This is a genomic window from Gilvimarinus sp. 2_MG-2023, from assembly GCF_030547685.1.
In the GTDB taxonomy this organism is placed as follows: Bacteria; Pseudomonadota; Gammaproteobacteria; order Pseudomonadales; family Cellvibrionaceae; genus Gilvimarinus.
In genome coordinates this window covers 1-56,306 of the sequence record NZ_JAUOQM010000042.1, presented here as the reverse complement: position 1 = coordinate 56,306, position 56,306 = coordinate 1, and the positions used below count along the sequence as shown (strand labels likewise).

The following is a 56,306-nucleotide window of genomic DNA, read 5'->3' as shown; positions in this document are numbered from 1 at the left end:
GGGCCAAGGACAAGGTGAATTGCGAAGCAAGAGAATGTGCCCTGGGGTACGGCCTATCGATACGGCCCACTAAAATCAACCGGAGCGAGGGGTGAGGCCTAGCGTTTGCAAAGCACAGCTTTGCGCGTAGTCGAACGACAGTAAGCTGTGCTTGCTGGCCGGACGCTTAGCGACGCAGGGCCAGTTGCCGGGGGCGGCTTTTGGGTACTTTTTGCAGTAAAAAGTACCTCGCCTGCCGGGCGAAAACCGGCAAATGGTTAAAATACAGTCAGATGCCTGACGTTAGACGTAAAACCATGTATAGGCACAAGACTGGTGGAGCTGAACATCTGACAACTTAATCAGCAGTGGCGCTCTACTGGTGGAGCGGAGAGGGAGGGATGAGCCTAAGCGCAGTCCATGCGCTTTGCCCTGCGGGCTCCCTTCGGTCGGCTCAAAACGCTCCCGACGTTTTGTAACCAGGGAACGTCCTTGTGCCCCGCCCTTCGGGCTCGCTGGCACTCGGTTCAAAACGCTCCCGGCGTTTTGTCGAACCCGGCGAGGGTTCTCACCCTCCCACACCGCATATAAAAAAACCCAGCGCAAGGCTGGGTTTTTTTATATGGCGGAGAGGGAGGGATTCGAACCCTCGATACCGATCAAGGTATACTCCCTTAGCAGGGGAGCGCCTTCGGCCACTCGGCCACCTCTCCGTAGTTTCCGCTGAGCAAGTGCGTTAAAAGCATCTCGTCAACTGGGGCGGCATAATACCATATTTGACAGAAATTCAAAGGCTTGTGAGACTTTTCGGGAATTTTTTTTAAGCTGTGGTGGTTCGGCAATCAATGCGCATAAAAAAACGGCAACCTGCTGGCTGCCGTTTTTTAACAGTGCTCTGGTTAACCCAGATCCTGGTTTTCCTTTTCGCGTTGGATACGCTGGTAAATCTCTTCACGGTGTACGGCGATATCTTTGGGTGCGTTAACGCCAATACGAACCTGATTACCTTTTACACCGAGTACAGTAACGGTGACTTCATCACCAACCATCAAGGTTTCGCCAATGCGGCGGGTTAAAATCAACATAACAATCTCCTTAATTCCATCCTGTAGTCGCGACCGGACTCCTACTATCCCACGCCGCTCATATTAACCCCCTTTGCGGAACAACTGCCCTTATGTTGGGCATCCTTGTTTATAGTATTGTCCATAATCCGCAAAAAGGGGAGTTGCCCCCTAAAAAAAGATGGGTGTATTTCAACCCTAGACATCCCGTCTATACCTACTGTGCAAGTCAGTGCCTAATAAATAGACATTTAAGACGTCTTAAGCGGCAGGTTCGGCATCCAGGCCAAACGCGCTGTGCAAGGTGCGCACAGCCAGTTCTAAGTATTTTTCACTAATAATCACCGAGATTTTAATCTCTGAGGTGGTGATCATTTGTATATTGATGCCTTCAGCAGCCAGTGCGCTGAACATGGTTGAGGCCACACCGGCGTGCGAACGCATGCCCACACCCACGATAGACACCTTGGCGATGGCATCGTCACCAGTCACCTCGCGGGCGCCGATTTCTTTGGCGACAGCACTCAGCACATCCACTGTTTTGTTCATATCGCCGCGATTAACGGTGAAGGTCAGGTCAGTGGTGTTGTCGGCGCCAACGTTTTGCACGATAACGTCTACCTCAATGTTGGCTTCGCCCACCGGCGCCAAAATTTTAGAGGCAATGCCGGGCAGATCGGGAATACCGGCTAAGGTAATTTTGGCTTCGTCGCGGTTAAACGCGATCCCGGAAACAACGGGTTGTTCCATAGTGTTTTCTTCCTCATCGAGGGTAATCAAAGTGCCGGGGCCTTCTTTAAAACTGGATAAAACCCGCAGCGGTACATTGTATTTACCCGCAAATTCAACAGCGCGAATTTGCAGCACCTTGGAGCCCAAGCTGGCCATTTCCAGCATTTCTTCGAAGGTGATCTTCTCTAGCCGGCGCGCGCGATCCACAACCCGTGGGTCAGTGGTGTATACGCCGTCGACGTCCGTATAAATCTGGCATTCATCGGCTTTTAGTGCCGCTGCCAGTGCCACGCCGGTGGTATCTGAGCCGCCGCGGCCTAAGGTGGTGATGTTGCCTTGCGCATCCACCCCTTGGAAACCTGCAACCACCACCACTCTGCCGGCATCGAGATCGGCGCGCATATTGGCTTCATCGATCTCTTGAATACGGGCCTTGGTGTGCGAGTCGTCGGTTAGGATGCGAACTTGCCCACCCGTATATGAACGTGCGTCCCAGCCGCGCTTTTTCAAGGCCATGCACAATAATGCGATAGTGACTTGCTCGCCGGTCGATACCAGTACGTCCATTTCCCGTGGGTCGGGCGTTTCTTGAATATCTTTAGCCAGTGCAATTAAGCGGTTGGTTTCGCCACTCATGGCGGAAACCACTATCACCATATCGTGGCCCTGCTGGCGAAAGCCGGCGACTTTATCTGCCACCGCTTCGATGCGTTCTGTGGTACCGACCGAGGTACCACCATATTTCTGTACCAATAAGCTCATTCTTGGCCTATTCCTCACACATTCCGTTTGATTGGCGCATTAAAATGCATTTTGGTGCAAATGGGCAGCAATTAAACACCATACTTAGACAAAAGTTAATCGCTTTGTGCCCTACATATACAATTATTTACGTCCCGCGGTATTAATAAGATCACAACTTGGATAAGTCTGGAGATTTGGCCGCCATACCCCGTCTAATCAGCTCTAGGGCGAGAGTAGACAGGGTATATCGGTTCAATAAAGCACCTAGACGTGCAGCAAGAAACTAAGCGTTGAGCTTAGCTTCTATCCAGGGGACGACCGAAGCCAGCGCACCGTCGATGGCCGCAACATCGGTACCACCCCCCTGAGCCATATCGGGCCGGCCGCCGCCTTTACCGCCAACTTGCTCGGCCACCATGCGCATTAAGTCGCCGGCTTTCACCCGGTCGGTGACATCTTTGGTCACACCGGCCACCAGCGCTACTTTGCCGTCATCATCGGCGGCCAGCAGCACAACACCTGAACCCAACTTGTTTTTCAATTGGTCGGCACTGTCGCGCAGTGATTTACCATCGGCGCCTTCGAGCTTAACCGCCAGCACTTTAATACCGGCAATCTCAACCGCCTCGGCGGTTAAGTCTCGACTGCCAGCGGTGGCCAGTTTGGTTTTCAGCTGGTTGACATCTTTTTCCAATTTGCGATTGGCGGCGGTTAGCTGCTCTAATTTTTCCAGCAGATTATCGGGGGTGGCTTTAATTAAACCCGCGGCCTGCGCTAAGCGCTGTTGTGCGGCATCGAATGCTGCCAGCGCGTTTTTACCGGTGATGGCTTCTATACGGCGCACACCAGAAGCAATGCCCGACTCGCTGACAATACGTATCTGGCCGATGTCACCGGTGCGCGCCACATGGGTGCCGCCACACAGCTCTACCGAAAAGTTGTCTTGCCCCATGCTCAATACGCGCACTTGCTCGCCGTATTTTTCGCCAAACAGCGCCATAGCGCCTTTTTGCTGGGCCGCTTCCATATCACACAGCTCGGTGGTGACCGCGGTGTTGGCGAGAATTTGATTATTCACCAAGGTTTCAATGGCTTGCAGCTCTTCGGGCTTAACCGCCTCGAAGTGAGAGAAGTCAAAACGCAGGCGTTCAGAATCTACCAGCGACCCCTTCTGACTGACATGCTCGCCCAGTACTTGGCGCAGAGCGGCATGTAAAAGGTGAGTGGCCGAGTGGTTAAGTGCGGTGGCTTGACGAACTTGGTTGTCCACGGTGGCGCTAACGCTGATACCAGACTGAGCGCTGCCGCTTAGTACACGGCCCACATGCAAAAAGTGCTTGCCTTGTTTAACGCAGTCGTGCACTTCAAAGTGCAAACCCTCGGCATCGATATAACCATTGTCACCGGCCTGACCACCCGACTCGGCGTAAAAAGGAGTTTGATCTAACACCAGAGCAACCTCGTCGCCCTCGCCCGCCTGTTCAATAACCGCACCCTCGCGCACCACGGCCAACACTTGGCTTTTGCCCGCAAGCTCGGTGTAACCGGTAAATTCAGTAGCGGCCACATCCAGCGTGAGCTGGGTGTAATCCACCTTAAAGGCACCGGCGGCGCGGGCGCGATTGCGCTGCTCTTCCATGGACGTTTTATACCCGGCCTCATCTACCGTTAAGGAGCGCTCGCGGGCAATATCGGCGGTAAGATCTAACGGAAAACCGTATGTATCGTATAAGGTGAAAACAACATCGCCGGGAATTTCAGTGCCTTTTAAAGCGGCCAGCGCGTCTTCGAGTACCGACATGCCTTTGTCGAGGGTTTTGGCAAACTGTTCTTCTTCGGCCAACAGGACTTTGGCAATTTGTGCTTGGCGCTCGACTAACTCGGGATAGGCTTCGCCCATCACTTCGGCCAGTGCGCCAACTAAGGTGTGGAAGAAGTTACCGGATTGGCCTAATTTGTGGCCGTGGCGAATCGCCCGGCGAATAATACGACGCAGCACATAACCGCGCCCTTCGTTGGAAGGCAACACACCGTCACTGACCAAAAAGGCGCTGGAGCGAATGTGATCGGCGATTACACGCAGGGACTTATGTTCCAAATCACTGGAACCTGTAGCCTTAGCGGCGGCTTTTAGTAAGTGCTGGAACAGGTCGATATCGTAGTTGTTATGCACGCCCTGCATAACAGCGGCAATGCGCTCAAGGCCCATGCCGGTGTCGATGGAGGGATTGGGCAATGGCTTCAGTTCGCCGTCGCTTTGGCGTTCAAACTGCATAAACACCAAGTTCCAGATTTCGATATAGCGATCCAGGTCGTCGTTTTCACTGCCCGGTGGGCCTCCGGGAATATCGGCGCCGTGATCGTAGAAGATTTCTGAGCTGGGGCCGCAGGGGCCGGTATCGCCCATTTGCCAGAAGTTATCTTCATCCAGCCGTGAAAAACGCTCGGGACTCACGCCGACTTCTTTTTGCCAGATATCCGCCGCTTCGTCATCCGAGATATGCACGGTAATCCACAAACGCTCTTCGGGCAGGCCCAGCACACCGGTTAAGAACTCCCAGGCAAAGCGGATGGCGTCGCGCTTAAAGTAATCACCAAAGCTAAAGTTACCCAACATTTCAAAAAAAGTGTGATGGCGCGCGGTGTAGCCAACGTTTTCTAGGTCGTTGTGTTTGCCACCGGCGCGCACACAGCGCTGAGAACTGGTGGCACGACTGTAAGAGCGTTTGTCGCCCCCCAAAAAAACATCTTTGAACTGGTTCATACCAGCGTTGGTAAACAGCAGTGTGGGGTCGTTACCTGGCACCAGTGAGCTGGAGGGGACAATAGTGTGGCCCTTGGACTCGTAGAAGTGCAAAAAGGCGTCGCGGATTTCAGCGCTTTTCATAGTGTTTCCGTAGGTCTAATCAATCGGTATTAGCGGTGCTTATGGGCTTGTTTTTCTTCGTCGGTCACAGAGCGGGCTTCGGTCTCGAGCATCACCGGGATGCCGTCGCGCACGGGGTAAGCCAAGCCACTGTCCCAGCAAACAAGTTCGGATTGTTGCGGAAGGTATTCCAACTCTCCTTTGCTGACTGGGCAGACAAGAATACTGAGCAATTTTTTATCGATCATGCCGTGTCCTGGTGAATAACCTGATAAACGATCGGCCGAGTACGGCCCAAAGCCCGTTAGTTTACACCGCCAAGGCCTTTGTGTCTTGCGGGTTGGGGGTAAGTTGATACTAATTGGCCGATTGCCTGTCGCTATGAATACTGGGTCGGAAAAGTAGCCCTAGCAGCGGCTGATTATTCGGCCAATAAATAAGCGCTTGAGAGTTACTGTGCCTGCCAATCGGGCATTGGGCCAACCAGAGTCGTTGGGTCTACCCGGCGGTCGCGCCAGTTCATGCGCCAGTCCAAATGTGGGCCGGTGGCACGACCACTGGCGCCCACCTCGCCGAGCAAGGCGCCCTGCTCGACCTCTTGCCCCACCTCGACGTGCAGCTTGGACAAATGCAAAAAGGTAGAGGACAGGCGATGGCCGTGATCGATAATCAAAGTGCCGCCGGAGTAAAACAAATCGGGCTCGGCCAGGGTCACCAAGCCCGCAGCGGGCGCCACCACTTTAGTGCCCGTGGGCCGGGCTATATCCACCCCGTAGTGTGGGCGCCGGGGTTCGCCATTGTAAAACCGTTGTGAGCCGTAGACGCCACTGATCGGACCCAGCAGAGGCCACTGAAACGTCTGCATATAATCCAAACTGGAGCGCTGTGTTTGACGTGCCAGCCATACCTTTTCGGCCTCTTTTTGTGTGCGTTTGCGCTGCGCCTCAGAGGGGTTCACGGTTTGCTGAGGAACGCCCTCGACGCGCTGTATATTGTATGTTTTGCGCGCCACTTCATAGGTTTTATGCCAATCCAGGCTTTGCCCAATCACAGCCAGCGTGACTGTTTCGGGTTCATCCCGCCCCAGGCCGAATACAAACTCGCCATCTGGCCCTACATCGATCACCTCATCATTGACCCGCACCTCGTGACCGGGGGCCACCTGCCCGCGCAGAATACCGCCCTGAATCCACTCGCCTTTTATGGATAGCGGCGGAGCATCGGCGGCGGTGGTGCAACCGGCCCAGATTAACCCAAAGGCGGCCAGTATTATTCGCAGTGGATACATAGGTAGAGTCCTTAAACAGCGGAGTTTATTGTTCACCAGACAAAAAAAACGGCAGCCGAAGCTGCCGTTTTTTTTGCTGCAAAATCGAGCGGCTTTAGGCGATCTTATCACCCACACGCAAGACTTTCATGGTGTTCGTGCCACCAAGTTGCGCGCTGTCACCAGCGGTCAACATCACCAGGTCACCATCGACCAAAATACCGTCTTGTTTCAACACATCGATCGCGCGGTTGTAATCTTCTTTGCACGGGATGTCTTGAGTGTCGAACGGTATGGGCTGTACACCGCGATACAAAGCAACGCGACGCTGGGTATCGATATGACGCGAGAAAGCAAAAATCGGCAGCGCCGAACCCACGCGAGACATCAAGCGCGGTGTCGCGCCAGATTCGGTCAGGGCGATAATCGCTTTAACACCACCTAAGTGGTTGGCGGTATACACGGTTGCCAAAGCAATCGCCTGATCAACTGAACCGAAATCCTGATCTACCCGGTAGTTGTAATAGTTGGTTTGCGGGTGCTTTTCCGCACCGACAATAACGCGGGCCATAGCCTCTACCGTTTCAACCGGGAAATTACCGGCAGCGGTTTCAGCCGACAGCATAACCGCATCGGTACCATCCAGTACGGCGTTCGCAACGTCAAACACCTCGGCGCGAGTGGGCAGAGGCGAGTTGATCATCGACTCCATCATTTGCGTCGCAGTAATCACGGTGCGGTTTTGCGCGCGCGAGAAGTTGATAATGCGCTTTTGCACACCGATCAGCTCTTCGTCACCAATTTCCACACCCAAGTCGCCACGGGCAACCATTACCGCATCACTGGCTTCGATGATAGAGATCAGAGTCTCGTCATCAGCCACCGCTTCAGCGCGTTCGATTTTAGATACCAAACCTGCTTTACCACCGGCTTCAGTCAGCAGTTTGCGAGCTTGGTTCATATCATCGGCACTGCGTGGGAAAGAAACCGCCAGATAATCCACATCGATTTCAGCCGCGGTTTTGATATCAGCCAAATCTTTTTCGGTCAGGGCCGGAGCCGATAAACCACCGCCTTGACGGTTGATGCCTTTGTTGTTCGACAGAGGGCCGGCAACACTGGTGGTGCAGAATACTTCTTGACCTTCGATTTTATCGATGTCGAGCACAACGCGGCCATCATCCAGCAACAGTTTGTCGCCTGGCTGACAGTCACCGGGAAGCTCTTTGTAATCGATTCCCACGCGCTCTTGGTTACCCGCATCGCGCTCAAGTGAGGCGTCGAGGATAAATTTGTCACCAACGGCTAAGGTGATTGGGCCATCGGCGAAGCGGGAAATACGAATTTTGGGGCCCTGTAGATCACCCAACACAGCCACATAGCGGTTGTGTTTGGCGGCCAGACGACGAACCGCCTCGGCACGACCTTTGTGATCTTCTGGTGAACCGTGAGAAAAATTCAAGCGCACGACGTTAACGCCGGCAAGAATAAGCTTCTCTAGGACTTCTTCGGACTCAGAAGCCGGGCCAAGTGTGCTGACGATTTTGGTACGACGAAACATAGCTCTCTCTCTTTAATTACTTGGCGTTCATCAGCGCGATGGTGTTGTCCAGCATGCGATTGGAGAAGCCCCATTCGTTGTCATACCAAGACATAATTTTAACCCAGCGAGTGCCCATGACTTTGGTTTGCTTAGAGTCAAAGTTGGACGATCCTGGATGATGATTAAAGTCGATAGAAACCAGCGGCTCATCGTTGTAAATCAAAACGCCAGGCATTTCGTTGTCGGCCGCTTCTTTCATGGCAGCGTTAACTTGTTCGGCGGTAACGTCGGTTTTCACTTGTACATTCAAGTCAACCAAAGAGACGTTAATGGTCGGTACACGTACAGACATACCATCCAGCTTGCCTTGCAGCTCTGGCAACACCAAACCAACTGCGCGCGCGGCGCCGGTAGAGGTAGGAATCATTGACTGAGTGGCACTGCGGGCACGATAGATGTCTTTGTGGAACACATCGCTCAGGTTTTGATCGTTGGTGTAGGCGTGAATGGTGGTCATTGAGCCCTGTTCGATACCGAACTTATCGTTCAGCACTTTTGCAACAGGTGCCAAGCAGTTAGTGGTACAAGACGCGTTAGAAATAATTTCGTCAGTCGCTTTCAAGATGTTGTGGTTAACACCATAAACAACGGTGGCATCTACATCGGTACCAGGTGCCGAGATAATCACTTTTTTAGCGCCGGCATCTAAGTGCAGCTTAGCTTTTTCGCGACTGGTAAATATACCGGTACACTCGTACACAACATCTACATCTAACTTGCCCCAAGGCAGGTCAGCTGGATTGCGCTCGGCGGTGATTTGAATCTCATCGCCATTGACAATCATTTTATCGCCATTAACTGAAACTTCACCAGGGAAGCGGCCGTGTACAGAATCGTACTTGGTTAAATGTGCGTTCAGGTCAGTATCACCCAGATCGTTTACGGCAACCACCTGAATACGGTCGCGATAACCTGATTCGTACAGAGCACGCAAAACATTGCGCCCAATACGTCCGTAACCATTAATAGCTACTTTAATTGTCATTTCTCTCTCCTGTCTATGTCTCTGCCCCAGCGGGCAGGATAAAAGCTAATCTCTGTTCAATTAACGCTCTAGGCTAGCGGCCTCGCGAGCAAGTGCTTCAATATCGTCCCATTTCTTTTCGGTGATGAGATTCTTTGGTGTCGTCCAAGTACCGCCTACACAAGCTACGTTAGGCAGTGCTAGGTAAGTCGGCGCTTTTTCTAAATTAATGCCGCCTGTTGGGCAGAAAGTGATTTGCGGTAATGGCCCACCGATGGATTTCACCATAGGGACACCGCCGGCGGCTTCGGCCGGGAAGAATTTCAAGTGCTTAAAGCCCTGAGTGTAGAGATTCATCGCCTCTGACGGTGAGGCAATGCCTGGCAACAATGGAATCGGACTCTTTTTGGCCGCTTCAATCAAAGCAGGCGTGGTGCCTGGGCTTACCATAAATTTACAACCGGCATCGATAGAAGCCTGTAAATCTTCTGGTGTTACAACGGTGCCTGAGCCAATCACGGCGTCTTCTGGCAGCGCTTTTACCATTGCTTTAATAGCATCCAAAGCAACTGGAGTACGCAGCGTGATTTCCAACACTTTCAGACCGCCGTCATACAGCGCTTGTGCCAGGGGTACGGCATCTTCAAGGTCTTCAATCACAATTACCGGTACAACCGGCGCCAATTTCAAAATTTCATCAATGGTCAGGCTCACTTGTAGGTCCTCACAGTCTCGTTAAGTTGGCTCTTATGGAGCCCAGTAAACAGTTACAGGTATTTGGTCTTGTTGTAGTACAGCACGCACGGGCATTCCCGATATATTGTCACCGGCTAGAGCTTCGCGATAAGTGGCAAGCTTCTCTTCACCAGAAATCAACAATAGCAAATGACGCGAATTGACAATGCCATTTAATGACAATGTCATTCGCTCTGTGCAATCACCAGTCACTTCACTTTTAATCGCGGTGATAGCACTGCACAAATTTTTGGTTTCCAACGACTCAGCCAAACCTTTGGCATGTGGAAACAGCGATGCGGTATGACCATCGGGGCCCATCCCTAATATGGTCACATCAAACGGTGCAGCCAGCTTTTGATAAGCCGCCTCACATTTTGCCACGCCATCGGCCGCGCTCACGGCCGAGTTTTTCATACCTACCAGCTCTACTTCGCTGGCATTGTTTTGCAGCAGTGTTTGTTGAATAAACGCTGCATTGCTTTTCTCGTGGTCAATATCAACCCAGCGCTCATCGACCAGAGCAACTTGGATTTTCTGCCAAGCTAAGTCCGCCTCAGATAAGCGCTTATAGATAGGCGCCGGTGAACTGCCACCAGACACCAGGAAGCTCGCCGCATCGCGCTGCGATGTCGCCTCTCGCAATGCACTGATGGTGTGCTCAAACACCGCATCTACCATTTGCTCGCGAGAGTCAAAAAAACGTTCTTCTACTGCCATGGCTATTAATTCCCTCGAATATTCTCGCCGACGTTAAACCAGCCGCAACCACCCTCGCTGAGCAGGTCTTCCGAGGCCTGAGGGCCCCAGCTACCTGCTGGGTAGGGTTTGGGTTTGTTTTCTGGTCGCTGCCAAGCTTCAATGATTGGATCGATCCATTTCCAAGCCGCTTCCACCTCATTGCGGTGAATAAACAACGCTGGATTATTGGCCGCTGCATCGAGCATTAAACGCTTGTAAGCGTCGGAGTAAAATTTTTCGTAATGATCGGTTAAATTCAGATTCAAGACACTGGGTACTAAAGCAGACTCGTGCTTCTCCAGATTATTGGAGGTCACGATCATCTGAATACGCTCATCAGGTTGCAACTGTATGACAAGACGATTAGGTACCATATTGCCGGCCGATTCGGGGTAGATATGATGCGTCGGCGTCTTATATTGAATAATAATTTCCGCACAGCGCTGCTTTAAGCGCTTGCCGGTGCGCAAATAGAACGGCACGTTTGACCAACGCCAGTTATCGATATGGGCGCGAATGGCCACGAATGTTTCGGTATTACTGTCTTTACCTAGTTCATCCAAATATCCCGGCACCTCTTTACCACCAGACACGCCTGCCACATATTGGCCGCGCACGGTGTTAGTGGCCACATCATCACCGACTAATGGGCGCAGAGCATCCAATACTTTGAGCTTTTCGGCGCGAATGCTATCGGCATTCAGTTTACTGGGGGGCTCCATGGCCACTAAACAGAGCAACTGCATTAAGTGGTTTTGCACCATGTCGCGCAGTGCACCGGCGTCGTCATAAAAGCTGGCGCGCCCTTCCAAGCCCACTGTTTCTGAAATGCTGATTTCCACATGATCAATTGATTTGGCATCCCACAGGTGCTCAAAAATACAATTGGTAAAGCGCAGGGCCAACAAGTTCTGAACCGTTTCTTTACCTAAGTAATGGTCAATACGGAAAATAGCGTTTTCATCGAAATATTGCGCAATTTCAGCATTAATAGCTTCGGCCGACTCGGTATCGTAACCCAGTGGCTTTTCAACCACCACGCGAGCGTGCTCACTGATCATGCCTGAGTCATGGATGTTTTTACAGCAGGCTGAGAAAACCGCCGGTGGCGTAGCCATATAAAACACCCGCTCCTCGGCACCTTGGTCGAGAGTCTTGGCCAGATTTTTCCAGTGATCATCAAATTCTGTGATATTGATGTACACACCGTGCACGCACTGCTCAAACTCGGCCCAACTTTCGTTGTCGATTTCATCGGCGCGCAGGAACTTAAAGGCGGCCTCGCGTACCATTTCACGATAACCGTCTACTTGGTCCTGCTTGCGTGAGGTGCCAAAAATCCGCGATCCTTTGGGCATCTGCCCTTCGCGATAAGCACGATACCAGGCCGGAATTAATTTGCGCAGAGCCAAGTCGCCCGCGCCGCCAAAAATCACAAAATCAAATGGTTTTTGCATTAATACATCCACTCGCTCTAATTGGGTTTAGGTAAGGCTTACCAGCGAAATACAGTTGCGCCTTCTTCGGCGGAACCCACTGTTTGACGCAGCGGTGCAAACAGCTCGCGTCCCATACCCTCGTGACTGGCCGTCAAATCAAACTCGGCGTGTTCACGGGCTTTCAATTCTTCATCACTGACGTGCAACTTAAGCACACCGGTTTCGGCATCCACCTCGACGATATCGCCATCGCGTACCAAGCCTATGGGGCCTTTATCCAGTGCCTCGGGCGTTAAGTGAATCGCCGCCGGGATTTTGCCCGACGCGCCAGACATACGTCCGTCTGTGACCAGCGCCACTTTGAATCCACGATCTTGCAGCACACCCAATGGCGGCGTCAGTTTGTGCAGCTCTGGCATGCCGCAGGCCTTAGGGCCCTGAAAGCGTACCACTGCCACAAAATCTTTATTCAGCTTGTCGGCTTTAAACGCTTCTTGCAGTGCGTTTTGGGTTTGAAAAACCACCGCCGGCGCCTTTACAACACGGTGCTCGGGTTTTACTGCCGAGACTTTAATCACACAGCGCCCCAAGTTGCCGGTAAGCAACTTCATGCCGCCTGTTGTACTAAACGCACGTTTGGCCGGGCGCAGTACGCCGTCATCCAAACTCTCTTGTGGCGCATCGCGCCATACCAGCTCGCCCTCTTCCAGGAACGGCTCTTTGGTGTAAGGCTCTAAACCGCCCTCACCCATCACGGTTTTTACATCGTCGTGCAAAATACCTTCGGCGCGCAGATCGCGCATTAAATAACCCATACCGCCCACGGCCTGAAAGCGGTTGATGTCCGCTAGCCCATTCGGATAGATACGGCACATCAAAGGGACCGCATCCGACAAATCTGACAAATCTTGCCAGTCGATGATCACGCCTGCGGCCCGCGCCATGGCCATTAAGTGGATGGCGTGATTGGTTGAGCCACCGGTGGCCAACAAACCCACCATGCCATTGACCACTGACTTTTCATCCACCACTTCAGCCATTGGCGTGTAATTGCCACGGGTGGTGATTGCAGCCAGCTGCTTCACAGCGGCGTGCGTCAGCGCGTCTCGCAGGGGCGTGCCTGGATTCACAAATGAACTTCCCGGCAAGTGCAGCCCCATGATCTCCATCAGCATTTGGTTCGAGTTCGCAGTGCCGTAAAACGTACAGGTTCCGGCACTGTGATAAGAGGCACTTTCGGCCTCTAATAATTCTTTTCGGCCCGCTTTGCCTTCGGCAAACAGCTGGCGTACCCGTACCTTTTCGGCATTAGGCAAACCCGGTGTCATTGGACCTGCGGGCACAAATATAACCGGCAACTGACCGAAAGACAGTGCGCCAATGGTCAGCCCGGGCACAATCTTGTCGCAAATACCTAGGCAAATTGCGCCATCGAACATATCGTGTGACAGAGCAATGGCGGTAGACATGGCAATCACATCGCGCGAAAACAGCGATAAGTCCATACCTTCGCGCCCCTGTGTGACGCCGTCACACATCGCCGGCACCCCACCGGCAAACTGGGCAGTCATGCCCGCCGCGTGAGCCGCTTGTTTAATCTGCTCCGGGTAGCTCGCATAGGGCTCATGGGCCGACAGCATTTCATTATAGGACGAAACGATACCCAAGTTTGGGGCATCGCCTTCGGCCAATGCTTGCTTGTCGGATGTGCCACAAGCGGCGAATCCATGGGCCAAATTGCCACAGGATAAACGCTTGCGAGCGGGCCCATTGGAACGCCCTTGTTCAATTTTTGCCAAATACGCTTCGCGTGTCGGTCGGCTGTTTTCAATAATTCGGTCGGTTATCGCAGCGATCTTACTATCGGTCATTTGGTTACCACTGATCCAGTATGCCTAAGAAATACGGGGCCCTAGGCAAGGATCGCTTACCGTTGGTCGCCGTAGGCGTGTAGTGCAGCTCTCTCAAAACCACGTATACCGTGGCTGGCCACTCGGCTTTATAGCTCTGTTGTGGCCTGGCGCCTTGGGCGCTCTAGTAGGTGTATAACGCTAATCATAAAGCAACTTATGGGCATCTCTATGACTAGAGATGCCCATTCCAACACCCCGGCGGTTTACGCCGATGGTATTGCGGCGGGGTCGCCCCCTGTATCACCCCACCAAATAGGGTGAAAACAGTCCTAAGACTGCGATTTCTTGTAGTATTCTATCAGATTGCGGGTCGACGAATCATGCTTGTCAGCCACTGACGCCTCTGGCGCCAATTCAGCTTGTATGCCTTTCGCCAACACCTTGCCCAGCTCTACACCCCACTGATCGAAGGAGTGAACCTCCCAAATAATGCCCTGCACAAATATTTTGTGCTCATATAAAGCAATCAGTGAACCCAACGAGCGAGCATCCACCTTTTGCAGCATTAGTGTATTGGTAGGTCGATTACCCTCGTGCACTTTGTGATCGACGATTTCTTCGATGCGCTCGGGCGCCATGCCCTGAGCCGTTAGCTCTGCACGCACTTGATCGGCACTGATACCGCGCATCATGGCCTCAGACTGAGCAAAGAAGTTAGCCATCAGCGCATCGTGATGCCCTTTAACCGGCACTGTTGGCTCAACCGAACCGATAAAGTCGGCAGGTACAATTTGCGTACCCTGGTGCAAACACTGATAGAAGGCGTGCTGGCCATTAATACCTACCTCACCCCAAATAAGCGGCACGCTGGCGTAATCAATCCGCTCACCACTCCAATTAACGCTCTTGCCGTTACTTTCCATTTCGGCCTGCTGCATATAAGCCGCTAAGCGGTGCAGGCACTGATCGTAAGGCAGTAAGGCGTGGGCGTGTCGCCCCAAAAAGTTGTTATTCCAAACCCCCATTAGAGCCAGCATTACCGGCGCATTTTTGGCCAAGGGTGCGGTTCGAAAGTGATCATCCATTTCGTGAGCGCCCGCTAGTAGCTCCTCGAACATTTCAAACCCGAGGTTAAGCGCGATAGGCAGACCAATTGCTGACCACAACGAAAAACGACCCCCGACCCAGTCCCACATATCGAAGATGTTTTCCTCGGCCACACCAAACTCCATAGCCTTGGTGCGATTAGAGGAAACAGCAATAAAATGACGGTTGATGTAGCTTTTGTCTTCGGCCTTATCCAAAAACCAAGCCACAGCCGAATTGGCGTTGGTCATGGTCTCCAAGGTGGTGAATGTTTTCGAGGCAATCACAAACAAAGTGGTTTCAGGGTCTAGATCGCGCAACGTCTCTGCGATCTGAAAACCATCCACATTAGATACATAGTGTACATTGAGAGTGCCATCTTGATAGGCCGCCAAGGCCTCGGTCACCATTAATGGGCCTAGGTTGGAGCCACCGATACCGACACTGACGATATCAGTGATCTCTTTACCTGTGTAACCGCGCCAATCGCCACCGCGCACTTGAGCCACCAGCGCTTTCATACGCGCCAACTCATGTTTTACTTGCGAGCGCACATCGTCCCCGTCTATTTCGAGCGGCTCATCCGACGGATCACGCAGTGCAACGTGCAATACAGCGCGATCTTCGGTGCGATTGATTTTCTCACCGGCAAACATTTTATCGCGGAAAGACTCCACCTCGCAGACCTTTGCCAGGTCAAGTAGCTTGGTGCGGGTTTCTTCGGTGATCAGGTTTTTGGAGTAATCGAGCAGAATATTAGGGGACTGGAGGGAGAATTTTGCAAATCGCAGATCGTCTTCATCAAACAGGTCACTCATGTGACGTGTACTTATCTCATTGGCATGAGCCTGAAGGGCCTGCCAGGCAGTCAGTTCAGTACGGCTGGGCATGTTTACTCCACATCCTCAGTTACATTTCGGTTGTACGACAACACCAAACACTGCCTTAACCAATAAAACGCGCCACAACAGTGCGTCAGACGTTTTGATTTACCTTGGTTAAACAGGGTTTTAGCCCTATTGGGCCAAATCATTAACAGTGCGGTGCGAAAAGGCCGCTATGATAGTGATACCACCCCTTGATGTCAATCTGACTATTCTGAACCATCCCGTCACACTAACGTCATATCCGTAGCGCAGGTTGTTGAATTTACGGCAAAAACTGAGTAAATATCGCAATAATTGCCAGCGGTGGCGGCAACACTAACGCAATCTCGGCAACTGCTATAAGATAGGGCTTATGAATACCAGCAACCCAATTCCGGCCGGCGTCATTGAAGGTTTTTTTGGTCGCTCGTGGCAGTGGCCGCAGCGGCGTCAATTGGCCTCTTTTCTGAGCGAGCATCAGCTCGACTTCTATCTTTACGCGCCCAAATCTGACCCCTTTTTGCGGCGACACTGGCGCGCATCACACCCCGCCGAGCAATGGCGCGAGTTGGCCGCCACCCGCGAGACCTACCGAGACTGTCAGATTGATTTTGGCGTAGGCCTAAGCCCGCTGGACTTATGTACCGATCAGGGCATTGCCGATACCGCCGCGCTCGACGCTAAAATTAAACACTTGAACACTCTTGAGCTGGATTACCTCGCCCTATTATTTGACGATATGCGTGGCGACATCCCCCAGCTCGCCCAGCGCCAGAGCGAGCTCGCCGAGCGCGCCGCCAACCTAAGCAACGCCAAACGAGTCATTCTTTGCCCTACATACTACTCCAACGATCCGGTGCTGGAAAAAGTATTCGGCCCTGCACCAGAGCACTATTTAGAAACCCTGGGACAAACTCTTGATCGGGCTATTGATGTTTTCTGGACGGGGCCTTCGGTGTGCAGTGATCACTACCCAACCAAGCATTTGCTTGAGGTGAACGAGCGCCTGGGGCGCAAGCCCTTTTTGTGGGACAACTATCCGGTCAATGACGGCGCCGTACGCTCACAGCACTTGTATTTATCGCCCACCAAGAGCGACCGGAGCACCGCCAAACCCTATATAGCAGGCATTGCGGCTAACCCGATGAATCAATTCTATGCATCGTGGCCTGCCCTGGCCGGCTTAAGTCAAGTGTTAACAAGTCAGCAAGCACCGCAGTGCCAAACAATTCTACAAAACCTGTACAGCGAACAAACCGCGCACTACCTTAAGCAAGATTTACCCACTTTTGAGCAGGGCGGATTAAACGCATTAAGCGATCACGACAAACAAATACTGATTGAGCGCTACACACCACTCGGCATCATCGACCCCATAGCAGCAGAAATCTGTGATTGGCTAGCCGGCGGCTACACCTTCGACCCCAGTTGCCTAACCGAGTAGCATATTCGAATACACCCTCTCAGCAAAAGATCGTATTCGACACTTTTAAAAATTTGACGCCCACACACCCTTAAGTATTTAGCGCTCCTGCTCAAACAAAAAATTTCTCAGTAAATCTTTACCGCCCTCGGTGGCAAAAGATTCGGGGTGAAACTGTATGCCCTCAATCGGGTAGTCTTTATGGCGCACACCCATAATTTCCATAGGCGCACCACTGGCAGCGGCATCGCTAAAGCTTTTAATACCCACCTCAGCTACTACTGCGGTCAACTCCAAGCACTCGGGCAAGCTTAATGGGTCAGCTACCAGCGAGTGGTAGCGCATGATCTCAAGCGATTGCGGCACACGGGCAAAGACACCTTGCGCGTTGTGATAAATTGGGCTGGTTTTGCCGTGCACCGGCAAGCCGGCTTTAACCACCTTACCACCAAAAACATGAGTAATACCTTGCATGCCCAAACACACACCCAGTAGCGGGATGGTTTTTCCGGCTTCGGCAATAACCTCGGCGCAAATACCAAAATAGGCTTTGTCATCGGGCGACCCCGGGCCTGGCGAGATAATAATACGATCCGGCGCCATAGCAATAACATCGTTTAAACTGATGTCATTATTGCGCTCCACTACAATAGAAAAATCGCCCACAGCGCCCTTGGCCTTTTCTGCGGTTAGAATTTCACCTATATATTGATACAAGTTGTAGGTGAAGGAGTCGTAGTTGTCGATAATTAAAATTTTCACGGTCAGACTCCTTAGGCCGGCTTAAATCGATCCAACACTTTTTTAGTGCCGGCGAATTTACGTTGAATTTCTTGGTATTCATCAGCGGCATTAGAATCGTACACATTGCCACCGCAAGTTTGCACATAACCGTGTTCGCCGTTAACAAACACCGTTCGGATAGGAATGGCAAAGGTGCAGTCGCCATTAAAAGAGAAGTGCCCTACTGCGCCACCGTATGGGCCACGGCCATCAGCCTCCAGCTCATCAATAATTTTCATGGCTTCAATTTTAGGGGCGCCGGTTAATGTACCCGCCGGGAAGTTACTCGCCAGAGCGGAAAACATATCTTCAGAATCCGACATAATCCCGACAATCTCACTGGAAATATGCTGCACATGACTAAAGCGCTTAATATCCATCAAACTGCGTACCTTCACCGTACCAAATTGCGCTACGCGGCCAATATCATTGCGGTGTAAGTCCACGATCATATTGTGTTCGGCAATTTCTTTCGGATCATTTAACAGGGTGCGTGCCAGGGCTTTATCCTCGGCTTCTGTGGCGCCACGTTTCGTCGTACCGGCCAAAGGATAGGTTTCCATTTCGCCCTGCCGCAGGCGGAATAAGAGCTCGGGGCTAGCGCCAATGACTTTTTCATCGCCAAATTTAAGGTAGTACATTTGCGGTGAAGGGTTCACCTCGCGCATAGATTCATACACACGAATGGTATCACCCTCAATTTTAAATTGAGTTTTAAACCCCACTTCGCACTGGAAGATTTTTCCCTCAACAATGTCTTGCTTAACCTTTTCTACCGCCTGTTCATGGGCGGCGCGATCCATGGTGTCGCCTTGCGGGGTTATGCACAAATCGCCATCGCCTTGATACGTTTCATTCAACAGGTCATGCACCAAAGCTTCGCGGCTTTCATCGTAAAAGAAGTAGAAAACCTCATTGGTCATTTTGTCCAAAATCAAGCCATCTTTGTACAACCCGAATTTAAAGGCATCGAAGTAATCACTGGCTTGCAAGTTCATACTCGGCTCAAAGTAGTTCATGCAGTCGTAGCCAATATAGCCGGTTAAGCCGCCGGCGTATCCGCGAGAAATAATATTTTGTGGCACAATATCGCGCAGTAAATAGTAGGGGTTTTCACTGGGATATTGCTCAGCACTGCCATCGCGCTCAGTAATGGTCAAGGTTTTACCTTGGGCCGAGAGAATTTTTTCCGGATCGAAGCCGATCAGAGAGTAGCGAGATATATGGCTTTCTTCACCCAGTGATTCGAGGAAAAAACAATGGTCATAGCGTTTCTCGATTTTTTTGAAGACTCCAAAAAAATCACAATCGGTTGTAAGTGTGACATAACTCGGCTTGCGAGGAATGCTAATAGGGTCTGGCTTATTCATAATCGGGCCTATAACAGCTAGGTTTGGGCAGCGGCTTACATATCATCCAGCTTGCCAGCCTGAAGAGCGCGTGAACCTCGGGTTACCGTGGCAATGCCTACCCCCAGCTGCCGGGCCACTTCTCGTTGAGACACACCGGCTTTTAACAACCGTGTGATCTGCAAACGCTGAGAAATAGCGTGCAGCTCCGCCGGCGTTAACAAACCTTCAAGCACGCGACGCATACTTTCGGGAGTGTCAAATTGCAGCAGATACTGAACCAGCTCTTGAAGGTGTTGCTCTTCCGTATTCATGTACTAGTACACTACCATCATTGATGCTAAACAACAACCGGTATTAATCAATAATATATGCCAATCACCGACTGGAACCGTGCGGCCCGGCATATTCCATGGCAAAATAGCGACCTAGCTCAACAGGACTCAGTATGCGACCGGTTATTCTTCACTATCATTTGTTTAAAAATGCAGGCACCTCTATCGATTCCTGCCTTGAGAAATCGTTTGGAAAAAACTGGCTGAATTACGACAGCCCTGTCGGCCATACCATTTGCGCCAATCAAATTGTTGAGCTGCTAGAGCAACACCCCGAATTGCGAGCACTGTCTTCACACGATACAGCCCCACCGCTACCCAGTGGTGATTTTCGAGTTTTGCCTATTGTTTTTTTACGTCACCCGCTACTCAGGGCCAAATCTGCGTATTTATTCGAAGAGAGCAAACAAAAAGGGCTGGAGGCCAGCACTCAGGGGTTCAGAGACTATGTAGCCAAACACATTAACGACTTAAACGGCGGAGTTATCACTAACTTTCAGGCATGTCGCCTCGCCAACCAAAGCCCCGACGGGCCAGATGCAGTGACACCGACTAGTGAAGACGAGTATGCAGCCAGGTCTTGTGCATTTATTGATTCACTCGCGTTCTTCGGCCTTGTTGAGCAATTTTACGAATCTTTTGTGCGCTTAAAATATTATTTGATAGATCAATTTCCAGACATACAAATACAGTACACTTGGAAAAACTCCACTACACACACAGAGGCCAGTACAGGTGAGCGCCTAGAAACCATTGCCAAAGAACTTGGTCCAGAACTCTATCAGCAACTATGTCAGCGCAATCGACAAGATCTCAAACTGTACCAACATGCAGCCGAGCGTTTTAACGCCCCACTGTCTTAATCGATCAGAATAAAAGCAATAAAACGGCCCGCCCAAACCGTATAATCAAGCGACTCTCTGCCTACCCCATTACTATTCAATCATTTTGCAATCCTTACACTTACCGCTTGTAAGTTTCTCCACCTAAGGCCGGTTTAGCAGCACACACCGACACCAAAAACTCCATATGTGATTGTTTTATATGAATATTTGATTGTTGGCATAAGTATCGCTATTCACTTATTAACAAATGGTAAACAACACACGCAATACTGCGAACACTATTGAACCGCTGCGAGACAATTGACATGGTTAATACCAATCCAGCCCAGCAATCAGACGCCAACTTGAGCACCTCTCAAGTAGTGACTGGTGCGGTTCAGAGTGTAAACATGTTTTCACCCCCCGACTTGGGCCGCTTTTTTAACCGATTGACGGCCCTTTTTTATTCGCCCGAGCCGGTGAACCACTCACCCTCGTTAGGCCACCACCCTCACCGGTGGGCGGCCTTTTTTTATTCCCATCGATGAGCGCGGCGTCCGCCGCGGCATCACCCTCCCCCTTGAGCCGCTCTTCGCGGCTCTTTTTTTGGCTTAAAAAAAGGCCCCGAAGGGCCAATGTGAGTTGAAAGATAAATACTAGGCCGCCGATTTTTTCTCAACCTCTGGCTGCGCAACCTCACGGCGAATTAAATAGTCGAAAGCACCCAGTGCTGCCGTGGCTCCTGCGCCCATAGAGATCACTATCTGTTTGTAGGGCACGGTCGTGGCGTCACCCGCAGCGAATATGCCGGGTACACTTGTCGCACCGCGCTCGTCAATTTCAATTTCTCCGCGCACGGTGAGTGCCACCTCTGACTCCTGCAGCCATTCGGTATTGGGCACCAAACCAATCTGCACAAACACACCCGCTAGGCTCGGTGTGTGCTCTTGCTCGGTTACCCGGTCGCGGTAACGTAAGCCCGTCACTTTTTGGCCATCACCGATTATTTCGGTGGTCTGAGCGCTGGCGATAATTTCGATATTGGCCATCGACCTTGCCTTGTTTTGCAGGACCTGGTCAGCACACAAGGTGTCGGCAAACTCCAACACGGTTACATGATCGACAATTCCGGCCAGATCAATCGCCGCCTCAATACCGGAGTTGCCACCGCCAATGACCGCTACGGATTTACCTTTAAAGAATGGGCCATCACAATGCGGACAATAAGCCACGCCCTTGGTACGATACTCAGCTTCGCCGGGCACACCCAGCTCGCGCCAGCGGGCACCGGTTGCCAAAATAACGCTTTTGCTGGCCAAACTGGCTCCGCTTTGCAGCTCCAGGTTTATTTTTTCATCGCGGTAAATTCGGTTGGCGCGCTCGGCGGTGATAATATCTACGCCGTAGTCTTTTACGTGTTGCTCCAGCCCTGCTGCCAGTTTAGGCCCTTCGGTGTAGGGCACTGAAATAAAATTCTCGATCCCCACGGTGTCCATCACCTGGCCACCAAAACGCTCGGCCAGAAGCGCCGTACGAATACCCTTGCGCGCCGCGTAAATGGCCGCCGCTGCGCCGGCTGGCCCACCGCCGACTACAAGCACATCGTATTCTTCGCGGGCGTTTAGCTCGGCGACTTTTTCCTCGCCGCTGTTTTCATCGAGCTTGCCGACAATTTCATCCAGGGTCATGCGCCCCTGCCCAAAGGGTTCACCATTTAAATACACCGCGGGAACGGCCATAATATTACGCCGCTCAACTTCCTCTTGAAATAAAGCACCATCGACCATCTGGTGGGTAATATTCGGATTAATCGTCGCCATCACGTTCAGAGCCTGAACTACCTCCGGGCAGTTTTGGCAGGAGAGCGACACAAAGGTTTCAAAATGGTATTCGCCCTTGAGGTTGCGAATTTTTGCCACTAAAGATTCATCTTCTTTTATCGGGTGACCACCGGTCTGTAATACGGCCAACACCAACGAGGTAAATTCGTGCCCCAGAGCAATACCAGCAAAGCTCACCCGAGGCGTCTCCCCCGCTCTGGCAATGCCCATACTGGGCGAGCGATTGGCAGACTGAAATTTGAGTTGAATTTTGTCAGACAAACTCGCGATTTCACTCGCTAAAGCACTCAATTCGCGCGCTTTTTCACCGTCGTTCATGGACACACTGAGCTCAATGGGCTCCGCCAACTTTTGCAGATAGGTGTCCAATTGTTGTTTGATTGTTGCATCTAACATAAGTGTGTCCCGATGTTGTTCATAAATGGTTAAAAAAAATGCCGACCGAAGCCGGCACAAAGGGGCTAGAGTTAAATTTTGCCGACAAGATCCAGCGATGGTGCCAGTGTCTGTTCACCTTCTTTCCATTTAGCCGGGCAAACCTCACCTGGATTGTTAGCGACATATTGAGCTGCTTTAATTTTGCGTATCAGCTCATTGGCATCGCGCCCTACACCACCGGCGGTGATTTCAACAATTTGCACCCGGCCTTCGGGGTCGATCACAAAGGTGCCGCGATCGGCAATGCCTTCTTCTTCGATCATCACGCCAAAGCTGCGGGTAATCGCCCCTGTTGGATCGCCAATCATCGGGAACTGAATCTTGCCAATAGTCTCTGATGAGTCGTGCCAGGCTTTGTGAGTGAAGTGGGTATCCGTCGATACGGAGTACACCTCAACGCCCAGGCGCTTAAACTCTTCGTAGTTATCCGCTAAATCGCCCAACTCTGTCGGGCAAACGAAGGTAAAGTCCGCAGGATAAAAGAAAACAACCGCCCACTTACCTTTAAGATCGGCTTCGGAAACATCCACAAACTCACCCTTCAGATAAGCTTTGGCTTGAAAGGCTTGCAGTTCACTATTGATATATCGAGACATGGTTTACTCCTGAGTTAGTGTTTAAAAAGCGACATCTAATCAACGGAATAAATACTATCAACCATAAAGAAACAATTTAAATTAACTATCATTATTCTACTGATAGCTATTTCCTATCGGGCGGGCTGGGTCGATATTTTTATGGCGGGTGATTGTAGGAGGAGATACAACAATATGAGTTAGTCGGCAGGCTGACTATCGGTACAGGTTTCTTGACACTGGTGTTCACTCAGGGCAAGGGAAAGCGTTCCAGCTAAGGCTAACAGGGAAGGCAGAGAGTGGGAGCTGTCTCTATCTGGGAAAAACCCTATATTGGCAGTCAAATACGGGTATAGTATTCTGGCACGCAGACCAAAAAGTAGGATCGGCCGTTGAAACTGATTTTGGGATCTCTATTCGCGCTATTTCTGGCCTTGTCTATTGGCTCACAGCCTGTACACGCCCTCCAGCTACAGGCATCACTCGCCAACGAAGACTACCCCCCGTTTTATTACTACGACGATATTAACCGGCAGTTTACGGGCGTCTCTATTGAGATATGCCGAGAAGTAGTGGCCTCGCTCGGTCACACCCTCAGCTTTAAGCGCTCACCTTTTATACGCCTGCTGCACGAACTCAGAGAAGGTAAATCTGATATCGCCTGCACCTTATTTAACACTAGCGAACGCTCGCCGGGCATAGTATTCACCCAAGTACCCCATATTTTTGAAACTATCTCCGTTTTTTCTCGCCTGGAGACAGCAGTAACCACGCCTCGGCCACTTAACAGTGACTACCTTAAGCAACACAAAGTGGGAGGCGTGCGGGGTTATTTTTATGGTGAGGCACTGCAAGACCAAAATGATTTTACCAAGCGACAGGTAAACACCGAGTCGCAGCTGGTTAAGATATTATTGGCAGGGAGAATAGATTATGCTCTGGGCAACCGGGCCAGTATTACCCATCATGCGCGCACGTTAGGGGTTGAGAGTCAAATCCGTTTTTTCGACCAGGCCGTTTATAGCGGACCTATTTATATAGGGGTTTCACAAACCAGAGCCGACGCCCAGCAATTAGTCGCCGACTTGACCCAAGCGGTGGCAGAATTTCGGAAAACCGATCAATACCAGACAATACTGCAACGCTATAACATTGAAGTGACAGATTTTTATTGAGCCTCTGGCACCACGCGAACCCAATGACCATTGCGTTTTTGCACTTGGCAGCGTACCCATTGGCGAAACTCCCCAACTCGGCAAAGTGTGGTTTGCTCTGACTCGACACCAACCACATTGCGATAAATTAATTTGGCATCATTACGACTTAGGTCGTCATCGCAATCAAAAATTTGTCTAACACACCACTGTGCACCCACCTCGCCATTGCTGTAGTAAGCCCCTTTGTGTAGCTCAAGCTTATGGCTATCGTGCTGGCGTGCATGTTCCCAGGCACGAGCAAATATATCCGACAGTTCATCCGGCGCCACATCCACAAAAGTGTTTAAATCGTGCATTGCCGCGGCAAAGTCTTCATGGGTCAACGTTGGCAGAGACTTATTAACCACATGCCCGCTGCTAGCCAAGGTTCTTGGGTATCGCCGCCATGCAAACACACTGTTAAACAACACCGCAGCGGCCAAGATAACGGCGACATTAATGCCTATCGGAATCAACAAATAACCATAACCCAACTGATGAATAGCGGGCCCACCGATAACCGCAGCTAAAGCGGTAGCCCCACCGGGTGGGTGTATGCAACGCAAATAACACATGAGCAATACGGCAAGGCCAACCGCAAGAGCAGGCGCAAAAGGCTGCCCAGGTAAGCATTGCTGAACCGACACCCCGACCAAAGCTGAGATTAGATGCCCGCCGACGAGCGCCCACGGCTGCGATAGTGGCCCGTGGGGCACAGCAAATAGCAGTACCGCTGAAGCCCCCATAGACGCCAAGATCCAAGCCGTAGCGTCCGGTACAAACCATTGTGTTAAGCCGTAAACCAAGCCAATCCCTACAGCAGCACCTAAACCGGATATCAGTTTTTCCGGATGGTTTGTTACATTTTCCTCTATCCCCAGTAAACCTTTGAGAAATAACACGCGACTCTACCTTTACAGTGCACCAAGGTGGGGCATCATAAAGAAGGACACTTCGGTTAACAAGTTGAATTTATCGACCGAAATGTGATCATAGGCGTTGATGCGTATGCCCAAACCATGCACTCTATGTTTACTTACACTCACTCGTTGTCATCGGAGTTATATTTTTATGTCCCTGACGTTCCGCTCGGGAATCTTTAAATCGAGCTTTTTCCTCGCTCTGTTAATCACCTCAAATACCGCCATTAGCGAGACTTACGCTCTTCAATATCATGCGACCATAAGCGATGATACCGAGCACGCTCAGATGAGCATAACCATTCCTCAAGCCCAGCTGATTAAGAGTATTAATTTTAACCTCGACCCCGACTTTCATAGTGATATAGAGGGCAACGGTCAACTAGAGGTCAACGATGGGCGCGCGATTTGGCACCCACCGGAAGAAAACGCCAAACTAGAGTATAAAGTGGCGCTTAATCACGAGCGCGATCCAGGGGAGTTCGACTCTATCCGGCAAAAAAACTTCACCATATTTAGGGGCGACGATCTAGTCCCACCGGCCAAAGTACGCACTAAAGCCGGAGTTGAAAGCCAAGCCACCTTAACTTTTACCCTGCCCGAGCACTGGAACAGCGTGAACAGCGGCTGGCTCAAACAAGAAGATGGCAGCTTTGCCATTGACGACCCCGACCGACGCTTTGACCGCCCCACCGGTTGGTTTATAGCCGGTAAACTCGGCACCCGGCGCGAGCGCTTAAGCGATACACACATTGCCGTCAGTGCGCCGCAAAATCTGGGCGTAAAACGGATGGACTTAGTCAGCTTTATTCTTATGAACTGGCCTCAATTTCGTCAGCTGTTGGACGAGCTGCCACCCAAGGTATTAATCGTTACCGCGCCAGACCCCATGTGGCGTGGTGGCTTGTCAGGCCCCAACTCGCTGTTCTTCCATGCCGACCGGCCTATGGTGAGCGAAAATGGCACCAGCACCCTGCTCCATGAGCTATTTCATACCTTGACCGGCATTACCGATAAAGGCAACGACGACTGGTTAGTCGAGGGCCTGGCCGAGTACTATGCCATTGAAATTCTCTACCGCAGTGGGGGTTTAAGCGACGATAGGCTCGAGCGTATTTACCAATGGCTTGCCGATTGGAGTGAAGACATCACCCAGCTGCGCGGTAGCGCCTCAAGCGGGGAAACAACCGCGCGTGCGGTATTATTAATTAAAGCGCTGGCCGAGGAAATTGACCAAAAGACTGATGGGGAAAAATCGCTAGACGACATCACCCGTATACTTGTCCAAGAAAAGCGGGTTGACCTCACCATGCTTAAAGAGATTGTAGAAAATTTAATCGGAACACCGGCTGACGTATTAGATTCAAAATTATTGAAATAACCCTCGACTAGGGCTAAGTTAAGCCGGCCACACACCAAACGGAGCAGAACAATGAAGTACAACAATATTCTAGAGACCATTGGCAACACCCCGTGCATTAAAATTAACCACCTATTTCGACCCGACATCGAAGTATGGATGAAAGCCGAACGTTTTAACCCCGGCGCCAGCATCAAAGACCGTATTGCTCTGGCCATGATTGATGACGCCGAAGCCCAAGATTTGCTGCAGAAAGACACCGTTATCATCGAGCCGACCAGCGGCAATACCGGCATTGGTTTGGCCATGGTAGCGGCCGCGCGCGGTTACCGACTTATACTGACCATGCCAGAGTCTATGTCTGTCGAACGGCGAAAAATCATGAAAGCCCTCGGTGCCGAGCTGGTATTAACCCCGAAAGAGCAAGGCATGGGCGGAGCCATCAACAAAGCCACCGAGTTACGCGACGATTACCCCAACAGCTGGATGCCGCAACAATTCACCAACAAAGCCAATGTAGAAGCGCACCGCAAAACCACCGCCCAGGAGATTTTAGCCGACTTTCCGGAAGGTTTAGATTACTTAATTACCGGCGTGGGCACCGGCGGCCATATCACCGGCTGCAGCGAAGCGTTGAAGGCCGAATTCCCCAATATGAAAACCTATGCGGTAGAGCCAGAAAAATCTCAAGTAATCGCGGGCAAAGAAAAAGGCCTGCATCGCCTGCAGGGTATAGGCGCCGGCTTTGTGCCGGAGATTCTCAATACCGACACACTGGACGGCACCATTGCCGTTAGCGAAGAAGCAAGTTTTGAAATGACCCGCCAGTGCGCCAGCAAAGAGGCGATATTTGTCGGCATTTCATCTGGCGCTAGTCTCGCGGCGGTTAAAGAGCGCGAAGCGGAATTCGCACCAGGCAGTCGTATTTTGGTGTTCAGCTACGACACCGGCGAGCGCTACCTATCCATTGACGATTTGTTTGCCAGCGAATAACACCAACTCGGCAAACGAAAACTCTGTTAAGAATCGTCAGAGCCGACCCCCAAAGGTCGGCTTTTTCGTAGAATAGGTATAATCCAACAATAAGCCCGACCCGCATACGGGCACCGTTAGCCACACAACACACTATAAGAGACAGCCAATGATTACCCACGAAGTCAATCCGCGCTATGTCGCCAGCGCACAACGCTACCAAACCATGCCCTATCAGCGCTGTGGTAAAAGCGGCTTGCGCCTGCCACGCCTATCTCTCGGACTGTGGCAAAATTTTGGGGCGGTAGACTCCCTGGCCAATGCCCGCGCCATGGTTCAAGGCGCGTTTAACCTCGGCATTACGCATTTCGATTTAGCCAACAACTATGGCCCCAACTACGGCTCGGCAGAATCCACCTTTGGCCAGCTTATGGCCGAAGGTCTAGACCACTACCGCGATGAAATGATCATTTCCAGTAAAGCCGGATACGACATGTGGCCCGGCCCTTACGGTATGGGCGGCTCACGCAAATACTTAGTAGCCAGTTGCGACCAAAGCCTCAAGCGTTGCGGTGTGGAGTACTTTGATATTTTTTACTCCCACTGCTTTGATCCAGAAACCCCACTGGAAGAAACCATGCAAGCGTTGGACTACATTGTTCGCTCAGGCCGTGCACTGTACGCCGGCATTTCCAGCTATAGCGCAGAACAAACTCGGCAAGCCGCCGCTATTTTGCAAGACCTAGGTACCCCGCTGCTAATACACCAGCCCCGCTACAACCTCATGGATCGCTGGATTGAAGACGGCCTGACCGACGTGCTGGACAACGAAGGTGTAGGCGCCATTGTTTTCTCGCCACTGAATCAAGGCATCCTCACCAACAAATACCTAGGCGGCATTCCCAATAATTCACGCGCTGGCCGGGGCGATCAAATTTACCTAAAAGAAAGTGACCTAAGCGAAGAAGTCATAGGTAAAGTAAACGCCCTAAACGACATAGCCCAAAGCCGCGACCAGAGCCTCGCCCAAATGGCCATTGCCTGGACGCTCAATAACCCAACCGTCACCAGTGCCATCATCGGCGCCAGCCGTGTCGAACAAATCAACGATTCGGTTGCGGCTTTAGATAATATGAACTTTAGTGCAGACGAGCTGGCAGCGATTGACGCTATTGTTAAGCCTTAACCATACCAAAGCTCAGGGCTATTCAATCCTCTCTTTAATCAACAATTAAAGGTAAAGGATTATTTAGACCGCAGAGCTGGATATTAATAGAAGTGGGGGATGCTTAACACCCGAATATGGGCTGCGAATCGCAAGTGTAGCGGACGCAGCCGCATAACTTTGCAGCGACATAATATTATCATTATATGATTTTTAATGAGGTATATTTAAAAATTACTTTTCAAGCAGCAAAGTAAATGAACGAATAACCCCCACCATAGAGACATTGGGAACGATTGATTGAACCTTCCAACCATCTTTATTCAATGACTGGATTTTTTGATTCAACTTCAACATATCCGGCTGACTTGTCCAAAATGACATTTTTCTAAATACGATAACCTTTTGCATATTGCACTCCCTCGATACACACATATAACAGCAAATTCATTTGCCAAAATCACACTCCCCGCGACAATCTATCTCCGACAGAGATCGGCTTTAAAGCTGGCAAGGTGTTTTTCGGTCACAAAGAACAACTACATACACTGGCAGCTCCTTGCCCGATGCGAAGCGCTTAACCTAGATTATTACGACGTCACAATAAACACGACCGCCCACTAAAACCCGCGCCGATGGCCCGCTTTTGTCCCCTGAGGCCAGCCGATTACCGAGCGTTTTTTGCCATGAACGACCTTGTTTCCAAAAGTAGAACCTGTGCTCTTGTGTAACATCTTTTAATTCCCGCAATAACCGCCTTGTGCTAAGGTATCGCGCATAATCAATTGGTGACGGGAAGCACTCGTATGAAAAAAATCATCCTCTTTCTCGTAGCTACAGCGCTGCTGTTATCTACCCTTCCTGGCCACGCTGCCTACGACCCCTCCGCTACGCCTAAGCCGCTGGCCGAATGGGCCGATTGGATACGGGCCGAGCGCCCTGATGCGGCCTGTGTTTTGGCCTCGAACAGCGCACACCATTGTGTCTGGCCCAAGTCACTGCAATTAAACGTCAATGATAGCGGCGGTAAATTTACTCTTGAGGTTGATCTGTACCGTCGCACTCAGGTTATTTTACCGGGGGATGACAATCATTGGCCTCTGGCTGTCACCGACCAAACCGGAACCAGCCTTAATCTATTTCGCTACAACAATGCCCCCGCGGTTGTGCTCGATGCGGGCAACCACACCATAAACGGGCGGTTTGAATGGGGGGCTCTACCCAAGCTGTTAAGCATACCCCGCCAAACTGGGCTGCTGAGCCTTACCCGCCATCAACAAGTCGTACCTCGAATAGAGGTAGACCGCGATACGCTCAGGCTACAGGGTCAGGTTCAAGAGATAGCCGACAGTGAAGCTGACGATGTAAATGTACGCGTTTACCGCTTACTGCAAGACGGCATACCCATGGCACTCACCACACGCATTCACCTTGACGTCAGTGGCACCTCAAGAGAAATACAGCTCGAACAAGTACTCCCCCAACATTTTAAAGCGCAGTCGGTGCAAAGCAATTTGGCCGCGCGAATTAATGCCGACAATACGCTTACCGCTCTGGTTAAACCCGGCCGCTGGCACATCGATATTCAAGCCTACAGCCTGCAGAACTTACCGCCGCTATCGGCCAATATAAATGAAGCGCTTTGGCCCGAACAGGAAATCTGGAGCTTTGCCGCAGACACTCAGTATCGCAATGCCAACATCAGTGGCGCACCCACGGTGGACCCAGCCCAAGCGCAAGTCCCCGCCCAATGGGTCAATCATCCCGCCTACCTGTTAAACCATGAACACCCGGCAACGCTCGAGGAAATATCCCGTATCAGCGGCGAGCGCAAGAACAAGTTAACGCTTAATAAAAAACTTTGGCTCGATTTTAATGGTGCAGGTTTTACCATTGAAGATACGTTAACCGGTGAGCTGGGCCCCAACGCCCGCCTTAATGTGGTGGAGGCCTATCAACTAGGCAGTGCCTCAACCCCCAATCAGCCCTTAGTGGTATCGCAACTAAACGATCAGCTCGGGGTAGAGGTACGTCAGCAATCGGTCAACCTATCAGCCGTAGGCCGTATGCCAAGACAGAGCAGTATTCCCGTTAGCGGTTGGGATGAAAGTTTTGAGTCCGTCTCCAGCCAACTATTTTTACCACCGGGCTGGTCTATTTTAGCCACTTCGGGCGCCGACAATGTAAGCGGCGTATGGATAGATCGCTTTAACCTGTGGGATATCTTTTTAATTTTAATCATTGCGGTTGCGGTTAAACGCGTGGGTGGATGGCGCGCCGCTGCGTTGGCGCTGTTTGTGGTTGTGTTAACGTATCAACGCCAGGGAGCACCGCTGATTATTTGGCTTAACTTTGCCATTTGCATTGCTTTGGCTCAGCACGTTAAAGACAAATGGCACCAGCGCTTGAGTTATTACACACTGGCAAGCTTTGCACTCTTTGCGGTTATTATGCTGCCCTTTGCCATTAATCAAGCCCGAATGGTGGCTTATCCACAACTCGAACACTCGCAAATCAATACCCTGCAAGCACCACACGCAGAAAAGGCTCAATCGGCCGATAAAGTGAGCGTTGTAGCTCGAACGCTAGAAGAGAAAGTCGTTGATCAAAGCAGCAACATACTGAGCAGCATTCGATACGCCGAGGCCCCCGCGCCACAAAAAGAAATACTCAGCACCGAGTACGATGCACAACAACAAGTGCAGGCTGGACCACCGCGAATGAAATGGCAGTGGAATTCCGCCCGCTTAAACTGGACCGGTCCGGTGACCCATACCCAAACACTGACCTTACTGATGGTACCGCCTATACTGGATAAACTCGGTCACCTACTGGCTCTGCTTTCGCCGTTGTTGTTAGCGTGGTTGTTGTGGCTTAAAAGCCCCAGGCCTAGCCTCCCCCAACTGCCCCGCTCTAGTGTAGCTGCAGTACTGGCTTTGATTGTTGGCAGCGGCTGGACACCCGCCCCAGAGGCGAGTGTGGTGATTGATAATGAGCTGCTTGATGACTTGCGTGAACGTTTGTTTGCAACGCCCGACTGCCATCCAAGTTGCGCTGTCATTAATTCAACGCTGGTACAGGCGCACGATCAACAGGTTACCGTTCAACTGGAAGTCAGCGCACAAGCCTTAACGACTCTCAGTCTACCCGAGCTAGGTTATAACTGGCCGCAGCAGGTGACACTGAATAACAAAGCCGCCACCCTACAGCGTGCCGACCTTGGGTTTATGCTCGCAGTTCCCAAAGGGCGCCACCAAGTGGTGCTTTCCGGTCAGGTGCCATCACGCCAAACCTTGGATTTAAATTTTTCCACGGTGGTACATAATGTCACTACCGAGCTGGACGGCTGGAGCGTCAACCTCAGCCAAAAACCTGGTCGCCATCTGCAACTGAACCCAGTGCAAACACAAACCAATGATCAGGTAGAGCTGCAACCCAACGACATTGCTCCGTTTATTCGGGTAGAACGTCACATTCAGCTTGAACACGATTGGATGGTACACACTCGCGTCTACCGTATGGCGCCTAGCCAGGGAGGCATTAACGCTTCAGTTCCTCTGCTACCAGGCGAACAACCCCTGAGCGATAGTGAGCTGATTGATGGCGCTATGCCGGTACAACTAGCCCCCACCCAGCGCAGCGTTGAGTGGCGCTCTCGCTTGGAGCCAAACACAAGCTTAGAACTTACCGCCGCGGATGCTAACAGTCAACGCTATGAAGTGTGGCAATTAAGTGCAGCGCCTAAGTGGCACGTTAAGACCACCTCCGAAGCAACTAAGCTTTTACAGGGTGATCAAGTAAAATGGTTGCCCCGCCCCGGCGACAACTTAACGTTAGAGGTATCGCGCCCCACCCCAGTTGAAGGGGCCACACTGGCATTGAGTGAATTAACTCTGGGGCAAACGCTGGGCAAAGGGCTGCAAACCAACACATTGAATGTGAGTGTGCAAACCTATCAAGCGGGTAAATTTGAATTTCAATTACCCAGCGGTGCCGAGCTGACCCGACTTCATGTTAACGGGCGTGAACAACCCAGCGCGCAGCAAAGTGGCAAGCTTGCGATACCGGTAAGCGCCGACACCCAAAACGTTGAGCTGCAATGGCAAAGCCCCAGTGAATTATCGCTACTGACCAAACCAAAACCGATTCGGCTCGATTACCCCTTTGCCAACGCCGAGATTTCAATAACCTTGCCCAGTGATCGGTGGGTGCTGTGGGTTTCCGGGCCACAAATTGGGCCGGCTGTTTTATTGTGGAGCATAGTGGCGGTGGTGTTGTTACTGGCTATCGCTTTGGCCAAAACCAAATTGACGCCACTGCGTACGTGGGAATGGATACTGCTAAGCCTGGGCATCGTCACCATGAACGCCTTGCTACTGTTAATCATTGCCGCCTGCTTTATTGCTTTAACGGTGCGCGGACGCACAGCCTGCGCAAGCTTGGGTAATAACTTTAATGTTATGCAGGTGTTTTTAATTATTTTTAGTGTTGTTTCGTTATTGTTGTTACTGGTCACTATTCCCTACGGGCTTTTGGCGCAACCGCAAATGTTGGTTCAGGGCAATGGCTCAAGTAACCATCTACTGCACTGGTTTATTGATCAGGGTGCGGGCAGCACACCCCAGGTTACCATTATCAGCTTGCCACTGTGGGCTTATCGTTTGGTTATGCTACTGTGGTCTTTATGGCTCGCCTTTGCCCTAACCGGCTGGTTACGTTGGGGTTGGCAACAGCTTAGCAATGGCGGCATTTGGCACTCACAAAGCCCACCCGCCAAGGCGCCAGTAGCGCCAAGTGCTTCACAGGACAAAACAAGCCTGGAGTTAGATTTACCGGAAGACAAATAAAAAAATGGCCCCATAATATTGGGGCCATTTTTTGACAGACTGAAAAATATATATTTGTCTGTGTTGCGTTAATACACGACTACAATAATGACTTAAAAGGTCGCGTTTAGCATAACCCACAGCTTTTGCGTGTTCGAACCAAAATCATCGGCTTGATAATCGGCGTACTTAACCAGCAGTGTTACGGGTCCGATTTTTTTCGCTGCAGAGATGTCGATCTCCTGACCATAATCGGTACTGCCATACTCCGCGCTTAAATCGTGGTAGGTAGCTGCTAACTTCACCCCACCCAGGGCGCCGGACACACCCACATAAAGATCTTCAACCCCCGCCGCTGGCGTGCCTAAGAACCGATCCGTCCAACCCTGAAATTTGTGCAAGGTTGCCAATGGTGTACTGAATGCAACCACGCCATCGTCTGAGCCGAGGACTTCGTAGCCGCCTTTTATGCTAACGCCACTGAATTTTACTGAAGCTTCTGCCAAAAGATAATTGGCATCATAAGAAACAGGATTATCGCCAGCATCTGACTGGATGGCGTATTCCAGTGTGTAGCCTACAGACTCACCCGCCTTACCTGCCCATCGCACCCCAACACTGTCGCTTGACAAGGCCGCAGCGGTTTCGTTATCCAACAAATAGGCATAAAGCGACAGCTTGCCAGCATCCCAGCCGGCGTAATTAAAATTGATTAAATGTGCTTCGTGTTTGTGATCCCCAATGGGGTTATCTTCACCAAAAATGCGATTAACATTGTGCACATAGGCATAGAAAAAGGTGCCGTCTTCAAGTGCTTTATTACTGAGAGAGAAGGCATCGTAAGTCTGCTCGTTTTGACGCCAGCCTACGCCGCCAATAAACCGCTGATTATCCAACAGTATTCGCTGACGGCCATATTTAATCGTGGTTTTAGCGGGAGCCTGATAAGATAGAAAGGTTTGGTTAACTTCTGTACCTGCGGGGTCGGCAATAATCGCCGTACCTGGGTTTAGGGCATCATTGCCAGCGGTGCGATAATCGGCATCCAGCAGCTCTTGGACATCGTCCATCTCCAGCGTTAAGCCAAAGCCTTGGTAGCTTTGCGAGGTGAAGCTTAATCGGGTACGTAGTGTTAATGCATCCGAGTCGGTCAGTCCATCCCAATTGACATCCTCATAACGCAGACGAAAATTTAACTTCACATCTCCCTGTGTCAGTGCTTCTTTAATACTGGCAGCCTCTTGTGCTTGTGCTGCAAACGCGCTCATTAATCCTGCGGCCCCCAAGGCCAAAACCAATTGCTTTTTCATTGCCTATCTCCTAGCTCGTTGTTTAGGTTTTGTTTTCTTCCCGCCGCGCTATTTTGGTTCTAAGTTTTTGAAACTTATCTGTGAGCTTTTACTGTGCGCTGGATTTCTGTTTTTTTGTGTCACCCACATCGGCGCAAGGGGTAGAGCAAGGCATATGCCAGCCAGCTTTAACATTGCACAAAAAACTTTATTATTATTATTTTTCAACAACTTAGAACTGTAGAAAAAAACCTAGAACTTAAAAAACAGACAGTGGCTTGGGTTTACATTTAGTCCCGCCCATGCACTGTTTTGCCCACACATTTAGATATTTGCCCCAGACGAAGGCGCAACGCTCGCACCAGAGACGAGCATTTGTGGCAGTGCATAAAATTAGAGGCGCACTCAGAGTGTGCAAGTGGGATTTTTGACCGATATCATGAGGCAAAAAAAAAGGCGCTCTGCGATAGAGCGCCTTTCTTCTAGAGCAAATTGAGATAAACTAGTCGTCAGTGGTTGGTTAGTCTATGGTGACTACTCGTCCACGCATGGCAACACCGGCCATGATTTTACCGGCATGACACTCGTACTGAGTTTCGCTGCTCATTTCGTTTTTCTTGTAGTAGCTAACGATATCAACCACAGCATTACCACCTTCACGCACAGCCCGCTCTTGCAGTGCAATCAACGCCGATAGCATAGCCCAAGAACACGCTTCCTCATCAGACTTAAAAACGGCCTTGGTTTTTTTGTTACTGGTGAAGCTGCCCAATTTTTTACTGGGTGCGGGGTAAGCTTGCTCGCCAAAATACAACTTAATATCGCTATCGAGCTTGTCTGTGTATTCAGTCAAGACATCCTGAATCGGCAACATTAGGCCTTCATCGCGCGCCTGGGCATTTACCGCACCGAAAGTCAGTGCCGCCGCTGCGATTAAAGACAGTGTTTTATTCAATCGAATAGCCATTATTGAACTCCTTTCTATTGTCGTTAGTCTTCGAAAACTTAAATATACCAAAACTTTATGACGCTACGAATTGTTTGTTTACCTTAGTGCCCACGGGGTCAAGAGATACCCCCTACTTGGTAACCGGCTCGCGCAGGGTCACAAACTCTTCCGCTACTGTTGGGTGGATACCTATGGTGCGGTCAAAATCAGCCTTGGTGGCCCCAGCCGTCATGGCCACTGCTAGGCCTTGAATGATTTCACCAGCCTCAGCCCCCACCATATGGCAGCCTATGACTTTATCACTCGCTCGCTCGACCAATAATTTTACCATAACTTTCTCAGAACTCTGTGACAGGGTCAGAGGTAATGGTGTAAAGCTTGCTCGATAAACATCGTACTCTACGCTGTTTTGTTGGGCCTGATTCTCGGTTAAACCCACGGTGGCAATGTTGGGTTGGGTAAACACAGCAGTGGGCACCAGTGGGTAATCGACAGCTCCCGGGCCTTGGCCGGTTTTCCCGTATAATCGATGTGCTAAGTCCATACCCTCTGCCAGAGCCACAGGCGTCAGAGCCAGCCGGTCTATAGCATCACCGATGGCGTAGAGATTGGGCTCTGCGGTTTGATAGTCATCCCCGACGGTAAGGGCACCACTTTTACTTGTGGTGGCCTGGGTATTTTCTAACCCTAGGTTATCCAGTAATGGCTTGCGACCTGTGGCGTAGATCACCGCACCGGCTTGCATCTCGCTGTCATTATTTAACGCCAAATTCAGCTGCCCGGTCGAGGTTTTCTCTATGGCATCGATATCCGTTTGCAAATGAACCTGCACGCCTTTATGGCGCATTTGTTCGAGCATTAACTGACGAATGTCATCGTCAAAGCCGCGCAGTATTAAATCGCCGCGATAGATAAGGTGTGTATCTACCCCCAAGCCATTAAGAAAGCCGGCAAATTCACAGGCGATATAGCCGCCGCCGACGACTACAACTCGCTCTGGCAGCTCTGGCAGAGTAAAAATCTCATTTGAGGTAATTGCGTGTTCGCGACCGGGAAGATCGGGGATAAACGGCCAGCCACCAACGGCCAAAATAATACGCTTAGCCCGATAAACGGTATCTTCTACCTGTACCTGGCCATCACCCAAAAGCCGGGCGTGACCGCGCAGTAAGGTGACGCCGGCATTGTCCAGGATTCGACCGTAAACACCGTTTAACCGTTGGATTTCCTGCTGTGTGTTATCGCGCAAGATTGGCCAGTTAAAGTGAATATCATTCGCTTGCCACCCGTAAGCCTTACCGCGCTCAAACTGCTCGTTAAATTGGCTGGCGTATACGAATAACTTTTTGGGAATACAACCGACATTAACACAGGTGCCCCCTAGTGCTCGCTCTTCAATCACGGCCACTTTTGCGCCCAAACTCGCGGCCACCCGGCTGGCGCGAACACCGCCGGAACCTGCGCCGATTACTAATAAATCATAGGTTTCTGTCGCTATTGTAGTGCCCATTTGATCTGTCCAACAAAGAGGTGAATTCACTCATTAGAGTGCTTAAGAGTACGGCTGTTACACTTCGAGATCAATATTAGGCGCATTTTCACGACGTCGATCCTGACCGGCGCGCGAATCGAGAACAGATGTTCTTTGTTTTTTGCGCCGATCACCCCGTCGCCGCTCTAGCTTGGGGGGGCTAGAATCGGGCAAGCGCTTATCAATTAGCAAGTCTTTATCGGGCTCATAGCCGGTGGCAGGCTTGGGCTTGGTTAGCGGGGATAATCTTGTAATGGGTCCTAAGTAAACCATAAATACACTTATCAGTTGAGTATGATGGCTATCGGCCAAATATCAAAAACTGTATGTATTTTATCCAAAAACGCGTTTTAATTCACAATTTTAGCGGTTTGTGCCAAACCAATCTAACTGTTCGCGTAAAGAGACCACTTCGCCAACGATAATCAGTGTTGGCCCATTGGCACCCAAATCTTCCACTTTGGCATTGATGGTGTCTAAAGTAGCGACGATCACACGTTGTTCATCTGTGGTGCCTTTTTCAATCAGCGCTACTGGGGTAGAGGCCGATCGGCCATTGTGCATAAGCTGCTGGGCAATTTCTTTTAGACCCAACAAGCCCATATAAAACACCAAAGTTTGCCCCGGTTGTGCCAGCTCGGGCCAGCTTAAATTTGGGTTATTGTTTTTTAGATGGCCGGTAATAAAACGCACGGATTGTGCGTGATCGCGGTGGGTTAACGGTATACCCGCATAAGCGGCACAGCCAGAGGCCGCGGTAATACCCGGCACAACTTGAAAGGGAATGTGGTTGGCGGCCAAAAGCTCTATTTCTTCACCGCCGCGACCAAAAATAAAGGGATCGCCGCCTTTTAGACGCAGCACTCGCTTACCCTGCTGAGCCAAGTCTACCAATAGCTGATTGATATCGGGCTGAGGCACGGCGTGTTCACTGCGTTTTTTACCCACGTAGATGCGATCGGCATCGCGCCGCACTAACTCCATCACCTCATCGGAGACCAAGCGATCGTACAGAACCACTTCGGCCTGCTGCATTAAACGCAAGGCTTTTAAGGTGAGCAGCTCGGGATCCCCTGGCCCGCCGCCGACTAAATACACCTCGCCGCCGACCGTGTCATTTTGCTGCGCCAATTGCTCGCGCAGCATACGATCGGCTTGCTCGTCTTTACCGGCGTAGACCTGTTCAGCGATTGGGCCGCTAAGCACTTGTTCCCAAAAGCGCCGGCGCTGATCGCCATCGCTAAATTTATCTTTTACCGCCTGACGGAAACGACTGGCAAGACCGGCTAAACGTCCGTAACTGGTGGGCAGCCACTGTTCTAGCTGGGCGCGTACCCGGCGCGCCAATACCGGTGCCTCACCCCCGCTGGAGATGGCAATCATCAGTGGCGAACGATCGACAATAGCGGGGGTAATCACGGTGCATAGCTCGGGGCTATCTACAACGTTAACAGGTAATTGACGGGCTTGAGCGTGCTCGGAAATGTTGCGGTTAACTTCGGCATTATCGGTGGCGGCCAGCACTAACACCACGGCGTTGAGGTCATCGGGGGTAAACTCCCCCACTCGGATACTGCCGCCGCCGTCACGCACTATAGCTTCGAGCTCAGGGGCAACCTCGCGGCTGACCACCTGTAACCGCGCGCCCGCTTTGTTCAGCAAACGAGCCTTGCGGATGGCAATATCCCCCCCTCCCACCAGTAGCACGGGGCGACCGCGCAGATGCATAAAGAAAGGGAAATACTCCACCACTTAACTCCTTACGCTAACTTACACTTAGGCTTGAATACGAGTGGCACCGGCCATATAAGGCTGTAGCGCTTCGGGTACCAGTATGCTGCCATCGGCCTGCTGATAATTTTCCATGACCGCCAACAAGGTGCGGCCAATGGCTAAACCAGAGCCGTTTAAAGTGTGCAACAAGGCAGGTTTTCCGGTTTCCGGATCGCGGTAGCGTGCTTTTAAGCGGCGTGCCTGAAAGTCGCGGAAACTCGAGCAAGATGAAATCTCGCGGTATTTGTCTTGCGAGGGAACCCAGACTTCAATGTCGTACGTTTTAGCCGCCGAGAAACCAATATCGCCACCACATAAAATGACGGTGCGATATGGCAGGCCCAACTTTTGCAAAATAGCTTCAGCGTGGCCGGTAAGCGTTTCCAGTGCGGCATCGGAATCTTCGGGGCGAACAAATTGTACCAACTCGACTTTTTCAAACTGATGCTGACGAATCATGCCGCGGGTGTCGCGCCCGTGGCTGCCCGCCTCTGAGCGAAAGCATGGTGTGTGCGCGACAAACTTTAACGGCAGCTCGGCGCCCTTATCCAGCAAGGTATCGCGCAGCAGATTGGTAACCGGCACCTCGGCGGTAGGAATTAGATAAAAACCGCGCTCGTCATTGAGCTTAAATAGATCTTCTTCGAATTTGGGCAGTTGGCCTGTGCCGTACAATGACTCGGCGTTAACGATGTAGGGTACGTTCACTTCTTCGTAGCCGTGCTCATTTTCATGAGTGTCGAGCATTAGCTGTATTAACGCGCGATGCAATTTAGCAATACCACCGCGCATCACAGCAAAGCGAGCGCCGGTAATTTTGCTGGCAGTGTCGAAGTCAAGACCATCGATACTGGCGCCGAGATCAACGTGGTCTTTCACCTCGAAGTCGAACTGGCGCGGCGTGCCCCAGCGACGCACCTCGACATTGTCGTCTTCACTGGCGCCCTCTGGCACCTCGGTAGCGGGAATATTAGGCACGGTGGATAAATACTCATCCAACTTATTCTGCACCTCGTGCAGTTCAGTCTCAGCACTGGCTAGATCTTGCTTGAGCTGATCCACTTCTTTAAGCAGTGGTGCGATATCTTCACCGGCAGCTTTGGCTTTGCCGATATTTTTCGAACGGCTGTTGCGCTCGGATTGTAAGTTCTCGGTTTTAACCTGAATTTCTTTGCGCTCCCGTTCCAGCGAACGCAATAGATTGACATTGAGCTCGAAGCCGCGTTTGGCAAGCCCCTGAGCCACTTCATCAAGGTTGGCGCGAATCAGTTTTGGATCTAGCATAAGATTGACTGTTGTTAACGGTTGGAAGGTAATTTTTAGGGCGGTTAAGATAACATAAAGTTGGCCAAATACCACGAACCGGTTACCACCAGCAGGCATCCGAGCACATTGGCCAGAACATAGAGCACGGCCACCATGTGTAAACCGTTCTGCCACAACAATAAAGCGTCGAGCGAAAACGTAGAAAAAGTGGTCAGCGCGCCTAAAAAGCCGCCGATGGCCAAGTGCCGCCAATAAGGGGGTAAAAGGCCTTTTTCCACAATGGCCACATAGCAAACAGCGACCAGCGCGCAACCGAGCAGGTTGACTGTTAAGGTGCCCAGCGGAAATTTATTACCAGTCACGGGAAATAACTGCGCGGTAATATAAAACCGCAACATAGCGCCCAGCGCCCCGCCACAACCAATAAACAACCACTGCATGGTTAATCCTCGTGTAAGTAGCGCCTTATTGGGCTGCTGTCATCCAACTGACGCAAATACTCCAGCTTATCGCTGATTTTACCTTCCAACCCGCGATCGGTGGGCTGATAGTAGCGGCGCGAGGCTATTTCCTCTGGCAGATAAACCTCGCCGGCGGCATAGGCACCCGGCTCGGTATGGGCGTAGCGGTATTCTTGACCGTAAGCCATATCTTTCATCAGTGCCGTCGGGGCATTGCGCAAATGCATGGGAACATCGTAAGCCGGGTCACTGCGTACATCGGCCATGACTTGATTAAACGCATTATACACCGCGTTGCTTTTCGGCGCGCAGGCGAGGTAACTAATCGCCTGGGCGATGGCCAGTTCACCTTCCGGGCTGCCGAGCCGCTCCTGGGTATCCCAAGCCGCCAGTGCCAGCGATAGACCGCGCGGGTCGGCATTGCCAATGTCTTCACTGGCCATACGCACTACCCGTCTTGCGATATACAGCGGGTCACAGCCACCATCAAGCATACGCGCCATCCAGTACAGAGCGCCGTCCGGTGAGGAGCCGCGCACGGCTTTGTGCATAGCGGAGATTTGCTCGTAAAAAAGATCGCCGCCTTTGTCGAAGCGGCGTACATCCCCCCCCACCACTTCGGCCAACACTTGGCCATCAACAATATTGCGGCCGTTCTCATCCCGAGCCAAATCCGCCGCCACCTGCAGCAGGTTGAGTGCCCGGCGGGCATCGCCATCGGCGGCGGCCGCTAAACGCTCGCGGGTTTCGGTGTCCACCTCTATATCGGCCGCAAAGCCGCGCTCATCGGCAATTGCCTGTTCAATTACTCGCAGCAGTGACTCTTGGGGCAAAGAGCGCAACACATAGACCCGGCAACGGGACAAGAGCGCGTTGTTGAGCTCAAAGGAGGGATTCTCGGTGGTGGCGCCGATAAAAATAAAGGTGCCGTCTTCCACATAGGGTAAAAAAGCATCTTGCTGCGATTTGTTAAACCGGTGCACCTCATCGACAAACAAAATGGTTTGACGGCCGCGCATTTGCCGCTCTTGCTGGGCCAATTCAACCGCGCGCCGAATATCTTTTACCCCGGCCAATACCGCGGAGATGGTTTCAAAGCGCGCATCGGCTCGCTCGGCAAACAGCTTGGCCAAGGAGGTTTTCCCCACACCCGGTGGTCCCCACAAAATCATCGAATGCAGCTGGCCTTTGTCCACCGCTTCGCGCAGGGGTTTGCCCCTACCGAGTATATGCTCCTGGCCAATGTATTCATCGAGCGTGCGCGGTCGCATTCGCGCCGCTAAGGGTTGTGCTGGCCCCTCTTGGGCAAACAAATCGTTCATATTAATCGACTAACACATCGACATCTTGCGGCACGACAAATTGAAACTGTGACGCGTCAACCGGTTGATTCAGTTGCGTATCCGCAAGCGTAATCACGGTGCTTTGACCCAAGGCATCATTGAGTCGGATAAGACCCACGCTATTATCGTCAAAACCGATGACCAGGGTATCGAACAGAGCCTGCGGCTCTTTCGGTGTCAGGGTGAATTCATTTTGGCTCTGACGCTCAACTTGATAGGTTTTTGACAAAGTGGCGGCATTCGCGCTGAGTAAGTGAGCCGGTGATTTGTCCATGGCTTCGCTCACCTCGCGCACAGTGACTTGAAATAAATCTGGATCGTAGAGCCAGATGGTTTCGCCATCACTGATTAACTCTTGCTCAAACGGCTCGGTAGTCAGCCAGTAAAAACGACCGGGCTTTTGCAATACAAACTGACCCCGACTGGACTCAATCGTCTCACCGGTTTCATCCAACAGCACCTGCTCAAACTGACCACTCATGCTGGTAATTTGGGCTAATTTACCCACCAAAACCTCGACATCTGTCGCGGCCCGCACCTGAACATTAACAGCCAACAAAAACGCGGCTACAAAGGTGACACACAATCGAATATTTGACATAACTTCCTCAATTTTCAAGCGGTTGCCCAGTTAAGTCTGGGCGGCCACAAGCACAACCAATGCCCGTTAACCTTTGGGGGCTAATACTTCACGATTGCCGTTGTGTCCGGCCCCCGATACCACTCCGGCGGCCTCCATGGTTTCAATCAGGCGTGCCGCACGGTTATAACCAATGCGCAATTTGCGCTGGACGCCCGAGATAGAGGCTTTGCGCGAGTCAATCACAAAAGCGACGGCTTCATCGTAGAGGGCATCGCCTTCATCGTTACTGCCCTCTTCACCGCCAGGTAAGCCCGGCACCGGAATACTGTTGGTGCTGTCGTCCACGACTTCCTCGAGATAATTCGGCTGGCCGCGTTTTTTCCAATCCGATACCACATTATGCACCTCGTGGTCGTCCACAAAGGCGCCGTGCACCCGCTCGGGCACACTGGTGCCGGGCGGTAAATAGAGCATGTCACCGTGGCCCAAGAGTTGCTCTGCCCCGCCCTGATCCAGAATCGTTCGCGAGTCAATTTTACTGGACACCTGAAAGGCCATACGGGTGGGCACGTTGGCTTTAATCAAACCGGTAATCACATCCACCGACGGCCTTTGGGTGGCCAAAATTAAGTGAATTCCTGCCGCCCGTGCTTTTTGGGCAATACGGGCGATTAATTGTTCCACTTTTTTGCCGACTATCATCATCATGTCGGCGAATTCGTCGATCACCACCACAATAGCCGGCAGTGTTTCTAAGTTAGGGGGCGTGGCTTCGGCGCTGCCCGCTTCAAAATTCTCATCGGGCTTAAACAAAGGATCAGCGATTGGCGTACCGGCTTTTTCTGCCTCACTGACTTTGCGGTTAAAGCCCGCCAGGTTGCGTACGCCCATAGCCGCCATCAACTTATAGCGCCGCTCCATTTCGCCCACACACCAACGCAGACCGTTAGAGGCGTCGTTCATATCGGTGATCACTGGGGTCAGCAAGTGAGGAATTCCCTCGTAAACCGACAGCTCCAACATTTTCGGATCCACCAAAATAAGGCGCACATCCTTGGGGGAAGATTTGTACAGCAGCGAGAGCAACATAACGTTAACCCCTACCGACTTACCCGAACCGGTGGTACCGGCCACCAACAGGTGAGGCATTTTGGCCAAATCGGCAATGACCGGCTCGCCGGCTATATTGTGGCCAAGCGCCATGGTCAGGCGCGACTTGGAGCGATCGTAAGGCTCGGAGGCGATCACCTCACTGAGTCTTACCATTTCGCGGTGTTCGTTGGGGATCTCAATACCCATTACCGATTTACCGGGAATCACCTCCACCACACGCACACTAATAACCGCCAGCGAGCGGGCTAAATCTTTGGCGAGATTGGTAATGCGGCTGGCCTTCACACCAGGAGCGGGCTTAATTTCAAAGCGAGTCACCACAGGCCCTGGTTGCACCGATGTGACTTCAATTTCAATACCGAAATCTTTGAGCTTAAGCTCCAATAACTTCGACATAGCCTCTAGCGACTCTTTTGAGAAAGCTTTGTCGCTGTGCTTGTCGGCCGGATCGAGCAGCTCAATGGCGGGCATTTCCCCCACGGGTGCATCGGTTTTTTCAAACAGTGAAGCCTGTTTGGCCGGTGGTGGACGTTTGACCGGTGCCGGTTTGCGTGCAGGCTCGGTAATCTTGGGGGGGACGCGCTTAGCCTCTTCTTTTTTACGAGTCACAATGGCCGCTTTGCGTTCGCGCTGTTGCTTATTGGCCTCGTATTGCTCCGCACGGTGCTGACGCCAATGAGTCCACTTTTCAGCCAACTTGCGACTGCCGGTAAGCACCCAAAGACCGATGCGATCCATCAGCCCCAACCAAGATAAGTCGGTAAAAATAGTGACCCCAAAAAAGAACACCGCAAACAGCAATAAGGTGCCACCGGTGTGACTGAATGCTCCTGCCACCGCTTCGGCCACGGACAAGCCTAAATAACCGCCATCGGAGAAGGGCAAAGCGCCACCATTTCCGCCCACATGCAGTACCGCCAGCCCAGTGCCGGCCACCATCACCAACACTAAGCCAACCGTGCGCAGGCCGATTAAAACCGGGTCAAACTGCGGAGGATGGGAGCGATCGCGAAAAACCAACCAAGCGCGGTAACCCAGCATTAACGGAAACAAAAAGGCCAGATACCCGAACAGGGTAAAGCAAACATCGGCAAACCAAGCCCCAGCTGGGCCACCGGCATTTTGCACATGAAGATTTTCCCCGGTGCGCGACCACCCTGGGTCGCCGGTATCGTAGGTCACCAGGGTAATCAGCATTAAGACACAAGCGCACACCAAGCCGATTAATGCGCCTTCGCGAAGAATGCGCCCGGTTAGGTTGTTGGTCTCTGGGCTGTTGTTCTTTGCCTGCTTGGCACTGGCTTTACTCAAACGTTTCCTACTCCAATTATCGTTGTTCTGTATTCTAATTATTTCATTCTGCCCTGGGGCTTAATACTCTAAACTAGCCCATTGTAAATCATTGCCAGCGGGCTGTGACGCCCCAATACGTAAACTGTGGACACAAGCATCTCTAATAATGCAGGATCGGCGCTATAGTATTTACCAATCTAACGCATTAAAGACTACAATTTTGCCTGATGAGTTTGATTCCCTTATGATTGTCGCCACTTTAGGGGCTGTTCTACACCAATGACAACCGCTAGATACCGCCCTCACCGATCAAACACTTTGAACAAGGATACTGCAAATGAGCGACGCTAAGCACCACCGCTTAATTATTCTGGGCTCCGGCCCCGCCGGTTACACCGCGGCTATTTACGCGGCTCGCGCCAATTTAAAACCAGTGGTTATTACCGGTATGCAGCAAGGCGGCCAGCTCACCACCACCACTGAGGTAGAAAACTGGCCGGGTGGTGTGGCCGATTTGCAGGGCCCCGATTTGATGGTGCAAATGCAGCAGCACGCAGAGCGTTTCGACACTGAAATCATTTTTGATCATATCAACGAAACCGACTTATCCAAGCGCCCTTTCACCTTAAAAGGTACTGAAACCTACACCTGCGATGCGTTGATTATTGCCACCGGCGCTTCGGCACAATACTTGGGACTTCCCTCCGAGGAAGCGTTTATGGGTCGTGGTGTTAGCGCCTGTGCTACCTGTGATGGCTTTTTCTACCGCGACCAGAAAGTGGCCGTCATCGGCGGTGGCAATACCGCGGTTGAAGAGGCGCTTTACCTGTCCAATATCGCCAGTGAAGTGACCCTAATTCACCGCCGCGACAGCCTGCGCTCAGAGAAAATTCTTCAAGATAAGTTGTTCGCCAAAGACAATATTAAGATTCTCTGGAATCACACTCTAGAGGAAGTTTTGGGGGACGACAGTGGTGTTAACGGCTTGCGCCTGAACGACCTGGATGCCAATACCCAGAAAGAAATCGACGTTGCCGGGGTATTTATTGCCATTGGCCACAAACCCAATACCGATATTTTTGCCGGTCAGCTGGATATGAAAGACGGCTACATCAAAATCAAAAGCGGTTTAGATGGCAATGCCACCTGCACCAGCGTAGAGGGCGTATACGCCGCCGGTGATGTCTCTGACCACATCTACCGTCAGGCGATTACCTCAGCCGGCTTTGGCTGTATGGCCGCTCTGGACGCCGAGAAGTTTCTCGACGATTAACGCCCCACTGTACGATAAGTTACAATGAAAGCGGGCTTCGGCCCGTTTTTTTGTTGTAACTAAAAAGGTCTCAATGATTCAACTTCCCTGGCTCGGCCCCAACCCATCTGTTTTTCCCGCGCTCGATCAGGCACTAAACGAGCCCGATGGTCTGCTGGCCGCCGGCGGCGACCTCAGCCCCACCCGATTGGTGAACGCTTATGCTCAGGGCATTTTCCCTTGGTATGAAGAAGATCAGCCCATTCTGTGGTGGAGCCCTAACCCGCGCACGGTGGTCACGCCAAGCGCTATCCACTTGTCGCGATCATTGCGCAAAACCTTGCGAAAACAGCTGTTTAGCGTCACGGCTGACCGCGCCTTTGCCGAGGTCATTGATGCCTGTGCTGAGCCGCGCAACGGCCAGCCCGGCACATGGATCACAGGTGAGATGCGAGAAGCGTATATAGAACTGCACCGCCTGGGAGTCGCCCACTCGATTGAAGTGTACTTGGAAGAGCAACTGGTGGGCGGGCTTTACGGAGTGGCACTGGGGAAGGTGTTTTTTGGCGAATCCATGTTCAGCCGGGTCAGCGATGCCTCCAAAGTGGCCTTCGCCACCTTGGCCTACAACCTTAATGACTGGGGCTTTGAGTTAATTGATTGTCAGGTGCACAGCTCACACCTCGCCTCACTGGGGGCAGACGAAATCCCACGCGAAGCATTTGCCGAGCAGTTAAACCGCCACATTGGCGCTACCAGCGCCTCGCACTGGCGCAACCAGACCCCACTACTCATTCCGCAATAACACTAGACCTAGCAGGCAGACAAAAGCGTGTAAATACTCTAGAGTTAGGGGCAGATAGCAGCCATTCAGCGGCTCATACTGCAGACACAAACGGCCGCTGAACAGACATTACATTATTAGCCGTATTGGATGAACTAGCCATGAGCGACCTATCGACACTAAAACTCTTTGCCACGGCCCCTCACCCGTGCAGCTACCTGGACGGCGAAGAAGCCACCACGGTCTTTATCGACCCGGCTGCCGATGTCGACTCAGCGCTTTACACCGAACTCTCTCAATTGGGGTTTCGTCGCAGTGGCTCACACCTTTATCGCCCCCACTGCGCCCAGTGTCAGGCTTGCCTCTCTTGCCGTATTCCGGTTCGGCTGTTTCGCCCTAATCGCAATCAACGGCGCTGCTTAAAGCGCAACAGCGATTTGAACGTCAGCTGGATAGACAACATCGACACCGATGAGCACTATCAGCTCTATGAACAATATATCAATACCCGTCATCGCGATGGTGATATGTATCCGCCAACCCGCGAACAGTACAAGGCCTTTTTAAGCTCCGAGTGGGGCAGCACCCAGTATATTGAGTACCGATTGGGCGATAAGCTGGCGGGACTTGCCGTGTGCGACCGCCTTCTGGATGGTTTATCCGCAGTCTATACTTTTTTTGACCCTGAATTAGAAAAGCGCAGCCTCGGTGCTTTCGTTATTTTGCAACAAATTGCCAAGGCTCAAGAGCTGTCTTTGCCCTATGTCTATTTGGGCTATTGGATTAAAGAATGCCCGAAGATGAACTACAAAACTCAGTATCGACCACTGGAATTATTGGTTAATAAACGCTGGGTTCGGCTAAATTAAGCTTTTTATGACGTAAACTTTGCCTATTTAACGTCTTTTGCCCAATATTTGGCCGCTCAGGCTTGGCTAATGGGGTCTTTTCAGGCACAATTCACGCCGTTTTAGACAACACCCGCAGAAGCACAGCCAAGTAGAGGACTCTGCCGAATGGCGAAAGAAGACAATATTGAATTTGAAGGCGAAGTGATCGATACACTCCCCAACACCACTTTCCGCGTTAAGCTGGAAAATGGTCACGTGGTCACCGCCCACATTTCCGGCAAAATGCGCAAGAACTACATCCGTATTCTTACCGGCGATAAAGTTAAGGTGGAGATGACACCTTACGACTTAAGCAAAGGTCGTATCACCTACCGCGCGCGCTAATCTCAGCCGCAAGCGTTTTACACTTAAACGCCCGCTAAAGCCCCTTTATTGGGGCTTTTTCGTATGCGTTGATTGACCAATATCAAATACCGACTGACTGTATTGGAGTAAAGTGCCGCCACTTATCCTACAGACACTATAGAAGGCGACAGTTATGGGGCAACTCGATTCGGATATTGTTTTCCAAAGCTATGGACGGTGCTGTAATAACGATGCATTTTTCGTTGAATTTTATGATCGATTTATGAGCAAGTCCGATGAAATTCGCCAGCTATTTCGCGATACCGACATGTCAGCTCAACGGCACTTATTGCGCAACGGCATCATGCAGCTAGTACTCCACGCCCGAGGCATGCCCTCTACCAAGTTACAATCTCTGGGGCAGAGTCACTCTCGCACTGGGTACGATATTCAACCACGCTGGTATTCTTTGTGGTTTGATGCTCTGCTAGAGACGCTTGCACAATTTGACCCGCAGTTTTCACCGAGCATAGAGCGCAGTTGGCAAGCAGCTCTTACGCCAGGCATTAATATTATTCGCGACGCCTATTAAGTTAAACGCACAACTTAAAGAACCACATAAAAAAACCGGCCAATGCCGGTTTTTTTATGCAGGGGCACGGTTAAATACTAAGCGGGCTCAAGCTCTTTAGTTTCGTAGCCAAGCGCCAACTCATCGCGCGCTTCATCCACATCCACCTCAACCACACCGCCGTTGGCTAAGTCGCCAAACAGTACCGCCTCGGCCAATGGCTTTTTCACCTTCTCCTGAATCAATCGCGCCATAGGTCTTGCACCCATTTTCTCGTCATAGCCGTTAACCGCCAACCATTTACGCGCTCGCTCAGAAACTTCGAGAGTCACTTTTTTGTCGTCCAGTTGGGATTGCAGCTCGGTCAAGAATTTGTCTACAACCGTTTCCACTACACTCAGTGGCAGCGAACCAAACTGTACAACGGCATCCAAGCGATTGCGAAACTCTGGGGTAAACATCCGCTTCAGTGCTTCCATGGCGTCGGTGGAGTGATCTTGCTTGGTGAAGCCAATCGAAGCTCGACTAGCGTCTTCAGCACCCGCATTAGTGGTCATAATCAAAATCACATTGCGAAAATCTGCTTTGCGACCATTGTTATCCGTTAGGGTACCGTGATCCATTACCTGCAGTAATAAATTAAAGACGTCCGGGTGAGCTTTCTCAATTTCATCCAACAGCACCACACAGTGTGGGTTTTTTGTCACCGCATCGGTGAGCAAACCACCTTGGTCAAAGCCGACATACCCCGGAGGCGCACCTATTAAGCGAGACACGGTGTGTCGCTCCATATATTCCGACATATCGAAGCGCTGCAACTCGACCCCTAAACTGCGGGACAATTGTTTACTCACCTCGGTTTTCCCCACACCAGTGGGACCCGCAAAGAGGAAGGAGCCGATAGGCTGATCACCCGTGCGCAAACCTGCCCGAGCCAGTTTAATCGCTGTTGCCAGTGTTTCAATCGCTTCATTTTGACCAAACACAGTCAACTTAAGATTGTCTTCCAACTTGCGCAGCTGCTCTAGGTCGTTAGCCGATACACTTTTCGGTGGAATACGGGCAATTTTTGCCACAACGGCTTCCACGTCGGTGACGCCCACCGTTTTTTTCCGTTTACTCGGTGGTTGCAACTGTTGATAAGCTCCGGCCTCGTCGATAACGTCAATGGCTTTATCGGGTAAAAACCGATCATTAATATAGCGTTCGGCCATTTCGGCAGCGGCTTTTAACGCCGGATCGGTAAAGCGCAGGCCGTGGTGCTCTTCGAAATGCTTTTTCAGACCTTTAAGAATTTGATAAGTCTCATCGACCGTGGGCTCATCCACATCAACTTTTTGGAAGCGACGCGATAGGGCGCGATCTTTTTCAAAAATACCGCGGTATTCCTGATAAGTGGTAGAACCCATGCAGCGTAGCTGACCAGAACTCAACAGTGGCTTAAGTAAATTAGAGGCATCCATTACGCCCCCAGAAGCGGCACCAGCACCAATAATGGTGTGAATTTCATCGATAAACAGAATTGAGTCGTCCTGTTTTTTCAGCTCGTGCAACAGGCCTTTAAATCGTTTTTCAAAATCGCCGCGGTATTTGGTGCCAGCCAATAGTGCGCCCATATCCAAAGAGTAAACCACACTGGCGGCCAATGCCTCGGGTACCTCACCGTCGACAATCCGCTTGGCCAAACCCTCTGCGATGGCCGTTTTACCCACACCGGACTCACCTACCAGCAGCGGGTTGTTTTTGCGACGGCGGGTTAATATCTGCGCGACTCGCTCCAACTCGAAGCTGCGGCCAATCAGTGGGTCAATTTTGCCGTTGGCGGCAAGCTCATTAAGGTTGGTCGCATAGTTTTCCAATGGGCTTTGCGAGGGCTGCTCTACCCCTAGCGACTCGTCATCGGTTTGTTCTTGCGAACCCTCTTCGGCGCCGTGCTCGTTTCCGGCCACCTTTTGAATACCGTGCGTGATGTAATTGACCACATCGATGCGGGCAATACTCTGCTGTTTTAAGTAGTACACCGCTTGGCTCTCTTGCTCGCTAAAGATCGCTACCAAAACATTGGCGCCGGTGACCTCTTGCTTACCAGAGGACTGCACATGAAAGACTGCACGCTGGAGCACACGTTGAAAACCTAAGGTGGGCTGCGTTTCACGCTCATCATCGTTTTCAGGCAGTAATGGGGTTGTGGAATCGACAAATTCGATCAGCTCGCGCCTTAGAACCACAAGGTCTGCCCCACAGGCACGCAACACACCGGCAGCCGACTCATTGTCAATCAGAGCCAACAGCAAGTGCTCAACGGTCATAAACTCGTGCCGTTTGCTTCGCGCGCCCTTAAAAGCCATATTTAAGGTTACTTCAAGGTCTTTACTTAACATCTACGGTACCTCTCTAGGGAGCCCAATTCACCGGTTATATAAATACCGAATGACACCTTAATTGTCTTCGTCCCCTTCTACTGCTTCGATCTCACACAACAATGGATGCTCGTTATCTTTGGCACACTGGTTAACCTGAGCGGCTTTGGTTTCGGCGATATCACGGGTGTAAGTGCCGCAAACCGCCTTGCCCTTAGTGTGCACGGTGAGCATTACCTGTGTGGCCTGCTCTCGGTTCATGCTGAAAAATGTTTCCAACGCATAAACCACAAACTCCATTGGCGTGTAATCATCATTGTGCATAACCACTTGATACTTGGCGGGCTTTTTAAGCTCCGGCGGAGCCTCTTGCACTGCCGCCCCACCCTCATGGTTATAGTCGTCGTCACCGTCACTGTGACCACTCACCTGATTTAATGTTAGTCGATAGTTTTCAAACTTTCCCATAGTCGTACACAAGAACCGATTCTTTTCTGCAAATTGTAGGTTTAAGCATTGTAACCCATTCCCCTCGGGCATCACGAACTCCTACGGCTTGACAAGACCTCTCCTGTCAGATAAAAAGTCACCCGGTGGTCGTTTTTTCGCCACTCAACTTGACCGTCACTCTATTGACGCACTGCAATCGCTGTGGCATTTGTGAGGGCAAGTACTAATAATAATCGTGCGTAACCTAAGAGTAGCGCGCCTATAATAAGAAGGATTAATAATATGCCTACCGGTACTGTCAAATGGTTCAACAATGCCAAAGGCTACGGGTTCATCCTCCCGGATGAAGGAAACGAAGATTTATTCGCCCATTATTCCGCCATCAGTATGGACGGTTACAAAACCTTGAAAGCTGGCCAAGCCGTAAGTTTTGACATTTCTAAAGGTGATAAGGGCTTACATGCTGTCAATATCACTCTACCAGAACCAGCAACGCCCCACACCTAACGGCCGAACGGTTCGCCAAAACGCGGCTAACTAAGCTACACTGGCCGCGTTTTCACTCCAACTTACCTATATCTATGGCCAAATTAGTGCTTTTCAATAAGCCCTATGGGGTTTTGTGCCAATTTACCGACCCCGAAGGGCGTCCGACTCTGGCGGACTATGTTACTCAAAGCAATGTCTATGCCGCGGGTAGACTGGACCTCGACTCCGAAGGCCTACTGGTACTGACCGACGACGGCGCTTTGCAACAGCGTATTACTCACCCGAGTAACAAACTACCCAAAACCTACTGGGTGCAAGTGGAAGGGGACGCAGGCCCAGAAGCCTTAGAGCAATTGCGCCGAGGCGTAACACTGAAAGATGGCCTCACCCGCCCCGCCAAAGTGCAGACTATTGAACCACCCACACTTTGGCCTCGCCACCCACCGGTGCGCGAGCGCCGTCACATCCCCACCACTTGGCTGGCCATTACCATTACGGAGGGCCGCAATCGTCAAGTTCGACGCATGACGGCCGCCGTCAATCTACCCACCTTGCGATTGATAAGAGTGAGTATCGGTCAGTGGCAACTGGGTGATCTCGACAGTGGACAGTGGCATATGGAGACCGTTCACCTCCCACAGCCACCCGCCGCTAAGCGACCCATTAATAAAAAACGACCTGGCAGCAAGGGGCCCGCCTTTAAAGGGCCGAAACCCGGTGGCAAACGCCCCCGATAAACCCGTTCACCCCATCAGGACCCCGTATGAGCTTTCAACCCCATGTGACTGTCGCCACCATCGTCGAGCAAGAAGGTCAGTTTTTACTGGTACGCGAGTGGATCGACGGCCAAGAGCGGCTCAATCAACCGGCTGGGCACCTTGAGGCCGGTGAGACACTGGCACAAGCGGCTGGGCGTGAAACTATGGAAGAAACCGGCTGGGAGGTAGAAGTAACCGGCGTGGTGGGCGTTGATCTTTACAAAGCACCGGCCAACCAAATCACCTATGTGCGCACGACTTTTATTGCTCGGGCCGTTCAACATAATGCAGAGGCCCCCTTGGATACCGGGATCATTGGCCCCATATGGCTAAGCGTAGAGCAAATTCGCAGCCGCGCGGCACAATTGCGCAGCCCAATGGTGCTAAAAGTCATTGAAGACTATTTAAGTGGCCGCCGTTTCCCCTTGGAGGTAACCGGCGGGCAAGGTTAGAATAGCGCCCAATCTCGCTCAGCAAAGACACACGTTGTATGAATCAAGCCCCCAAAAAAGTCATTGTCGGCATGTCCGGTGGTGTCGACTCTTCCGTTTCTGCCCTACTCTTGCAACAGCAAGGTTATCAGGTAGAAGGCCTGTTTATGAAAAACTGGGAGGAGGACGACGGCACAGATTACTGCACGGCCAAAGAAGATTTAGCCGACGCACAAAAAGTGTGTGAAACCCTGGGCATTAAATTACACACCGCCAATTTTGCCGCCGAATACTGGGATAATGTTTTTGAGCATTTCCTGGCCGAATACAAAGCCGGGCGCACGCCCAATCCAGATATTCTGTGCAACCGTGAAATCAAATTTAAGGTTTTTCTCGAGTACGCGCAGATGCTCGGAGCGCAATATATTGCCACCGGCCACTATGTGCGTCGCGCCGAGCGCGATGGACACACCTACCTATTGCGCGGCCTAGACAACAATAAAGATCAGAGCTATTTTCTGCACGCTGTCAGTGAAGCCGAGTTCGCCCAGACTCTATTTCCAGTCGGGGAACTGGACAAGCCCGAAGTGCGTAGCATTGCTGAGGCTCACGGTTTAATCACCCACAGCAAAAAAGACAGCACCGGTATTTGTTTTATTGGCGAGCGTCGATTTAAAGATTTTTTAGAGCAGTACTTACCCGCCCAGCCTGGGGCTATTGAAGACGACACAGGTCGTGTCATCGGCCAGCACAGCGGTTTGATGTACCACACAATTGGCCAGCGTCAGGGGCTTGGCATTGGCGGCGTGAAAGGCGCCAGCGACGATCCGTGGTTTGTGGTAGAAAAAGATTTAACCCGCAATATATTAAAAGTCGCCCAAGGCACAGAAAACCCACGGCTTTTCACCAACCATTTAAGTGCCGCCCAACCCCACTGGATCAATCATGACGCACCACAAACCCCCTTTCGCTGCACCGCCAAAACTCGCTATCGGCAAGCCGACCAAGCCTGTACAGTGACCATTACCGATAAGGGTTTGAAGGTTCTTTTCGACCAGCCACAACGAGCGGTTACCCCTGGCCAGTCGGTTGTCTTTTACGATGGCGAGATCTGCTTAGGCGGTGCGGTTATCGAATTTGCCGACAATCAATAGCTCCTCAACTGCAAGCTTCACCATTTACTTGATGTAGGAATTACCCTTGGCTCAATCGAACAAATGGCAAGACATCACCCTGGCCGCAGCCGGAACATTGCAGGCCACTGCACTTGTGGATCAGTTAGCACGCACCGGCTTTATTCCCAGTGATGCCTACCATTGCAGTATTAATAGCCTGTTCCAAACCTCACCGACCGACACATTGAGCGTCTACGGCGAGCTGGCCAATTTGCGCTTAGGGCTAGAAACCTGGCGCGATCTTTTACAGTCGAACCGCCAATTGCAAAACCACACCGTACGCTATAGCGCCGGAGTACTGCACCTACAAGGTCGCCTGCGCAAACGCAAAGATATGCTGCAAGTGATTTCCAGTCGTATTGATACCGCGAAACATCAAGCCGGGCACTTTGGCAGCACTCATGACAATGTCATTGCCAATTTAGCCGATATCTACAGCGATACACTCAGTCGTTTTCGCTTTCGGATTCAAGTAGCCGGAGAGCCGACCTACTTACAGCAAAAACGCGTGGCTAATCAGGTTAGAGCACTGCTCTTGGCTTCCGTGCGCTCGGCCATGTTGTGGCGGCAGGTGGGTGGCTCCAGGCTGCAAATATTGCTGCAGCGCAAACGATTACTGGCCGAGGCCGAGCGCTTACTGCAACAAATCCCACTCTAGCAGTCCGCAAAGCCTGCCGCGCGCGATAATGCCTGAAAAATGGCCACTGATAAGGTATCATAGCGCCCCTAATTGACGGGGCTGTCAGTGGCAGCCTAACCCAATAGCAACTTGTTTAACCTGCGAGACCGCCCATGGACCTTTCTTCTCTGAGCGCCGTTTCTCCTATCGACGGACGTTACGGCAGTAAAACTGAATCTCTTCGCCCTATTTTTAGCGAATTCGGCCTTATCCACTGCCGCGTGGAAGTCGAAGTACGCTGGCTGCAGCAGCTAAGCCGTTTAGAGGGCGTGGTCGAAGTACCCGTCTTCACTGACGCTACCAATCGCCAACTGGATGAAGTGATCAGCCAATTCAGCGAAGCTGATGCCCTGGCCATAAAAAACATTGAGCGCACCACCAACCACGATGTGAAAGCAGTAGAGTATTTCCTCAAGGAAAAATTCAGTGGCAACAGCGAACTTGAAGCGGTGCTTGAGTTTGTACACTTTGCCTGTACCAGTGAAGACATTAACAACCTCTCTCACGCCCTTATGCTGCAACGTGGCCGCACTGTACTGCTGAGCGATGCTCAAACCATCACCGATGCTATCGCCAAGCTCTCACACGATTACGCTGCCGACCCAATCTTATCG

At 51.4% G+C, this 56,306-nt stretch carries 49 protein-coding genes and 1 tRNA gene; 18 read left to right on the top strand and 32 right to left on the bottom strand.

What is annotated here, in order from left to right; genetic code table 11:
* Positions 1 to 602: 602 nt before the first annotated feature.
* From Q4526_RS09355 to pgi, 13 genes are all read right to left on the bottom strand, one after another.
* A tRNA-Ser gene (locus tag Q4526_RS09355) sits at positions 603 to 692 on the bottom strand.
* A 186-nt stretch (positions 693 to 878) separates the two neighbouring features.
* Entirely contained in the window at positions 879 to 1,064 is a 186-nt protein-coding gene (gene csrA, locus Q4526_RS09350) for a carbon storage regulator CsrA (RefSeq protein ID WP_215976803.1), read from the bottom strand.
* A gap of 240 nt (positions 1,065 to 1,304) precedes the next feature.
* Positions 1,305 to 2,537 carry an aspartate kinase gene (locus Q4526_RS09345; protein ID WP_215976802.1) on the bottom strand — a complete coding sequence of 411 codons (1,233 nt, stop codon included), beginning with the start codon at positions 2,535 to 2,537 and terminating at the stop codon, positions 1,305 to 1,307.
* A 265-nt stretch (positions 2,538 to 2,802) separates the two neighbouring features.
* A complete protein-coding gene (alaS, locus tag Q4526_RS09340; protein ID WP_215976801.1) occupies positions 2,803 to 5,406 on the bottom strand; it encodes an alanine--tRNA ligase in 2,604 nt (867 codons plus the stop codon).
* 29 nt (positions 5,407 to 5,435) lie between these two features.
* Positions 5,436 to 5,633: a Trm112 family protein gene (locus Q4526_RS09335; protein ID WP_215976800.1), complete on the bottom strand. Its 198-nt coding sequence runs from the start codon at positions 5,631 to 5,633 to the stop codon at positions 5,436 to 5,438.
* Between the two features lie 203 nt (positions 5,634 to 5,836).
* On the bottom strand, positions 5,837 to 6,673 hold the full coding sequence (locus tag Q4526_RS09330; protein WP_215976799.1) for a M23 family metallopeptidase: 837 nt from the start codon (positions 6,671 to 6,673) through the stop codon (positions 5,837 to 5,839).
* 94 nt (positions 6,674 to 6,767) lie between these two features.
* On the bottom strand, positions 6,768 to 8,213 hold the full coding sequence (pyk, locus tag Q4526_RS09325) for a pyruvate kinase (protein ID WP_215976798.1): 1,446 nt from the start codon (positions 8,211 to 8,213) through the stop codon (positions 6,768 to 6,770).
* 16 nt (positions 8,214 to 8,229) lie between these two features.
* Complete coding sequence (gene gap / locus Q4526_RS09320) at positions 8,230 to 9,240, bottom strand: type I glyceraldehyde-3-phosphate dehydrogenase (protein WP_215976797.1); 1,011 nt, start codon at positions 9,238 to 9,240, stop codon at positions 8,230 to 8,232.
* Between the two features lie 60 nt (positions 9,241 to 9,300).
* Entirely contained in the window at positions 9,301 to 9,933 is a 633-nt protein-coding gene (locus tag Q4526_RS09315) for a bifunctional 4-hydroxy-2-oxoglutarate aldolase/2-dehydro-3-deoxy-phosphogluconate aldolase (RefSeq protein WP_215976796.1), read from the bottom strand.
* 33 nt (positions 9,934 to 9,966) lie between these two features.
* On the bottom strand, positions 9,967 to 10,674 hold the full coding sequence (gene pgl / locus Q4526_RS09310; RefSeq protein ID WP_215976795.1) for a 6-phosphogluconolactonase: 708 nt from the start codon (positions 10,672 to 10,674) through the stop codon (positions 9,967 to 9,969).
* Positions 10,675 to 10,679: 5 nt separating this feature from the next.
* Positions 10,680 to 12,152: a glucose-6-phosphate dehydrogenase gene (gene zwf, locus Q4526_RS09305; RefSeq protein ID WP_215976794.1), complete on the bottom strand. Its 1,473-nt coding sequence runs from the start codon at positions 12,150 to 12,152 to the stop codon at positions 10,680 to 10,682.
* Between the two features lie 38 nt (positions 12,153 to 12,190).
* Positions 12,191 to 14,005, bottom strand: a complete 1,815-nt coding sequence (gene edd, locus Q4526_RS09300) for a phosphogluconate dehydratase (RefSeq protein WP_215976793.1) — start codon at positions 14,003 to 14,005, stop codon at positions 12,191 to 12,193.
* A gap of 311 nt (positions 14,006 to 14,316) precedes the next feature.
* The gene (gene pgi / locus Q4526_RS09295; protein ID WP_215976792.1) at positions 14,317 to 15,963 is read right to left on the bottom strand and encodes a glucose-6-phosphate isomerase; all 1,647 of its coding nucleotides are present in this window, start codon (positions 15,961 to 15,963) and stop codon (positions 14,317 to 14,319) included.
* Between the two features lie 349 nt (positions 15,964 to 16,312).
* Here pgi and Q4526_RS09290 point away from each other — a divergent pair, with 349 nt between their 5' ends.
* A complete protein-coding gene (locus tag Q4526_RS09290) occupies positions 16,313 to 17,383 on the top strand; it encodes a beta-N-acetylglucosaminidase domain-containing protein (protein WP_215976791.1) in 1,071 nt (356 codons plus the stop codon).
* Positions 17,384 to 17,461: 78 nt separating this feature from the next.
* Here the strand turns inward: Q4526_RS09290 and Q4526_RS09285 are convergent, their stop codons facing one another.
* Genes Q4526_RS09285 through Q4526_RS09275 form a run of 3 tightly spaced genes read right to left on the bottom strand, consistent with a single transcriptional unit; the run spans position 17,462 to position 19,808 of the window.
* Positions 17,462 to 18,124, bottom strand: a complete 663-nt coding sequence (locus Q4526_RS09285) for an aminodeoxychorismate/anthranilate synthase component II (protein WP_215976790.1) — start codon at positions 18,122 to 18,124, stop codon at positions 17,462 to 17,464.
* A gap of 11 nt (positions 18,125 to 18,135) precedes the next feature.
* The gene (locus Q4526_RS09280) at positions 18,136 to 19,515 is read right to left on the bottom strand and encodes an anthranilate synthase component I family protein (RefSeq protein WP_215976789.1); all 1,380 of its coding nucleotides are present in this window, start codon (positions 19,513 to 19,515) and stop codon (positions 18,136 to 18,138) included.
* Positions 19,516 to 19,550: 35 nt separating this feature from the next.
* Positions 19,551 to 19,808, bottom strand: a complete 258-nt coding sequence (locus Q4526_RS09275) for a YerC/YecD family TrpR-related protein (protein ID WP_215976788.1) — start codon at positions 19,806 to 19,808, stop codon at positions 19,551 to 19,553.
* Positions 19,809 to 19,942: 134 nt separating this feature from the next.
* Between Q4526_RS09275 and Q4526_RS09270 the strand changes: the two genes are divergently transcribed.
* Positions 19,943 to 20,692, top strand: a complete 750-nt coding sequence (locus Q4526_RS09270; RefSeq protein ID WP_215976787.1) for a sulfotransferase family 2 domain-containing protein — start codon at positions 19,943 to 19,945, stop codon at positions 20,690 to 20,692.
* 617 nt (positions 20,693 to 21,309) lie between these two features.
* Here Q4526_RS09270 and ahpF read toward each other — a convergent pair.
* Positions 21,310 to 22,890 (bottom strand): alkyl hydroperoxide reductase subunit F, encoded by a 1,581-nt coding sequence (gene ahpF / locus Q4526_RS09265; RefSeq protein WP_215976786.1) that lies wholly within the window; start codon positions 22,888 to 22,890, stop codon positions 21,310 to 21,312.
* 71 nt (positions 22,891 to 22,961) lie between these two features.
* The gene (gene ahpC, locus Q4526_RS09260) at positions 22,962 to 23,528 is read right to left on the bottom strand and encodes an alkyl hydroperoxide reductase subunit C (protein WP_215976785.1); all 567 of its coding nucleotides are present in this window, start codon (positions 23,526 to 23,528) and stop codon (positions 22,962 to 22,964) included.
* Between the two features lie 371 nt (positions 23,529 to 23,899).
* On the opposite strand from ahpC, the gene Q4526_RS09255 reads away from it, so the two are divergent.
* On the top strand, positions 23,900 to 24,682 hold the full coding sequence (locus tag Q4526_RS09255) for an ABC transporter substrate-binding protein (protein ID WP_215976784.1): 783 nt from the start codon (positions 23,900 to 23,902) through the stop codon (positions 24,680 to 24,682).
* Here Q4526_RS09255 and Q4526_RS09250 read toward each other — a convergent pair.
* Positions 24,676 to 25,605, bottom strand: a complete 930-nt coding sequence (locus Q4526_RS09250; RefSeq protein ID WP_215976783.1) for an HPP family protein — start codon at positions 25,603 to 25,605, stop codon at positions 24,676 to 24,678. The genes Q4526_RS09255 and Q4526_RS09250 overlap by 7 nt on opposite strands.
* 169 nt (positions 25,606 to 25,774) lie before the next feature.
* Between Q4526_RS09250 and Q4526_RS09245 the strand changes: the two genes are divergently transcribed.
* The 3 genes from Q4526_RS09245 (at position 25,775) to Q4526_RS09235 (ending at position 29,141) form a co-directional block, all read left to right on the top strand.
* On the top strand, positions 25,775 to 27,004 hold the full coding sequence (locus Q4526_RS09245) for a hypothetical protein (RefSeq protein WP_215976782.1): 1,230 nt from the start codon (positions 25,775 to 25,777) through the stop codon (positions 27,002 to 27,004).
* A 51-nt stretch (positions 27,005 to 27,055) separates the two neighbouring features.
* On the top strand, positions 27,056 to 27,976 hold the full coding sequence (cysK, locus tag Q4526_RS09240; RefSeq protein ID WP_215976781.1) for a cysteine synthase A: 921 nt from the start codon (positions 27,056 to 27,058) through the stop codon (positions 27,974 to 27,976).
* A 148-nt stretch (positions 27,977 to 28,124) separates the two neighbouring features.
* A complete protein-coding gene (locus Q4526_RS09235; protein ID WP_215976780.1) occupies positions 28,125 to 29,141 on the top strand; it encodes an aldo/keto reductase in 1,017 nt (338 codons plus the stop codon).
* Between the two features lie 213 nt (positions 29,142 to 29,354).
* Here Q4526_RS09235 and Q4526_RS09230 read toward each other — a convergent pair whose 3' ends face one another.
* Positions 29,355 to 29,531 carry a DUF4177 domain-containing protein gene (locus tag Q4526_RS09230; protein ID WP_215976779.1) on the bottom strand — a complete coding sequence of 59 codons (177 nt, stop codon included), beginning with the start codon at positions 29,529 to 29,531 and terminating at the stop codon, positions 29,355 to 29,357.
* Positions 29,532 to 29,926: 395 nt separating this feature from the next.
* Here Q4526_RS09230 and Q4526_RS09225 point away from each other — a divergent pair, with 395 nt between their 5' ends.
* Positions 29,927 to 33,967: a hypothetical protein gene (locus Q4526_RS09225; protein ID WP_215976778.1), complete on the top strand. Its 4,041-nt coding sequence runs from the start codon at positions 29,927 to 29,929 to the stop codon at positions 33,965 to 33,967.
* A 92-nt stretch (positions 33,968 to 34,059) separates the two neighbouring features.
* Here Q4526_RS09225 and Q4526_RS09220 read toward each other — a convergent pair whose 3' ends face one another.
* The 10 genes from Q4526_RS09220 to Q4526_RS09175 form a co-directional block, all read right to left on the bottom strand.
* Entirely contained in the window at positions 34,060 to 35,256 is a 1,197-nt protein-coding gene (locus tag Q4526_RS09220) for an alginate export family protein (protein WP_215976777.1), read from the bottom strand.
* A gap of 499 nt (positions 35,257 to 35,755) precedes the next feature.
* A complete protein-coding gene (locus Q4526_RS09215; protein WP_215976776.1) occupies positions 35,756 to 36,202 on the bottom strand; it encodes an excinuclease ATPase subunit in 447 nt (148 codons plus the stop codon).
* 112 nt (positions 36,203 to 36,314) lie between these two features.
* On the bottom strand, positions 36,315 to 37,694 hold the full coding sequence (gene gorA / locus Q4526_RS09210) for a glutathione-disulfide reductase (protein ID WP_215976775.1): 1,380 nt from the start codon (positions 37,692 to 37,694) through the stop codon (positions 36,315 to 36,317).
* A gap of 57 nt (positions 37,695 to 37,751) precedes the next feature.
* The gene (locus Q4526_RS09205; RefSeq protein WP_215976774.1) at positions 37,752 to 37,988 is read right to left on the bottom strand and encodes a hypothetical protein; all 237 of its coding nucleotides are present in this window, start codon (positions 37,986 to 37,988) and stop codon (positions 37,752 to 37,754) included.
* A 90-nt stretch (positions 37,989 to 38,078) separates the two neighbouring features.
* Positions 38,079 to 39,464, bottom strand: coding sequence for a siroheme synthase CysG (gene cysG / locus Q4526_RS09200; protein ID WP_215976773.1), 1,386 nt, complete (start codon positions 39,462 to 39,464; stop codon positions 38,079 to 38,081).
* Between the two features lie 27 nt (positions 39,465 to 39,491).
* Positions 39,492 to 40,772, bottom strand: coding sequence for a serine--tRNA ligase (gene serS, locus Q4526_RS09195; RefSeq protein WP_215976772.1), 1,281 nt, complete (start codon positions 40,770 to 40,772; stop codon positions 39,492 to 39,494).
* Between the two features lie 44 nt (positions 40,773 to 40,816).
* Positions 40,817 to 41,194 carry a fluoride efflux transporter CrcB gene (gene crcB / locus Q4526_RS09190; protein WP_215976771.1) on the bottom strand — a complete coding sequence of 126 codons (378 nt, stop codon included), beginning with the start codon at positions 41,192 to 41,194 and terminating at the stop codon, positions 40,817 to 40,819.
* Between the two features lie 2 nt (positions 41,195 to 41,196).
* Complete coding sequence (locus Q4526_RS09185; RefSeq protein ID WP_215976770.1) at positions 41,197 to 42,537, bottom strand: replication-associated recombination protein A; 1,341 nt, start codon at positions 42,535 to 42,537, stop codon at positions 41,197 to 41,199.
* Position 42,538: 1 nt separating this feature from the next.
* Positions 42,539 to 43,159, bottom strand: coding sequence for an outer membrane lipoprotein chaperone LolA (gene lolA / locus Q4526_RS09180; RefSeq protein ID WP_215976769.1), 621 nt, complete (start codon positions 43,157 to 43,159; stop codon positions 42,539 to 42,541).
* Between the two features lie 66 nt (positions 43,160 to 43,225).
* A complete protein-coding gene (locus Q4526_RS09175; protein WP_215976768.1) occupies positions 43,226 to 45,565 on the bottom strand; it encodes a DNA translocase FtsK in 2,340 nt (779 codons plus the stop codon).
* Positions 45,566 to 45,884: 319 nt separating this feature from the next.
* Between Q4526_RS09175 and trxB the strand changes: the two genes are divergently transcribed.
* The 5 genes from trxB to Q4526_RS09150 all read left to right on the top strand — a co-directional run bounded on the left by trxB (position 45,885) and on the right by Q4526_RS09150 (position 49,371).
* Entirely contained in the window at positions 45,885 to 46,820 is a 936-nt protein-coding gene (gene trxB / locus Q4526_RS09170; RefSeq protein WP_215976767.1) for a thioredoxin-disulfide reductase, read from the top strand.
* 73 nt (positions 46,821 to 46,893) lie between these two features.
* Positions 46,894 to 47,604: a leucyl/phenylalanyl-tRNA--protein transferase gene (aat, locus tag Q4526_RS09165; protein WP_215976766.1), complete on the top strand. Its 711-nt coding sequence runs from the start codon at positions 46,894 to 46,896 to the stop codon at positions 47,602 to 47,604.
* 140 nt (positions 47,605 to 47,744) lie between these two features.
* The gene (locus tag Q4526_RS09160; RefSeq protein WP_215976765.1) at positions 47,745 to 48,452 is read left to right on the top strand and encodes an arginyltransferase; all 708 of its coding nucleotides are present in this window, start codon (positions 47,745 to 47,747) and stop codon (positions 48,450 to 48,452) included.
* Positions 48,453 to 48,599: 147 nt separating this feature from the next.
* Complete coding sequence (gene infA / locus Q4526_RS09155; protein ID WP_049722125.1) at positions 48,600 to 48,818, top strand: translation initiation factor IF-1; 219 nt, start codon at positions 48,600 to 48,602, stop codon at positions 48,816 to 48,818.
* Between the two features lie 154 nt (positions 48,819 to 48,972).
* A complete protein-coding gene (locus Q4526_RS09150) occupies positions 48,973 to 49,371 on the top strand; it encodes a globin domain-containing protein (RefSeq protein WP_215976764.1) in 399 nt (132 codons plus the stop codon).
* A 77-nt stretch (positions 49,372 to 49,448) separates the two neighbouring features.
* On the opposite strand, the gene clpA is transcribed toward Q4526_RS09150, so the two are convergent.
* Positions 49,449 to 51,731, bottom strand: coding sequence for an ATP-dependent Clp protease ATP-binding subunit ClpA (gene clpA, locus Q4526_RS09145; RefSeq protein WP_215976763.1), 2,283 nt, complete (start codon positions 51,729 to 51,731; stop codon positions 49,449 to 49,451).
* A gap of 57 nt (positions 51,732 to 51,788) precedes the next feature.
* Positions 51,789 to 52,178 carry an ATP-dependent Clp protease adapter ClpS gene (clpS, locus tag Q4526_RS09140; protein ID WP_215976762.1) on the bottom strand — a complete coding sequence of 130 codons (390 nt, stop codon included), beginning with the start codon at positions 52,176 to 52,178 and terminating at the stop codon, positions 51,789 to 51,791.
* Positions 52,179 to 52,442: 264 nt separating this feature from the next.
* On the opposite strand from clpS, the gene cspD reads away from it, so the two are divergent.
* The 6 genes from cspD to Q4526_RS09110 all read left to right on the top strand — a co-directional run.
* Complete coding sequence (gene cspD / locus Q4526_RS09135) at positions 52,443 to 52,667, top strand: cold shock domain-containing protein CspD (RefSeq protein ID WP_215976761.1); 225 nt, start codon at positions 52,443 to 52,445, stop codon at positions 52,665 to 52,667.
* A gap of 74 nt (positions 52,668 to 52,741) precedes the next feature.
* The gene (locus Q4526_RS09130; protein ID WP_215976760.1) at positions 52,742 to 53,386 is read left to right on the top strand and encodes a pseudouridine synthase; all 645 of its coding nucleotides are present in this window, start codon (positions 52,742 to 52,744) and stop codon (positions 53,384 to 53,386) included.
* 26 nt (positions 53,387 to 53,412) lie between these two features.
* Complete coding sequence (locus tag Q4526_RS09125; RefSeq protein WP_215976759.1) at positions 53,413 to 53,859, top strand: NUDIX hydrolase; 447 nt, start codon at positions 53,413 to 53,415, stop codon at positions 53,857 to 53,859.
* Positions 53,860 to 53,897: 38 nt separating this feature from the next.
* Positions 53,898 to 54,992: a tRNA 2-thiouridine(34) synthase MnmA gene (mnmA, locus tag Q4526_RS09120; protein ID WP_215976758.1), complete on the top strand. Its 1,095-nt coding sequence runs from the start codon at positions 53,898 to 53,900 to the stop codon at positions 54,990 to 54,992.
* Positions 54,993 to 55,038: 46 nt separating this feature from the next.
* Complete coding sequence (hflD, locus tag Q4526_RS09115; protein ID WP_215976757.1) at positions 55,039 to 55,671, top strand: high frequency lysogenization protein HflD; 633 nt, start codon at positions 55,039 to 55,041, stop codon at positions 55,669 to 55,671.
* 134 nt (positions 55,672 to 55,805) lie between these two features.
* Positions 55,806 to 56,306: lyase family protein (locus Q4526_RS09110; protein WP_303609602.1), on the top strand; the 501-nt coding region annotated here is incomplete at its 3' end.

Coding starts and splice junctions, on each gene's coding strand:
- pgi (WP_215976792.1), bottom strand. CDS start 15,963: ATGCCCAGCCGTACTGAACTGACTGCCTGGCAGGCCCTTCAGGCTCAT.
- Q4526_RS09335 (WP_215976800.1), bottom strand. CDS start 5,633: ATGATCGATAAAAAATTGCTCAGTATTCTTGTCTGCCCAGTCAGCAAA.
- infA (WP_049722125.1), top strand. CDS start 48,600: ATGGCGAAAGAAGACAATATTGAATTTGAAGGCGAAGTGATCGATACA.
- alaS (WP_215976801.1), bottom strand. CDS start 5,406: ATGAAAAGCGCTGAAATCCGCGACGCCTTTTTGCACTTCTACGAGTCC.
- pyk (WP_215976798.1), bottom strand. CDS start 8,213: ATGTTTCGTCGTACCAAAATCGTCAGCACACTTGGCCCGGCTTCTGAG.
- serS (WP_215976772.1), bottom strand. CDS start 40,772: ATGCTAGATCCAAAACTGATTCGCGCCAACCTTGATGAAGTGGCTCAG.
- Q4526_RS09205 (WP_215976774.1), bottom strand. CDS start 37,988: ATGGTTTACTTAGGACCCATTACAAGATTATCCCCGCTAACCAAGCCC.
- lolA (WP_215976769.1), bottom strand. CDS start 43,159: ATGTCAAATATTCGATTGTGTGTCACCTTTGTAGCCGCGTTTTTGTTG.
- pgl (WP_215976795.1), bottom strand. CDS start 10,674: ATGGCAGTAGAAGAACGTTTTTTTGACTCTCGCGAGCAAATGGTAGAT.
- Q4526_RS09125 (WP_215976759.1), top strand. CDS start 53,413: ATGAGCTTTCAACCCCATGTGACTGTCGCCACCATCGTCGAGCAAGAA.
- Q4526_RS09345 (WP_215976802.1), bottom strand. CDS start 2,537: ATGAGCTTATTGGTACAGAAATATGGTGGTACCTCGGTCGGTACCACA.
- Q4526_RS09280 (WP_215976789.1), bottom strand. CDS start 19,515: ATGAATAAGCCAGACCCTATTAGCATTCCTCGCAAGCCGAGTTATGTC.
- crcB (WP_215976771.1), bottom strand. CDS start 41,194: ATGCAGTGGTTGTTTATTGGTTGTGGCGGGGCGCTGGGCGCTATGTTG.
- Q4526_RS09270 (WP_215976787.1), top strand. CDS start 19,943: ATGCGACCGGTTATTCTTCACTATCATTTGTTTAAAAATGCAGGCACC.
- Q4526_RS09160 (WP_215976765.1), top strand. CDS start 47,745: ATGAGCGACCTATCGACACTAAAACTCTTTGCCACGGCCCCTCACCCG.
- Q4526_RS09220 (WP_215976777.1), bottom strand. CDS start 35,256: ATGAAAAAGCAATTGGTTTTGGCCTTGGGGGCCGCAGGATTAATGAGC.
- clpA (WP_215976763.1), bottom strand. CDS start 51,731: ATGTTAAGTAAAGACCTTGAAGTAACCTTAAATATGGCTTTTAAGGGC.
- ahpC (WP_215976785.1), bottom strand. CDS start 23,528: ATGTCTCGATATATCAATAGTGAACTGCAAGCCTTTCAAGCCAAAGCT.
- Q4526_RS09225 (WP_215976778.1), top strand. CDS start 29,927: ATGAAAAAAATCATCCTCTTTCTCGTAGCTACAGCGCTGCTGTTATCT.
- edd (WP_215976793.1), bottom strand. CDS start 14,005: ATGACCGATAGTAAGATCGCTGCGATAACCGACCGAATTATTGAAAAC.
- Q4526_RS09150 (WP_215976764.1), top strand. CDS start 48,973: ATGGGGCAACTCGATTCGGATATTGTTTTCCAAAGCTATGGACGGTGC.
- Q4526_RS09235 (WP_215976780.1), top strand. CDS start 28,125: ATGATTACCCACGAAGTCAATCCGCGCTATGTCGCCAGCGCACAACGC.
- Q4526_RS09290 (WP_215976791.1), top strand. CDS start 16,313: ATGAATACCAGCAACCCAATTCCGGCCGGCGTCATTGAAGGTTTTTTT.
- Q4526_RS09275 (WP_215976788.1), bottom strand. CDS start 19,808: ATGAATACGGAAGAGCAACACCTTCAAGAGCTGGTTCAGTATCTGCTG.
- aat (WP_215976766.1), top strand. CDS start 46,894: ATGATTCAACTTCCCTGGCTCGGCCCCAACCCATCTGTTTTTCCCGCG.
- trxB (WP_215976767.1), top strand. CDS start 45,885: ATGAGCGACGCTAAGCACCACCGCTTAATTATTCTGGGCTCCGGCCCC.
- mnmA (WP_215976758.1), top strand. CDS start 53,898: ATGAATCAAGCCCCCAAAAAAGTCATTGTCGGCATGTCCGGTGGTGTC.
- Q4526_RS09245 (WP_215976782.1), top strand. CDS start 25,775: ATGTCCCTGACGTTCCGCTCGGGAATCTTTAAATCGAGCTTTTTCCTC.
- zwf (WP_215976794.1), bottom strand. CDS start 12,152: ATGCAAAAACCATTTGATTTTGTGATTTTTGGCGGCGCGGGCGACTTG.
- Q4526_RS09230 (WP_215976779.1), bottom strand. CDS start 29,531: ATGCAAAAGGTTATCGTATTTAGAAAAATGTCATTTTGGACAAGTCAG.
- gorA (WP_215976775.1), bottom strand. CDS start 37,694: ATGGGCACTACAATAGCGACAGAAACCTATGATTTATTAGTAATCGGC.
- cysK (WP_215976781.1), top strand. CDS start 27,056: ATGAAGTACAACAATATTCTAGAGACCATTGGCAACACCCCGTGCATT.
- Q4526_RS09130 (WP_215976760.1), top strand. CDS start 52,742: ATGGCCAAATTAGTGCTTTTCAATAAGCCCTATGGGGTTTTGTGCCAA.
- csrA (WP_215976803.1), bottom strand. CDS start 1,064: ATGTTGATTTTAACCCGCCGCATTGGCGAAACCTTGATGGTTGGTGAT.
- ahpF (WP_215976786.1), bottom strand. CDS start 22,890: ATGTTAGATGCAACAATCAAACAACAATTGGACACCTATCTGCAAAAG.
- cspD (WP_215976761.1), top strand. CDS start 52,443: ATGCCTACCGGTACTGTCAAATGGTTCAACAATGCCAAAGGCTACGGG.
- Q4526_RS09215 (WP_215976776.1), bottom strand. CDS start 36,202: ATGGCTATTCGATTGAATAAAACACTGTCTTTAATCGCAGCGGCGGCA.
- gap (WP_215976797.1), bottom strand. CDS start 9,240: ATGACAATTAAAGTAGCTATTAATGGTTACGGACGTATTGGGCGCAAT.
- Q4526_RS09330 (WP_215976799.1), bottom strand. CDS start 6,673: ATGTATCCACTGCGAATAATACTGGCCGCCTTTGGGTTAATCTGGGCC.
- Q4526_RS09185 (WP_215976770.1), bottom strand. CDS start 42,537: ATGAACGATTTGTTTGCCCAAGAGGGGCCAGCACAACCCTTAGCGGCG.
- clpS (WP_215976762.1), bottom strand. CDS start 52,178: ATGGGAAAGTTTGAAAACTATCGACTAACATTAAATCAGGTGAGTGGT.